Source organism: Pantoea deleyi (genome assembly GCF_022647325.1).
Lineage (GTDB): Bacteria > Pseudomonadota > Gammaproteobacteria > Enterobacterales > Enterobacteriaceae > Pantoea > Pantoea deleyi.
In genome coordinates this window covers 3,036,333-3,091,982 of the sequence record NZ_CP071405.1, presented here as the reverse complement: position 1 = coordinate 3,091,982, position 55,650 = coordinate 3,036,333, and the positions used below count along the sequence as shown (strand labels likewise).

Here is a 55,650-nt window from a genome sequence, read left to right as displayed (position 1 = left end):
CGGTGACGTCCTCTGCAGCCAGTTCGGCCACAATACGTCCATCCCAGAGCACGCAAATCCGGTCGCACAAGCCGACCAGTTCAGAAAATTCACCCGACGCGTAGATAATGCCTTTGCCTTCCCGCGCCAGGCTGTCGATCAGGGTAAAGAGTTCGGTTTTCGCTTTGATATCGACGCCCTTGGTCGGCTCGTCAAAAATCAGCACGTCTGCGTTGTTGCGCAGCCATTTGCCAATTGCCACCTTCTGCTGATTGCCGCCGGAAAGACGGCGCAGGGTCTGAGCCGGGCCGGTGGTGCGTATCTGCAGCTGGCGGATAACCTGCTCCGCCCAGCGCCACGCCTGGCGATGACCAAACAGGCTCCAGCGTGAAAAACTGTCGTCCGCGCTGACGCTGAGGTTCATCGCGACCGGCTCATCGATGAAGATCCCCTCTTTGCGCCGCTCCTCCGGCACCAGCGCCATGCGGCGGCTGACCGAGTCGTGCGGAGAACGGGGCTGCCACGGCTGGCCATGCAGTTCGCCCCGGCTGATGCGGCTTTTGCTGGCGCCGAACAGCGCCTTGCAGAGTTCGGTTTTACCGGCACCGGCCAGGCCCGCGATGCCGAGGATCTCGCCTTTGTGCAGCCGCAGCGAAATAGCCTGCAGCAGCTGCTCATCGTGCAATCCTTCTACCGCCAGCAGCAGCGGCTGCGCCGCCTGTGGCCGGCGGGGCGGAAAGATATCGGTGAGCTGATGTCCCAGCATCTTCTCGACGATCTGCTCGCCGCTGAGCGCGGCCATCGGACCGGTTTCCACCAGGCGGCCATCGCGCAGCACCGTCAGCTGGTCGCAGACCGCCTTCAGTTCATGGATGCGGTGAGAGATAAAGACCACGCCAATGCCGCTGTGCTGCAGACGACGCACCACGGCAAACAGCCGTTCGCTCTCGTGCTGATCCAGCGGGGCGGTGGGTTCATCCAGAATCAGAAAGCGGCAGTGATGGGAGAGCGCCCGCGCCAGCAGAATTTGCTGTTTTTCCGCCAGGGTGCAGCGCTCGACCAGCCGGTTAACATCCAGCGTCACGTCGAGCTGCGCCAGCAGCGCCCGCGCCTGACGGCGGATTTCTCCCCAGCGATAGCGATGACCGGGTTCGGCCAGCCGATCCAGCAGGATGTTTTCCGCCACGCTGAGCTGCGGCACCAGCGCCACATCCACTTCCTGCTGAACCAGGTGGATCCCCCGCTGTTTAGCGTCACGGGGCGAGCGGATAGAGACCGGCTCACCATCCAGCAGGATCTCGCCGCTGTAGTGGCTGTGCGCGCCGGACAGGATCGCCATCAGCGTGGATTTCCCTGCGCCGTTCGCGCCGGTCAGGGCATGGACCGAATGGCCTTCGCTGCGGAAATCCACCGACGATAGCGCGGCAAACCCGCCAAAAGCGATGGAGATGTTACGCATCTCAAGGCAGTTTAACCCTGGCATGTCATTACTCTCCTGAAGAATCACTGGCCGCATTTTTTCCTGAACGACAGGGAGCGGCAACAGCCGAAAGCGCATAAGCTAGCACGAAATCTTATTAGCCATCCAGACATCTGGACATAATGGCGGCTATAACCAGCGAAGCGCGGGAACGTGGCGGAATTGCGGGGAGAAGGGCGGAAAAGGTAGCGAATTATGCTGGTGAAAAAGCAGAGGAATAAAAAAACCAGGCGGGCGCCTGGTTAAGATTTTTTGCTGAGGTCAGCGCCGATCGGCGTTCAGATTCGGCCAGCACCGTAAAGAGGGGCGGAGCAGAAGCCGCTGTCACCGTCCCTCCTGCGCGCTGACGTCATCTGTTGCGGCGGATTACTTTTCCGGCACCACGTTCAGCAGGGTGGTCAGCAGTTTCCAGTAGAGGCCCACGCTTTCGATGTGAACCTGCTCATCCGGCGAGTGTGGCCCGGTGATGGTTGGCCCAATCGACACCATATCCATGTCCGGGTACGGTTTTTTGAACAGACCACACTCCAGACCTGCGTGAATAACCTGGATGTTCGGGGTCTTATCAAACAGGGCGATATAGGTCTGACGCGTCAGCGCCATGATGGCGGAGTCCGCATCAGGCTGCCAGCCCGGATAGCCGCCTTTCGCTTTGGTCTGCGCGCCTGCCAGCTGGCCCAGCGAGGTCAGCATCTGCACCACGTAGTCGCGGCCTGTGTCGATCAGGGAGCGAATCAGGCAGTTGATCTCAGCGTGGTCATCTTCCATCGTCACCACACCGATGTTCAGTGAGGTTTCCACCACGCCCTTCGCCACGTCTGAATTGCGGATCACACCGTTAGGCGTGCTGTTCAGCAGGTTAAGGAAGCGATCGCGGCTGTCACGGTTCAGGGCGTCACCCTGATGCGCCAGCGGCTCGGTGACCAGCGCGATGTTTGGCTCTTTAATGCCGTGCTCGTTCTTAATGGCGCTCAGGAACTGCGCCGCCGCCGATTTCAGCGCGTCGGCTTTATGGCTCTCAACGGCCACCGTTGCAAAGGCTTCACGCGGAATCGCATTGCGCAGCGTACCGCCGCTGAAGGCCAGCAGACGCAGATCCAGTTCGGCCGCGTGTGCCGCCAGGAAGCGCGCCAGCAGTTTGTTGGCGTTGCCAAGACCCATATGGATATCCGCGCCGGAGTGACCGCCGCGCAGCCCTTTCAGCGTCAGCTTCAGGGTCTGGAAGTCAGCCGGAACGGCTTCACGCGTCAGGGGCAGGGTGGTCACGAAGTCGATACCGCCCGCACAGCCCATGTAGATCTCACCCTCTTCTTCAGAGTCGGTGTTGATCAGGATCTCAGCCTGCAGCCAGTTGGGTTGCAGACCGAACGCGCCATCCATGCCGGTCTCTTCGGTCATGGTCAGCAGCACTTCCAGCGGGCCATGCGTCAGGCTGCTGTCCGCCAGCACCGCCAACGCCGAGGCCATACCGATGCCGTTGTCCGCGCCCAGCGTGGTGCCGCGTGCCCTGACCCACTCGCCATCAACCCACGGCTGAATCGGATCTTTGGTGAAGTCATGCACGGTGTCGTTATTTTTCTGCGGCACCATATCCAGATGCGCCTGCAGCGCAACCGGGGTGCGGTTTTCCATGCCCGGCGTGGCGGGTTTACGGATCAGGATGTTGCCGACCTGATCGCGCTCACACCAGAAGCCCTGCTCTTTAGCCCAGCCCATGATGTAGCCAGCCAGCGCCTCTTCGTGAAACGAGGGGTGCGGAATGGAGCAGATCTTAGCGAAAATATCCCACAGTGGCTGTGGAGAGAGTTGAGACAATTCAGACACGACAGGTCTCCTGTATCCGTGTACCGGCGAAGCCGGACATCGCGAGTTTCCAGTGAAAAATCGCCGTCAGAAAATCTGACGAGCCAGGCCCGAGAATATCACTGTTTTTCACCGGGTGCGCTCTCCGGCGCGCTAAAAAGCCGCAACCAGCGCGCGGGTGCTGGTTTTTAGCGCGTCAACTCCTTATAATCTCGCGCAACCTTTTCCCCGTTGCACATTTTTAAGCCACTTCGGTTGGCTGGGATTTCTATTCTATGAGCGAAAAATACGTCGTTACCTGGGACATGCTTCAGATTCATGCCCGTAAACTGGCCCAGCGCCTGCTGCCTGTTGAACAGTGGAAAGGCATCATCGCGGTGAGCCGCGGCGGTCTGGTACCGGCTTCGCTGCTGGCCCGTGAACTGGGTATCCGTTACGTTGATACCGTCTGCATCTCCAGCTACGACCACGATCATCAGCGCGAAATGAAAGTGCTGAAGCGCGCAGAAGGCGACGGCGAAGGGTTTATCGTGATCGATGACCTGGTGGACACCGGCGGCACCGCCCAGGCGATCCGCGAGATGTACCCGAAAGCCCGTTTCTGCACCATTTTCGCAAAACCGGCCGGTCGTGCACTGGTTGACGATTACATCGTGGATATCCCGCAGGATACCTGGATTGAGCAGCCGTGGGATATGGGTGTGGTCTACATCCCGCCGATTGTAAAAAGCTGATTGATACACATCAGACAACGCCCGGTTTTCCGGGCGTTGTGCTTTCTGAGCCTCGCACGCTGAATAGCCGTACAGTACACTTAGCCATCGCCGTTCTGATGCAGGAGAAGTGAGTATGTCGAGCAAAAATCTCAGCGAGGAGCTGTTCAAGCCGCGCTTCAAACATCCTGAAACCTCTTCCCTGGTTCGCCGCCAGCATCACGCTACCCCGGATGTCCACTCCGCCCTGGATGGTGACAGCCAGCGGGGCTGGTATCGCATGCTGAATAAACTGATGTGGGCATGGCGCGGCCTGACGCCGCAGGAGATCAGCGAAGTGCTGGCGCGAATCGCCATCAGCCGGGCTGAACACACCGATGAAGCACTGCTCGACACGGTTATCGGGTTTCGTGGCGGCAACTGGCCGTTTGAATGGTGCCGGCAGGCGGGCTTCTGGCAGCAGAAGGCGCTGGAGACCCGCGACGATAGCGAGGCGGGCAACCACTGGCTGCATGCGGCGCATCTCTACAGCGTCGCCGCCTATCCCTATATCAAAGGGGATGAGCTGGCCGATCAGGCGCAGACCCTGGCGAATCGCGCCTATGAAGAGGCAACGCAGCGGCTGCCCGGCGAACTGAAAATCCTCACCTTTGCCATCCCGAACGGCAGCCCGGTCAGCGGCTTTCTGCACATGCCGCCGGGAGTGGACGCCCCTTATCCCACCGTGCTGTTCTGCGGTGCGCTCGACTCCCTGCAGAGCGATCACTACCGCCTTTTTCACGACTACCTTGCCCCGCGCGGCATCGCGATGCTGACCATTGATATGCCGTCGGTCGGTAACTCGGTGAAGTGGACGCTGAATCAGGACACCAGCTTCCTCCATCAGCAGGTTCTGCGCGATCTGGAAAACGTGCCGTGGATCGATCATCAGCGGGTGGCGGCGTTTGGCTACCGCTTCGGGGCCAACGTGGCGGTAAGGCTGGCCTATCTGGAGTCGCAGCGGCTGCGCGGCGTCGCCTGTCTGGGCCCGATTGTTAACGCCCTGCTGACGCAGCGACCGCTGCAGGATGCAATTCCGGATATGTATATGGATATGCTGGCGAGCCGGCTGGGCATGGCCACCGCCTCCGACAGCGCGCTGCGCACCGAACTCAATCGCTACTCGCTGAAAACCCAGGGCTTACTGGGCCGCCGCACGCCGACGCCGATGCTGTCGGGCTACTGGCAGAACGATCTCTTCAGCCCGGAGGAGGAGAGCAGGCTGATTGCGAACTCCTCGTCAGACGGCAAAGCCCTGCTGATTCCGGTGAAGCCGATGATAGCCAGTTTCGACCGGGCGCTGAATGAAATTTGCGACTGGCTGGAGAAGCGTCTAAAAAGGTAACTGGAAAAATTTACACTGTTTGCTACAACTAGTAGCGAAATTGTTCCGGGCGGCCTGTTTCACGCCATGACGTGAGCAGAGTGCCGGGAAAAACAGGGCTGTATAGCGGTCAAAACCAACGGAGAATCAGCATGACGTTACCAAGTGGTCACCCCCGCAGTCGCCTGCTTAAGCGCTTTACGGAGCTGGGTCCCTATATTCGCGAGGGGAAATGTGGCGAAACCCGGTTCTTCTTCGACTGCCTGGCTGCCTGCGTCAATGTCAAACCGGCACCGGAACTGCGTGAGTTCTGGGGCTGGTGGATGGAGCTGGAAGCGCAGGCTGACCACTTTACCTATGTCTACCATATCGGTCTGTTCGATAAAGAGGGCGACTGGTCAGTAGCCACCATCAAGGGCAAAGAGAACACGGCGCGCGTTGAAGAGACGTTACGGAATTTCCATACCCGCCTGAAAGCGATGCTGAAGGAGCAGGAGCTGGATCTAATCCCGGCCAGCGACTTCGATGAGAAACCGGTGAAGCTGAGCGCCTGAGTAGGGTTCAGCGTAAAAAGGGCGAGTTAAAAAACTCGCCCTTTTTTTATGGCTGCTCTGTTGCGCCTGCCCGCAGACAGGCGCCTGAAATCAGAACTGGTAGGTCACACCCATCGCCACCACGTCGTCATTGTTGAGCGACAGCGCGTTGTCATCATCCAGCTGGTTGATTTTGTAATCCACAAAGGCGGACATGTTTTTGTTGAAGTAGTAGGTCGCGCCCACATCGATATATTTCACCAGATCCGCATCGCCGATACCGTTTTCGATATCTTTGCCTTTGGTCTGCACATAACCGATAGAGGGACGCAGACCGAAATCAAACTGATACTGCGCGACCAGCTCGATGTTCTGCGCTTTGTTAGCGGCGCCCGAAACAGCAGCGCCGGTGGTGCGGTTGGTGCCGCTGATTGGCGTCATGTTGCGGGTGTCGGTGTAGATCGCCGCCAGGTAGACGCTGTTGGCATCATACTTCACACCCGCGCCCCAGGAATCCGCACGGTCACCACGGCCATAGGCGCGCGCCTGCTGCTGGGTGGTGCGGTCAGAGGAGGTGATGGCACTCATCAGGCTCACGCCGGAATCGCCCAGCGCATAGCCCAGAGAGGCACCGTAGCCGTCGCCGTTCTGACGGTTGATGTCGGTACGGGAGTTGGCGCTGGAGGCGTCGTTTTTGCCCTGATACTGCAGCGCAAATTTCAGGCCATCGACCAGACCAAAGAAGTTGTTGTTGCGGTAGGTCGCCACGCCGGTCGCGCGCTGGGTCATGAAGTTATCGGAGCGGGCCGTGCCGTCGCCGCCAAACTCCGGGAAGACGTCGGTCCAGGATTCCACGTCATACAGCACACCGTAGTTACGGCCATAATCCACCGAACCATACTGAGAGAATTTCAGGCCGGCAAAACCAAGACGGGTTTTGTTGCCGTTATTCGCATCGCTGCCTTCGGAGTTGTTGAGGTTGTACTGATATTCCCACTGACCATAACCGGTCATCAGGTCGTTAATCTGCGTCTGACCCTTGAAGCCGATACGGGTATAGGACTTGTCCCCGTCTGCGCTGGCATTATCGCTGATGTAATGCTCCGCCTTAACCTTGCCGTATAAGTCCAGCTTGTTGCCGTCTTTGTTATAGATTTCGGCAGCCTGCGCGGCCGAAGCCAGCGTCAGCGTGGAGAGGATCATGGCCAGTGTGCTTTTCTTCATTTGCTATCAATCCCAATGTGAACGCCGTAAAAAAATGAAAGTTTTTGTAAAGCACCGACTTTTTACCCGTCGCTGATGAACTTTTTATGACACTTTTCCTGATTTCTTGTTAATGCCGAACTTTTGGTCTACCGCCTTGTCCGCGTAATTTCGTGCTTTTCCCCCGCTGGCTGTTGGCTTCCGTATCGACTCCTGTTAAAACGTCCTTTCGTAAAAATTTTTCACTACGGCAGGAAATATGAGTGGCAGTCAGACCCTTGTGGTCAAGTTGGGTACCAGCGTTCTTACCGGCGGCTCACGCCGGTTAAATCGGGCGCACATGGTGGAACTGGTCCGTCAGTGTGCGCAGCAGCACGCCGCAGGCCACCGCATTGTGATCGTCACCTCTGGCGCGATGGCCGCCGGACGCGAACATCTGGGCTACCCCGAACTGCCACCCACCATCGCCTCAAAGCAGCTGCTGGCTGCGGTGGGGCAGAGCCGTCTGATTCAGCTGTGGGAACAGCTGTTTTCCATCTACGGTATCCATATTGGTCAGATGCTGCTGACCCGTGCCGACATGGAAGATCGCGAACGCTTCCTGAACGCCCGCGACACGCTGCGTGCGCTGCTGGATAACCACATCGTGCCGGTCATCAATGAGAACGATGCCGTCGCCACGGCCGAGATCAAAGTCGGTGACAACGATAACCTTTCCGCGCTGGCCGCGATGCTGGGCGGAGCCGACAAGCTGCTGCTGCTGACCGATCAGCAGGGGCTGTTTACCGCCGATCCGCGCAATAACCCCGATGCGGAGCTGATCAGCGACGTCCATATCATCGATGATGCGTTGCGCGCCCTGGCGGGTGACAGCGTCTCCGGGCTGGGCACCGGCGGCATGTCCACCAAGCTTCAGGCGGCCGATGTCGCCTGCCGCGCGGGTATCGACGTGATCATCGCCTCCGGCAGCCGCAGCGGCGTGATCGGCGATGTGATCGACGGCAGACCGGTCGGCACGCGCTTTCATGCGCAGCAGTCGCCGCTGGAGAATCGCAAACGCTGGATCTTCGGCGCGCCACCGGCGGGCGAACTCACCGTCGATGACGGGGCTCTGGCGGCGATTATCGAACGCGGCAGCTCGCTGCTGCCCAAAGGCATCCGCGCTATCCAGGGGAACTTCTCGCGCGGTGAGGTGATCCGGATCCGCAGCCTGCAGGGGCGCGATATCGCTCATGGCGTGTCGCGCTACAACAGCGACGCCATGCGGATGATCGCCGGTCACCACAGCCAGCAGATCAGTGAAATCCTGGGATACGAATATGGCCCGGTGGCGGTTCACCGCGACGATATGATCGTCAGTTAAGGAGCGGACAATGCTTGAAGAGATGGGAAAAGCGGCACGCGCCGCAGCTTACACCGTGGCCGATCTGTCGACGGCCGAAAAGAATCAGGTGCTGATGAGCATTGCCGACCGCCTGGAAGCGGAGAGCGCCGATATTCTGGCGGCGAACGCGCTGGATCTGGCCGATGCGCGCCAGAACGGCATGAGTGCCGCGCTGCTGGATCGACTGACGCTCAACCCGCAGCGGCTCAGCAGCATCGCCAGCGATGTCCGTCAGGTCTGCCAGCTGACCGATCCGGTCGGCCAGTTAATGGATGGCGGCCTGCTCGACAGCGGGCTGCGAATTGAGCGCCGCCGTGTGCCGCTGGGCGTGATCGCGGTGATTTACGAGGCGCGTCCCAACGTCACAATTGATGTCGCCAGCCTCTGCCTGAAAACCGGCAACGCCGCCATTCTGCGCGGCGGAAAAGAGACGTGGCGCACCAATGCGGCCACGGTGCGCGTCATCCAGAATGCGCTGCAGCAGCACGGTCTGCCGACGGCCATTATCCAGGCGATTGAAAATCCCGACCGCGAGCTGGTCAGTCAGCTGCTGAAGCTGGATCGCTACGTCGACATGCTGATCCCGCGCGGCGGAGCCGGTCTGCACAAGCTGTGCCGGGAGAATTCGACCATTCCGGTGATCACCGGCGGCATCGGCGTCTGTCACATCTATATCGATGAGACGATGGAGATCGAACCGGCACTCGATCTGATCGTTAACGCCAAGAAACAGCGTCCCAGCGCCTGTAACTCCCTGGAGACGCTGCTGGTGGATCAGGCAATGGCCGGGCGCTTCCTGCCCGCCTTCAGCGCGCGCATGGCGCAGGAAGGGATCGCGCTGCACGCCGACAGCAATGTGCTCGCGCAGCTGCAGCAGGGGCCAGCCACGGTCACCCAGGTGACTCCTGAGCAGTATAACGATGAGTGGCTGTCGCTGGATCTTAACGTCCGGCTGGTGGCGGATATGGATGAGGCGATCGACCATATCCGCACCCACGGCACGCAGCATTCTGATGCCATTCTGACCCGCAGTACCCGCAACGCGGCGCGCTTTGTGCGTCAGGTCGACTCATCGGCGGTCTATGTCAACGCCAGCACCCGCTTTACCGACGGCGGGCAGTTCGGGCTGGGCGCCGAAGTGGCGGTCAGCACACAGAAGCTGCATGCCCGCGGGCCGATGGGGTTAGAGGCGCTGACCACCTATAAATGGATAGCCTGGGGCGACGACACGCTCCGGTCCTGACCACACTAATTTTTAACAAAACGGGAGTCTTTCACAGACTCCCGTTTTTTTTAGCGCATTTTTTCGGGCCAGCGAAAGATAGAGTTTTTTGTGAATCAGATCTCTTTTCGCGCTGGCGTCGTCACCGCTATCCGCTATGCTGGCTGAATTTCACGCAATTTCTTACGGAAGATTCCTGAAAGCTCAGGCGCTATGCGGCCTGAGGCAATATTTTTTGTTCAGCGGCAGGCGGAAGCGGATAATGATATTCAGAAATGCTTGATAAAGCGGTTAGGTAGTCAATGAGCGGTAATATAAAATGAACTGGTAGCAATAATGAAAATAACATCCAGTATCTCTTCTATGGCTGATTATTAACTGATGGTTAAAAAAGAAAGTACAAGACAGGCTTTCACTGCCAGGCTGATAGCGGCCTGTGAGAGTGCCGGCATTGTCGGACATGGACGAAACAAACAGGTTGCCAGGGCCCTGCAGCAGCAAGGCTGTAAGATATCAACGCCAGGAGTGTGGAAGTGGTTTAATGCGCAGTCCGTCCCCGATGGCGGCAATCTGCTGGCGCTCAGCCAGTTGCTGGGCGTCCGGGTGGAGTGGCTGCAGTACGGGATGGATCAGCCCGTGGAACCGGTCACGCTGAATTCGTTCACTGCCCACAAAAGTGTGTATCGCGTCGACAGTCTCGACATCGGGCAGCGCAGCGCGGCAGGCCTGCCTGCGCGCGATGAGTTTGTGGAGACGATTCAGGCCATTGAGTATGGTCTGGATGAGGCGCGCGTGCTGTTTAACGGCCGACCGGCGGAGAACATTCGCCTTATCGCGATCAACAGCGACTCCATGGCGGATACTTTTGCGCCGCGCGATCAGCTGTTTGTGGACATCAGCGTGCGGATGTTTGACGGCGACGGCATCTATATTTTTACGCTCGACGAGCAGCTCTACCTCAAACGTTTACAGCTTCAGCATAAGAAAATTGCCGTAATTTCAGATAATAAACGTTATGAAACCTGGTATCTTAATCATGAGGACGTGACCAGCCTGAAGGTGCTGGCTAAAGTTATCATGAGCCAGGCACGTCACTATCAAATCCTCGGCTAAGCCCGCTTTTGCCGCTTTCCTCAGAAGGGCTGCAAAAAAATAATCGGCTTAAATTCATAAATTTAACCAGCGGTAAATAAAAAATTAACCAACAGTGTTTGATAATGCATAAGAACCTGTTAATAATTTGAACATGGATGAACGAAGCAGTTCTTTCAGGGATGAGCCGCTCTTAAACAATTGAGGCGCTGCACAAGCGCGAATCATACCACCCAAAAGTCAGTGAACTTTGGGATGGGGTGGATGCGCAAAATGCAGCGTCGTCAGATGCCGTTATTTCCCTTCGCTTACTTTCCACCTGGCTGCTTACGCAGCCGGGCGGCAGGCGTGCGATCGCGATAAACGACATTCGGGCCCGTTCGGATCACCGAAAGCTCGCGCCTGCCACCCCATCGCCAAAGACTCATTCACAGGAGGAGTTATGGCGATAATTCACTATGGCAAAAGCGTTTTTGTGGGCAACGCACGTACTCGCCGCCATCGGCGGCGCCAACCTCTCAGCAGCCTGAAACAGAGCATCGACCAGGCGCTGAACTTCCCGACTGAAACACTACCCCTGCGGCGTGCAGAGCAAATCTGCCAGCGTCAGGTCACCCCGCGCGTTGAACGCGCAATCACCGCTCCCCGCATTACCAGCCAGGAAACACCCAGTTTCGACAACTGCTGTCTGCCGCACGTCCATCTCTACGCCGTGGGCTGACAGGCAAAGAAAACGGCGGTTTCCGTTCCGATCAAAGCTCCGTGAACTCCAGCTCCGGCTGGACGCAATCTGCTGAAATACTGTTCAGTTTTGCTGGATGGTCAGCAGGGCATTCTGCTGCGCGGCGCGGGGTAATGATCAGCAGGCGTTATGTATTTCTTTTCACAGGGCTGTATGGAATTCACCCGTTACTGAGGAGTTGTTATGAGCCAGATCATCGCAGTGCTGAATTTTGAAGAGGGGTATGTGGACACGCCTTATCTCGACACGCTGGGTTTTCCCACCGTGGCAGGCGGCATCCGCATCGGGCCAAAAGGCGCGTCGCTGAGTAACTACGCCTTTCGCGTGCCGCGACGGGTCGGTGACGTCTGGAAGCAGTGCATTCTTGAAAACAAAGTTCAGGAGATGCAGGGCAGGGAGCTGCTGCGCAACGCTCTGGCGAAGTGCAACGACGCGCGGACCGACGTCCTGCTCAGCATGGCCTATCAGCTTGGCGTTGAGGGCGTAATGCAGTTCAAAAACATGCTCAGCGCCATCGTTTCAGAGCAGTTCAATGACGCGGCCGACGCGATGATGAACAGCCTATGGGCGCGTCAGACGCCGGGCCGCGCCAGACGTCACGCGGAGATGATGCGCAGCGGAACCTATGCGGTTTACAGGGGGTTGCTATGAGATGGCTCATGTTCCTCGTCGCCGTGCTGACGGCAATCATCATTCTGCTGCTGCTGCAGCGCTTCACCACCCTGCAGTTTGTCTCTCATGCCCGCCTGTTGTTTAAAACCTGGTCTGTCTGGCTGGCGTCGCTCGGCTCCATGCTCAGCGCCTGGGCACAGTCCTTTCCGGCCGCCGCCGTCGATGCCTGGAGCGTTCTGCCAGAGGACGTGAAAGCGATTCTGCCGCACAACTACCTGGGGCTGGTGGGCGCATTCATGGTGGCGATGGGGGTAATTGCCCAGTTTGTCCGGCAGAAGAATCTGCTTAACGCGAAGGATCAACCCGGAGGCGCAAAACCATGACGCTGATTACCTCTCTGCTGGGCGGCGGCTGGCACTGGCTGGCGGCGCTGGCGGCCGTCGTCGCAGCACTGGGCGCGACATATTTCGGCGGCAAAAAAGTCGGAAAAGTGCAGCAAAAAGCCCGATCTGACGTCGATAACGCGCGTCAGGAGGCGTCCCGCATTACGGCGGTGGCACAACAGCAACAACAGCATCGCGAGGAGGCAAACCGTGTGGCGACCGACAATAACAGCCTTGATGACGCTGCTGCTCGCGACAAGCTGCAGCAGTCGAAATTCCACAAACCCTGAGCCGGTGGCGATCACCGACTCTGCCTGTGTGCTTTTTTCCCCTCTTTATACCTACGGCGATGACGCGCAAAAGATGGACATCCGGACGGTGCGCGCCATCAACACCCACAACGACATGTGGGACACCCTTTGCGGCCATCCGGCCGCGACGAAGTAGTGCGCCGATAACCGGCGCAATCTCTCAATGATCCTGAGGAGGATTCTATGATCGAAGTTAACTCTTTTGCTGAACTGCGTACCACGGTCCCGCCAAAATCAGGTGAAGTCGCGAGCCTGAAACGCTACTACGACAAAGACTCCAGCTTCCGCGGTGGCGCTGACTTTGTCGGGTTCCTCAGCACCACCCAGCTGAAAGATGATGGCGGCACGGTGGCGGTGGGTAACGGTTTCTACTGGAAGCGCACCATCAACGATCCTGCCGAAGTGAATATCCTGCACTTTGGTGCGAAAGGGGATGGCGTTACCGATGATACCGATGCCTTCAAGCGGATGCTGACCTGGACCCAGAGCTACAACACCTACGCCAAAGCGATACCGGTGCGTTTTCCGGGCGGTCGTTTCCTGATCTCACCGATCGACCTCACCGACACAGAGCTGCCGTTTTTTGGTCTGATCGGGGATGACATTGAACAGGGATCGTCACCGCGTACCACCATCGTTTCCGATAAGAGCGACAAGCCGGTGTTTAAGGTAATGGCGCGTAAAATCGCCATTAAAGGTATCGCCTGGCATGGCCAGGCCAGTGCCGATATCGCCCTGAAATCCACCGTGAGTCCTGAGCAGTGCAGCAACAAACAGCCGTTCTTTGAAAACACGATTACCGGCGGCCAGATCGTCAGCCTCTTCTGCTTTAAAGCGCAGAGTACCGGCGGTACGGTTTTTAAGCTGCAGGATACGCTCGACAGTAAGTTCGATCAGATCTACACCTCCAGCACCTTTTCCCGGGTGTTCGATGTGGGCTGGTCAAACGCACCGAAGGGCAACTGGGATCACTCAACGGCTATCGAGTTGTGTAATGCCAATTTCCAGTCGGGCTACGGCGATGCCACGCTCTATATGCCGCGTGTGACCCAGGGGATCATGCGCAACGTCTGGATCGAGCATACGGCGAACCCGGGCGATCTGTCGGACGGCGGCTGGACCATCGATACGCTCAACATTGAGGATTGCGTGACACCGCTCAATCTCAACAATGCCCGCGTAGTGATGCGTCATATCAACCTGCAGGCCGGCGCGAAAATCACCAATGACGTGGCCGGTAACAAATGGTTATCCACCTTTGAGTATGGCTATCGTCGGGATGAGAACTACGGCAGCTTCCTGACCGGTTCGCTGCGCGCTGGCTATTACAGCGGCTACAAGGTGGTGAACAACACCGATACGGACAACTGGTATCGACTGGGACAGCTCTATTTCCCTGCGCCTAACCAGCAGTGGGTGATGGAGCTGATCGGGAAAGCGGATGCCACCACGCCGTCAGGAACCGCCGGTTCGCCGGTCAATGTGCCCGGCACCGGTAAGACCCTGATCAACCTGCAGCGACTGGAGACGGTCTGGGCCGATGCTTACCACATGGGACAGCCTTCCGTGCTGGATATCCGTTACGGTCGGGTCGGCACCACCTATGCCGTTGTGTGGGTCAAGCTGAAAGCCAACAGCGGTGAAACCATGTTCAACCTGAAAACCACCGGTCCGACGCGCTTCGATACCGGTTCCTGCTCGCTGTTCCAGGCGGATATGTCGGTGGTAACGGACATCACCAAACTCAGTAACCTGAAACCCGCGGCACGCTTCGGCATGCATAACGGGCTGGCAGGCGTCGGGGCGAATGAAAAAGGGGTTGTCACGCTGGCCACCGCAGCGGGTACACCGACCAATAAGACCGCGCCGACCGGTTTTGTGCTGATCAATATCAACGGCGTTGACCGCAAGGTCCCTTACTACGATTGATGACCGGCATGTTTTGGGCGAGGCTCTGGCCTCGCCCTTTTTTTGATCTGACGGACTGCTATTGTTAATTCTGACAGGTGATGAAAAAGCCGGTATTGTCCTGCGCCAGGCAGCTGATCCGGCGTGATAAATAAGGAAGATGTCATGAAAAAGAGCTTAATGGCGGCCGCACTGGCGATGGTGCCGATGTTCGTAAGCGCGGCAACGCCACCTTATCTGTTTGATTTTATCCAGAACCGACAGACAGGCCAGGCGTATCAGCGGCTGATCGCCGGGCACAACTTTCCTGCCTGGGTGAAGCAGGGCGGCACCAGTACACCGGCTGAAACCCTGACGCTGAAGGGCGTGACCTGGCAGGTGCTCTCCGGCTGTAAGCCGCACAACTGTCCGGCGCAGTCTATCGCCATCCTTTATTCGCCGGAAAAAGGGGAGATCCACGGCCTCTACTCCGACTACGATCAGACGCGCGATCGCCAGACGCTCACCTGGCTTAATCTCGATCCTCTGGACGATGCCGGGCTGCGAAATGTCCTGTTCAGGGCGCTGAATGGCGGGGCCGCTGAGTAACTGTTTTGCCTGCGGAGCCGCGCAGGACAAGGGGTCTGCGACAGACGCCGGGCCGGCGCGTCTTTCGGGCCGGGCGATTTGCGTTTAATTTCAAATGCAGGTTGCGTCCCCGGGAGAAGTGTGGCTTAATGAATCGTCGGTTTGATTAACAGACACTATCAAAGCTAAGTAACCAAAGCAGTTCTCATCTCTAAGTTTGTCGCGAGACATCCCTTCTTTTTGAGTCTTCTCTTACGTTCTGATTAAACTCTGTTCTCAGGCCATTACGCCGGAAGGCTCGATAATTAAGGATTTAAGCATGTCTAACAAAATTCGCGGTACCGTTAAATGGTTTAACGCAGAGAAAGGCTTCGGTTTCATCTCTCCTCAGGACGGCAGCAAAGATGTATTCGTACACTTCTCTGCAATCCAGGGCACCGATTTCCGTTCATTAGACGAAGGTCAGCAAGTTGAATTCACAGTAGAAAATGGCGCCAAAGGCCCAGCTGCTGCGAACGTTGTTGGTCTCTAAGGACTGAAAATTACTTTTAAGTGTCCTCACTGTAATGGCTCACAGTTTCGTACATCACATTTTGATGTAACAAGAGCCAATCCGCATGGAGCGAAATGCATTTTCTGCAAATCTGTTGTTGTTCAGGTGAACGCAACAAGGATTGCAACTCAGAGCGCGCTTCGTGCTCTCTGATAAAGGCTTGTGAGCTTTATAGCGTTGTTGCATTTACAGTAATAAAAGGCTGCCTCGGGCAGCCTTTTTTGTTTCTGCTGTTTCCATGCTCAAACCTCTAATCTCAAACCCTCAAACCCTCAAACCTCAAACCTCAAACCTCAAACCTCAAACCTCAAACCTCAAACCTCAACCCCTCAAACGCCGGACCTTATCCTGCTGGCTGCCTGCACTTTCACCGCGAAGCGGCCCGTCCACGGTCACCTGCTCAGGTGCTGCGCAGCGTCGCACAGCAACGGGCCTGCCGCAGCAGGCCGTTGTGAGATTAAGGCTGCACGGGTTGCAGCGAGAGCTTGCCGGTATTGAACACGCTCATGGCCTGCGCCATCCGCTCCGCCTGATCCTGCAGCGCCTGCGAGGCTGCGGAGGCTTCCTGTACCAGCGCGGCGTTCTGCTGCGTCACCGCTTCCATCTGCGTAATCGCCTGATTGATTTCATTGATGCCGCTGCTCTGCTCGCTGCTGGCAATGGTGATTTCGCTCATGATGTTCGCCACGCTCTGCACGCTGTTTACCACGTCACCGATGGTTGAGCCTGCATGGGTCACCAGTTTGCTGCCTTCATCGACTTTAGCGACAGAATCCTCAATCAGCACCTTGATCTCTTTCGCCGCAGAGGCCGAGCGCTGCGCCAGATTACGCACCTCACTGGCCACCACCGCAAAACCACGACCCTGTTCGCCCGCGCGCGCCGCTTCGACTGCCGCGTTCAGAGAGAGAATGTTTGTCTGGAACGCGATGGAGTCGATCACGCTGATGATATCCACAATTTTCCGTGAGGAGAGGGCGATCGCTTCCATTTTCTCGATCACCTGCTCCATCACGACGCCGCCTTCACGCGCCACGGTCGAGGTCGTTGAGACCAGCTGGTTGGCTTCACGGGCGTTGTCGGCGTTGTGTTTCACGGTGGAGGTCATCTGCTCCATCGCTGACGCGGTCTCTTCCAGCGAACTGGCCTGCTGTTCGGTGCGGGTCGAGAGATCGAGGTTACCGCTGGAGATCTGATTGGAAGCGACGGCGATCGTATCGGAACCGGTGCGCACTTCGGTCACAATCGACAGCAGATTGTCGTTCATCCGCTGCAGCGCCTGCATCAGCACGCCGGTTTCATCGCGCGAGGTGGCCTTGATCTGTGAGCTCAGGTCGCCTGCGGCAACGCGCTCCGCGACGTCAACGGCTGCCACCAGCGGACGGACAATCGAGCGGGTCAGCAGATAGCCGAGCAGGATAGAGGCCAGAATCGCCAGGCCGGAGAAGAGCAGCGTAATAAAGATGGCAGACTGACCATTTTCCACAATGCCCTGACCTTCACTGCGCAGCTGCGAATCCTGAGAGTTAGCAAAATTCACCGCATCCTGCAGAAACTTATTCTGGGTGGCGGTCATGGATTTCAGCACATAGACGCTGGCTGCATCGAAATCTCCCGACTTCACCAGCGCGATCAGCTCCGCTTTGACTTTCTCAAAGGCCAGCGACGACGCCAGCAGGTTGGCGATCTTTTTCTTGCCGATCGGCGTGACCTGAATGTCTTCGATCTTTTTCATGGCCATATTGGTTCGCTGGGTGGCTTCATCCAGCTGACCATAACGCTTCACGTTCATTTCCGGTCGTGTGGTATCGATCACCATGCCGCGCAGGTATTTGATCTGATCGTTGACGCCATCGCGCACATCAAATGCCAGTCGTACTTTTACATAACGATCGTCAACGATCGAGGCGATCGCCGTATTAATGTTGTTAATCCTGGTAATGGATGTCACGCCAATCACTATCAGTAACGTCACAATAATACCGAAGGCTGCTGCGAGCCGCATGCCTACCTTCATATTCTTGATACTGAACATGTTCTCTTCCCCGCTTTATTATTAATCAATTTGTTAGCACCAATCAGAACTCATGCTGTTGTGCGCAGTGCCTTGTTGATGTCTGTGGTCACCGCCGCAGGCAAAAAGGTGATCTCGCGCATACAGTTATCGGAGCACGGAGTTGTACCTTTAATAATTTTTAAGTAATCACGGTGCGTAAATAAATTGCTGATAAGAAGTATCAGAGAGGGTTAACAGACACTCTAAAGGCAAATCAGCAGGGTAAAAAAAAGGGCTGTCAGCAGCAGTGCAGACAGCCCGATCCAGACAATCCCGAATGGATTCAGAAAATTAAGAAGTAGAGCCCCACCCAGAAAACCAGACTCAGGGTCACGGCGGTGATCCAGGCCAGCTGGCGTAAACGGCCGCGCAGCACGTTCTGACGGGAGGGGGTATCAGTGAGCGTTTCGATGTGCATAGTGGATTCCTGGTCAGGCCAGCCTTTCCGCTGGCGAAGGGTAAAAGCGTGACGGGCCGGTCAGGTGGCCCGTACTGGCCTAGCGGGCCGCGTCGAGCACGTTGAAAATGACGTCTGACAGCTCATTCAGCTCAAACTTCGCCACATAGCCGTCGGCACCGACTTTGCGGACGTGATCTTCGTTGGCGCTGCCAGAGAGAGAGGAGTGAATGACCACCGGCAGCGTTTTCAGCGTCGGATCGCGCTTGATGTTGCGGGTCAGCGTAAAGCCATCCATCTCCGGCATCTCCAGATCGGTCAGCACCAGCGCAATTTTGTCGCGAATCGATTCGCCCGCGGCCTGCGCTTCCTGATTCATCAGTTTGATTTTTTCCCAGGCATCCAGACCGGTGTTAAACATCAGGGCCGGAATGCCCATGCTTTTCAGGCCCTGCTCCAGCAGCTGACGCGCCACTTTGGAATCTTCCGCCACGATGGCGACCGCGCCGGGGCGATAGGGGAAGGTGCGCGGCAGTGTCGCTTCCGGCTCAACGCCCCGCACCGAAGGAATGATGTCATACAGAATCTGCTCAACGTCCAGCACCATCGCCAGCTCGTTGCTCTGCTTGTCGCTGTCCAGACAGGCGATGCTGGTGATGTTGCGGCCGCCGATACCGGCTTCCGCGGTGTGAACCTGGCTCCAGTCGAGACGCACGATGTTTTCCACCGACTCCACGGCAAAGGCCTGGGTGTTACGCGCATATTCGGTCACCAGCAGCAGGTTAAGACCGGTTTCCGGGACACAGCCCGCCACGGCAGGCAGATCGATGACCGGGATAAACTGACCCCGGATGCTCGCCATACCCAGCAGCGGCGAACGCATGCCGGCCGCTTTGGTGATGGGGGGCATCGGCACGATTTCACGCAGCTTGAAGACGTTAATGCCAAAGAGTTCCGACTTGCCTTTGAGCTGATCGGAGCCTAAGCGAAACAGCAGCAGTTCAAACTTGTTTGATAACGCGAGGTTCGCTCTTTCATCGATCTCTTTTTGAAAATTATCCATGGTTGCCTCTGCATTAACGCAGCTGGTGAAATAGGGTGTGAACAGGTTATCGGCAGCAAACGGAAAAAAGTGAGAAGAGAAGGGTGAAATAAAACGGACGCCCATTATTGTGCCAGGCTTAATGCTGAAGGTTCAGCATGGACACCTTTCCAATAAAGGAGTGTGAAATGAAAAAAGTGATTTTAGCGTCATTGCTGGTGATGATGAGTGCAGGGGTATCGGCCGAAGAGGGTGGATTCAAAGCCGGTGATACGCCACCGCCGCAGCACAAGCAGGATGCGGGCTATAAAGGGTCAGAAGATACCGGTCAGACGCATATCAATCAGATCCGCGATTTCCGTCAGGGCGGCTATGTGACGCTGGAAGGGTATATCGTGAAGAAAGAGCAGGGCGAACGCTATCAGTTCCGCGACAACACCGGAACGCTGCCGATCATCGCCTCGAAGAAAACATTTGTGGGGAAAACCTACACCGCCGATGACAAAGTGCGCGTGAGCGGCAAGGTGCAGGGCAAAGGTGACAAAACCACGCTGCACGTGACAAAGATCGAAGAGCCCTAATCGAACGGGCGAGGATCATCCTCGCCCGTTTTTCCTTAATCCTTCAGCAGAATTGCCCGGCAGGTTTTGCCTTTGATTTTACCCTGCTTGAGCTTCACCAGCGCCGCTTTGGCCTGGTTCGCCTCAATCGCCACGTAGGCGTGGGTTGGCGTCAGAACGATTTTCCCAATCTGCTCGGCGCGGAAACCGGCTTCGCCCGTCAGCGCACCCAGAATATCCCCCGGACGAATCTTGGCCTTGCGGCCACCATCGATACAGAGCGTCATCATCGCGGCAGGCAGCGGCTTGTTACTGCCCTTTTTCAGCGTGCTGGCCGATACCCACGGCAGCTTCTGCTGCAAGAAATCTTCCAGCGCGTGTGCGCGCGCCATTTCGTCGGCGGCGACCAGGCTGACCGCAACGCCATGCTCACCCGCGCGCGCCGTACGGCCAATGCGGTGCAGGTGGACTTCCGGGTCCCAGGCGAGCTGATAGTTGACGACCATCGCCAGTGATTTGATGTCGAGCCCGCGCGCGGCGACATCGGTCGCCACCAGCACGCGGCCGCTGCCGTTGGCGAAGCGGATCAGGACACGCTCGCGATCGCGCTGCTCCAGATCGCCATGCAGCGGCAGGGCACTGATATCGCGCGCGTTAAGCGCTTCGGCGACATCATCACATTCACGTTTGGTGTTGCAGAATACCACGCAGGAGGCGGGTTGCTGATCGCCCAGCAGCGCGATGAGCAGCCCCAGTTTCTCATTGTGGCTGGCTTCAAAAAACTGCTGGTCGATGTGCGGCAGTTCGCTGACATCTTCCGTGACCACGCTCAGCGCATCGCGCTGGAAGCGGGTGCTGATAGCCGAGATGGCGTCGGGCCAGGTAGCAGAGAAGAGCAGCGTCTGGCGCGAGTCAGGCGTCGCCTTGATGATCGTTTCCATATCATTCAGGAAACCCATCTCCAGCATACGATCGGCCTCATCCAGCACCAGGGTGTTGAGCTGGTCCAGCTTAAGGTTTTCGCGGCTGATGTGGTCGAGGATGCGGCCTGGCGTGCCAACCACGATATGCGGCGGATGCACCAGCGAGTCCCGCTGTGCGCTCATGGGCTGGCCGCCGCAGAGCGTGAGCACCTTGATATTGCGGGTGTAGCGCGCCAGCTGGCGCAGCACATTGCCTACCTGATCCGCCAGTTCACGGGTCGGGCAGAGGATCAGCGCCTGGGTCTGGAAGCGGGTGCTGTCGATATGGTGCAGCAGACCAATACCAAAAGCAGCCGTTTTACCGCTGCCGGTTTTCGCCTGCGCGCGCACGTCGCGTCCCTGCAGGATGGCCGGCAGCGTAGCCGCCTGCACGGGCGTCATGCTGGTGTAGCCCATCTCGCGCAGGTTATCGAGCTGGCTGTCGGGAAGCGAATTGAGGGTAGAAAAAGCGGTCACGGGCGCGGCCTCTGAGGCTGAAGGTGTCGGGCATTATTGCGCCGCAAGTCTGGCAGAAAGCACGCCCGACGGCAACGGGAACCTCGATGGTAAGCGGGATGAAACAATCCTCATCAGAGGGCTTAGGAATTGACTGAACTTTACAGAGAAAAGGTGGTTTATTTTTAACAATTAAGCGAACCGGCAAGGGGGAAATGAATGTGAGGTCCGGTTTGAGACCATTCTTTGTTTTATAAGTGGCCGTTTTTGAAAATTTATTTCATTGTTAATCAGATAACTCCCTAACTGAGACTCCAGTAATAGAATTAATCATTAAAAAATATCGCGCCTGGTGCCGATAAAAATCCTGAGCTAATTGCTTTATATTTAGCGCGCCATATTCCTGGTACAACGACCGGTAGAGGGTATTTTCATTGAGTAATAGCATCCAGGGACCACATGAGAATGTGCTTAAAATAGTAGGCCGCGCCGTACTGACACTGCATGTTCATGGAGAGAGCTTATCTGCGGATAAGATCGCTTCCATGATCGGCTGTTATGCGGAAGATGAGCCCTGTGATCAGGAAGATCGTCGCTTATATGCGCTGGCAATGGAATTGATGTCGAAAGGTAAATGGGCCGAAAGCGCGTAATGCATTCTGCGCTCAGATAAATGCAGAGCCTCCCGAAGGGAGGCTCTGCTGTTTCTGGCTGGGGAAGCGTTGTGCTGCGTTGGCGGCAGGGCCGGAGTCTGGTGTGAGATTGCCGCTGTGGGGCAGGTACAGGCTCCCCTCGCTTCAGGTGCCGGGGCCGTTGGGGAAGGGACGGAGCGACGGGCGGGATTGCCGCTGTGGAACCGATGGCGGCTCAGGGCGCCTGCACCTTACGCAAAGACGCAACTGCGCCATCCGTGGCGGGCTCAGCGCGGGCCTTCCCTGGCCCTCGATGCTTTGCTCCAGGTGCAGGCTCCCCTCGCTTCAGATGCCGGAGCCGTGGGTGGCAGAAACGGAGCGACGGGCGGGATTGCCGCTGCGGAACCGGTGGCGGCTCAGGGCGCCTGCACCTTACGCAAAGACGCAACCGCGCCATCCGTGGCGGGCTCAGCGCGGGCCTTCCCTGGCCCGCGATGCTTTGCTTCAGGTGCAGGCTCCCCTCGCTTCAGATGCCGGAGCCGTGGGTGGCAGAAACGGAGCGAAGGGCGGGATTGCCGCTGCGGAACCGGTGGCGGCTCAGGGCGCCTGCACCTTACGCAAAGACGCAACCGCGCCATCCGTGGCGGGCTCAGCGCGGGCCTTCCCTGGCCCGCGATGCTTTGCTCCAGGTGCAGGCTCCCCTCGCTTCAGGTGCCGGAGCCGTAGGGGCAGGGACGGAGCGATGGGCGGGATTGCCGCTGTGGAACCGGTGGCGGCTCAGGGCGCCTGCACCTTACGCAAAGACGCAACCGCGCCATCCGTGGCGGGCTCAGCGCGGGCCTTCCCTGGCCCGCGATGCTTTGCTCCAGGTGCAGACTCCCCTCGCTTTACGTACCTGAGCCGTGGGCGGCAGATACGGTGTCTGGTGTGATTGCCGCTGTGGAACCGATGGCTCCCCTCATTTTACGCAGGGGAGCCGACTGTGGCGTCTCAGGCTGGGGTCAGCGCAAATACCGGTTTACCCCGCGAGAAGGTCGCGATTACCGGCGAAATGCGCGCCACGGCTTCGGCTGAACAGCTGGCAGAGACCAGCATCATGCTCGCCTCATCACCCGGCGTGGGCCACTGGCGTTCTCCCTGCGCCGACAGCGGCAGCCGGTCATCCGTCGCGATAGCCAGCGCCCGCGACAGCGAAAACTCATCCGATCCGCGATAGAGCTGCGCATAGAGATTTGCCTTTTCCAGCATGCTGCCGGTTCCGAAAGGCGACCAGTGGTCGATTACGCTGTCGGTGCCGGTCATCACCTTCACCCCGGCCGCCTGCAGCTGCGGTATTGGCATCGTGAGTTTGCCGATGGGCAGCGTCGAGGCGACGCTGAACTGCTGCTCCGCCAGCCCCTCAATCATCTTATCCAGCGCCGCGCCGTTCAGGGTCGCCAGAGCAAAACCGTGGCTGAGCGTGACTCTGCCTTTCAGCTGCGGGTTCTTCGCGACGGTATCAATCATGTAGTGAATCGCCGCCACGCCCGCCGGAGAGGTTTCATGCAGATGGATGTCGACGCCGCGCTGATAGTCGAGCGCAATCTGAAACATCGCATCCAGTGATTTCTCCATCGCGCCATCAACGTTAGTCGGATCCAGCCCGCCGACATACCCGACGCCCCGCTGCATCGCTTCGCGCATCAGCCCGTCGACCTGAGAGTGCAGCAGGCCGTGCTGCGGAAACGCCACGATCTCGCAGGGAAAATCGGGATGCCGGGCCAGGGCGGCCTGCAGATGTTCCAGGCTCTGCAGGCCGCTGACCGGGTCGATGTTGCAGTGGCTGCGGGCGCGGGTGGTACCCTTGGCGTGCAGCAGGGCGATCAGGGCTTCGGCGCGCGCCTGAGAATGGGGCAGCAGTTGCGGGATCAGCACCTGTTCGCGTGCGATCATATCCATAATGGTTTTGCCCTGACGCGGACGCGGCGCCTGCCACGGACCGCCATAGAAGGTCTTATCCAGATGGATGTGCATATCCTGGGTTGCCGGCAGCAGCAGCGCATTCTGCGCATCCCAGGAGGGCAGCGACCGATCGCCCTGGCCTGCGGCGGTCAGCTGGTCAATGTTGCCGTCGCGCACGCTGATGTCGTAAAGCCCTGTCCGGGTCGCCACAATCTCATCATCCTCGCGGATAAAGCCCTCCTCCAGCCGCACGTTGCGCAGCAGATAGTGATCCTGACGCGGCAGGGCGGCAGCGGGGTGATCGGGTCCGGCGGCGGGCGATGAGGAGGCGGTCGCGGCGCTGGCCTGGCCGAGACCGGCTGCCAGCAGGCCGCCTGCGGCGGTCCAGCGAACGCTTTGTCCAAGGAAATCACGGCGACTGGGTGAAGAGGTAATCGGCATCAGAGGCTCCTGCAAAGTGAACAAGATTTTACTCTGACAAACGGCGGTTAACTCTGCTGCGCTATTTTCCACTGACGGCTATTCGATCGCTCACTGCCAGCGCAGCTGACCGAACGCTGCCAGCGACTCCGCCAGCTCGCGCTGCAGCGGATCCCGGGGATGACGACAGAAGAGGGCCAGTTCGAAGGTATCGATCACCGGCAGCCCCTGTTCACTGCCCAGCACCCGATGCTGCGGCAGGCGACAGCTGGCAGGCAGCAAGGTCAGGCCCAGCCCCTGCGCACTGGCCGCGGCCAGCGCAACCAGGCTGGCGCTGCTGTAACCAATGCGCCAGCTGCGCCCCAGGGCGTCGAGCGTCTGACAGACCTCATCGCGATAGAGTCCCTGCTGCGGAAACAGCACCAGCGGCACCGGCGTCTGCTCAAAGCAAGGCCAGGCTGCGCTGTCGAGCCACAGCAGCGGCTCGGGACGCGACGCCAGCGGCCGCTCGCCGTAGGGCTGCTTGATCAGCATGATATCCAGCTCTTCCCGCTGCCAGGCGCGGCGCAGCTCCACCTGCATTCCGCTCATCACATCCAGCCGCAGCTGCGGATGGGCGCGACTGAAGTGCGCCAGCAGGTCGGCGGTGGGGGCGGCAAAATCTTCCGGCACCCCGAGCCGCAGCACGCCGTCGCGCCACTGGTCACTCAGCACGTCATGCGCCTCCCCGTTCAGGGCAATAATCCGGCGGGCATAGCCCAGCAGCTTCTCGCCCTCTTCGGTGATCTGCACCTGATGCGAGGAGCGCACCAGCAGTGCTTTACCGACCATCTCCTCCAGCCTTCGCACCTGCTGGCTGACGGTGGACTGCGACAGATGGACCCGGTCGGCGGCGCGGGTAAAACTGGCGGTTTCACACACCGCCACAAAGCTGAGCAGCTGCTGTGGCGTAAACATCGGCTGACGATTCATTTTTCCACTACCTGGCAGAGTGATATTTCATTTCCAGATAGTAGCGACTGCTGTCAGGCTGGCAACTTTAAACTGTGTGGATCTCAGATGAACAGAGAGAACAACCTGCTGCTGGCAGCGCTGGTGCTGGCCGGGCTGAATATGCGCCCGCTGATGACCTCGGTCAGTCCGCTGCTGGATCTGCTGCGGCAGAGCATCGGCCTGTCACCCCTGGCGGCCTCGCTGCTGCCCGCGCTGCCGATGATGATGATGGGCGTGATTGCGCTGGTCAGTGCGCCGCTGATGCAGCGCTTCAGCGTGCGTAAACTGCTGACCGTCGGGTCAGGGCTGCTGCTGCTGGCGCTGATGAGTCGCGGATGGATCGGCGATGGATATGGGCTGGTGCTGAGTACCGTGCCGGGCGGGGCGGGAATTGGCATCGTGCAGATGGCGATGCCGGGATGGATTCGTCAGCGTTTTGGCCGTCGCAGCGCCGGTGTCACCGGCCTCTGGGCCGCCGCGCTGATGGGCGGCGGCGGCATAGGCGCCGCCCTTTCGCCGTGGCTGAACAGCCTGCTTGGCTGGCAGGGCGCGCTGAGCAGCTGGGCCGTGCCGGTGATGCTGGCGATCCTGCTCTGGCTGTTTATCCCCTCTGCACCGGTCGCCCGGACAGAAGAGGTCGCACTGCCGGCGCTGTGGCGCAAAACCCGGGCCTGGACGCTGGCGCTGAGCTTTGGGCTGGTCAACGGCGGCTATGCCATCTGCGTGGCCTGGCTGCCCGATTTTTACCATCAGCTCGGCTGGAGCGCCCAGGCGGGCGGATCCCTGCTCGGCATGATGATCGGCTGTCAGGTTAGCGGTGCGTTGCTGCTGCCGCTGCTGGCAAAAGGGCGCGATCGTCGTCCGCTGCTGCTGCTGACGCTGGCGATGCAGTTCGGCGGGATGCTCGGCTTCCTGTCTGCGCCGCAGCTCGCCCCCTGGCTCTGGGCGGGTGTAGCGGGTTTCGGATTGGGCGGCGCGTTTCCGCTGGCGCTTGTGCTGGCACTGGACCACCTGGAACAGCCGCAGGCGGGGGCGCGGCTGGTGGCATTCATGCAGGGTGTCGGGTTTATTATCGCGGGCAGCATGCCCTTTATCGCCGGACAGCTCCATGTGCTCACCGGAGCTTTCGCCAGCATCTGGCTGCTGCAGGCGGCGGTGACGCTGCTGCTGATTGCGCTGAATCTGCGATTCCATCCGCGCAGCTATCAGTCCGCCTTTCCGGAGGTGAATCGCTGATTTTGGTCGGACCAATCCCGGCGATATTTTTCCCTGGTTCACACAACCGGAAAATACGCGCAACTTCTGTTGCTATGGGTTAACAATACATTAACTATCTGTTGCCATAAGCCCCGGAAACGCAGTTTTGGTCAGACCAATCTGTCGGGGCAGGGGTATGCAGCGCCTGCGGCTGCGTTCCACGTCACCTCTCTTCCTCTGGAGATAATGGCATGCAGATCTGGCAACAAAACTACGATCCGCTGGGTAATATCTGGCTCTCAAGCCTGGTCGCGCTGATCCCGATTCTCTTTTTCTTTTTTGCGCTGATTAAGCTCAAAATGAAAGGCTACCTGGCTGCCACCACGACCGTGGTGCTGGCGCTGCTGGTGGCGCTGTTCCTCTATCAGATGCCTGCGGCACAGGCGCTGGCCGCCGTGGTCTATGGCTTTCTCTATGGACTGTGGCCGATTGCCTGGATAATTGTCGCGGCGGTCTTCGTCTATAAGATCTCGGTGAAAACCGGCCAGTTCGATATTATCCGCGCCTCCATCCTGTCGATTACCCCCGATCAGCGTCTGCAGATGCTGATTGTCGGCTTCTCGTTTGGTGCCTTTCTGGAAGGGGCGGCAGGCTTTGGTGCGCCGGTGGCGATTACCGCCGCGCTGCTGGTCGGGCTGGGATTTAATCCGCTTTACGCCGCCGGTCTCTGCCTGATTGTGAACACCGCGCCGGTCGCCTTTGGCGCGATGGGTATCCCGATTATTGTGGCGGGGCAGGTCACCGGGCTGGACAGTTTTGCCATCGGCCAGATGGCCGGGCGGCAGCTGCCGCTGCTGACCCTGATTGTGCTGTTCTGGATTATGGCGATTATGGATGGCTGGCGCGGCGTCAGAGAGACCTGGCCTGCGGTGATGGTCGCTGGCGGCTCCTTCGCTATCGCCCAGTTCCTCAGCTCTAACTTCCTCGGCCCGGAACTGCCCGACATTATCTCGTCGCTCGCCTCGCTGATTTCGCTGACGCTGTTCCTGCGGGTCTGGAAGCCGGTGCGCATTTTCCGCTTCGCAGACGCCGGGGCGAAGCCGGATGCGGCCCTGCAGCCGGTGAAGAAGTACCGGCCAGGAGAGGTGATCCGCGCCTGGATGCCGTTCCTGTTTCTGACCGCCACCGTCACGCTCTGGAGCATTCCGCCCTTTAAGGCGCTGTTTGCCAAAGGCGGCGCGCTCTATGACTGGGTGCTGGCGATGCCGGTGCCGATGCTGAATGAGCTGGTGGCGCGGATGCCACCCGTCGTCGGCAGCGCCACCCCCTATCCGGCGATCTATAAACTGGATCTGGTTTCCGCCACCGGCACTGCCATCCTGATTGCGGCGGTCATGGCGATGATCTTCCTGCGCATGAAGCCCAGGACGGCCCTGCAGACCTTCGGGGAGACGCTGAAAGAGCTGGCGCTGCCTATCTACTCCATTGGCATGGTGCTGGCCTTTGCGTTTATCTCTAACTACTCCGGCCTGTCGGCTACGCTGGCACTGGCGCTGGCACATACCGGCCACGCCTTTACCTTCTTCTCGCCGTTCCTGGGCTGGCTGGGCGTCTTCCTGACCGGATCGGACACCTCATCAAATGCGCTGTTCGCCGCGCTGCAGGCCACCACCGCGCAGCAGATCGGGGTGCACGATGTGCTGCTGGTGGCGGCCAACACCACCGGTGGCGTGACCGGGAAGATGATCTCGCCGCAGTCCATCGCCATCGCCTGTGCGGCGGTTGGCCTGGTGGGTAAGGAGTCAGATCTGTTCCGTTTCACCGTGAAACACAGCCTGATTTTCACCTGCATGGTCGGGGTGATTACCACGCTGCAGGCCTACGTCTTCCCGTGGATGATCCCATGACCGGTGCCGACACCCTTGTAAAGCGCCTGCGCGCTTACATTACCGAACATCAGCTTGAGCCGGGCATGCGCCTGCCCGCCGAGCGGCAGCTCTCTGCCGAGCTGGGGGTGGCGCGCTCTTCGCTGCGGGAAGCAATACAGCAGCTGATCAGCAGCGGGATGCTGGTCAGCCGACGCGGCGGCGGCACCTGGATCCGTCAGCAGCTGGCGCCCTGGTCGGAACAGCGCATCGTCGAGCCGATTCGTCAACTGCTGCAGGACGATCCCGACTACCGCTATGACATTCTGGAGGCGCGCCACGCCATCGAGGCCAGCACCGCCTGGCATGCGGCACTGCGCGCCACCGATGCCGATAAAGAGAAGCTGCAGTACGCGTTTGATGCCACCCTGAAACTGAAAGAGAGTGACGACCCCGACCTCGCCGCCCAGGCGGATGTCCGCTTCCATCTGGCGATTGCCGAGGCGTCGCACAATGTGGTGCTGCTGCAGACCATGCGGGGCTTTTTTGAACTGCTGCAGTCATCGGTGATGCAGAGCCGCCAGCGCATGTATACCCAGCCGGCGATCTTCGCCCGCCTCACGGAACAGCATCAGGCGCTGCTCGATGCCATCCTGGCGGGCGATGCCGATGCGGCCCGCCAGGCGGCGATGCAGCATCTGGGGTTTGTGCACACCACCCTGAAAAGTCTGCATGAAGATGAGGCGCGCCAGGCGCGCATCACCCGCCTGCCCGACACCGATACACGTAACCCAGAGGAATCTGACTGATGATTATCTCCGCTGCCAGTGACTATCGCGCTGCCGCGCAACGTATCCTGCCACCGTTCCTGTTTCACTATCTGGATGGCGGCGCCTATGCCGAGCACACCCTGCGCCGCAACGTGGAGGACCTCTCTGATGTGGCGCTGCGCCAGCGTATCCTGAAGAACATGTCGGAGCTGAGTCTGGAAACCAGACTCTTCAATGAAACGCTGTCGATGCCGGTCGCACTGGCGCCGGTCGGCCTGTGCGGGATGTATGCCCGGCGCGGTGAGGTGCAGGCGGCGCGTGCGGCCGACCGCAAAGGCATTCCCTTTACCCTGTCGACGGTTTCGGTCTGCCCGATCGAAGAGGTTGCGCCGCAGATTTCACGGCCGATGTGGTTTCAGCTTTATGTACTGCGTGACCGTGGCTTCATGCGCAACGCGCTGGAGCGCGCCAAAGCCGCCGGGTGCACGACGCTGGTGTTTACCGTCGATATGCCAACGCCGGGCGCACGGTATCGCGATGCACACTCCGGCATGAGCGGCCAGCACGCGGCGCTGCGGCGCTACTGGCAGGCGGTGACACATCCGCAGTGGGCGCTGGATGTCGGGCTGCAGGGACGACCTCACGACCTGGGGAACATCTCCACTTATCTCGGCAAACCTACCGGGCTGGAAGATTATATCGGCTGGCTGGCAAACAACTTCGATCCCTCTATTTCCTGGCGCGACCTGGAGTGGATCCGCGAGTTCTGGGAAGGGCCGATGGTGATCAAAGGCATTCTCGACCCGGAAGATGCGCGGGATGCGGTGCGGTTCGGCGCCGATGGCATCGTGGTTTCGAACCACGGCGGACGCCAGCTGGATGGGGTGCTCTCTTCGGCGCGTGCGCTGCCGGCGATTGCCGACGCCGTCAAAGGTGACATCACGATTCTGGCGGACAGCGGCATCCGTAACGGGCTTGATGTGGTGCGGATGATCGCGCTGGGTGCAGACAGCGTGCTGCTGGGACGGGCCTTTATCTATGCGCTGGCGACCCACGGTCAGCGCGGCGTGGAGAACCTGCTGAACCTGATTGAGAAGGAGATGCGCGTCGCCATGACGCTTACCGGCGCGAAATCGATTGGTGACATCACCCGCGACTCGCTGGTGCAGGCGGAGGCGTTACTCAGCCCGCAGCTCGCGCCCTCCCGTCCGCGCGCCGTGAGCTGAGCCTGCGAAAGCGAATGTATTGTCTATACTTAGTGTCTTAACCAACAGGAGGAATGACATGACCATTCATAAGAAAGGCTCAGCGCACTGGGAAGGCGACATCAAAGGCAAAGGCACGGTCAGCACCGAGAGCGGTGTGCTGAGCCAGCAACCCTATGGTTTCAATACCCGTTTCGAGGGTGGCAAAGGCACCAACCCGGAAGAGCTGATTGGTGCAGCCCATGCGGCCTGCTTCTCTATGGCCCTGTCGCTGATGCTGGGTAACGAAGGCCACACGCCGCAGAGCATCGACACCACGGCTGACGTGTCACTGGACAAGAAAGGCGAGGGCTTTGCCATCACCAAAGTTGCGCTGACCAGCACCGTCTCTCTGCCAGGCATCGATGAGTCCACCTTTGACGAGATTATCAATAAAGCCAAAGCGGGCTGCCCGGTGTCTCAGTTGCTGAACGCAGAAATTACGCTGGATTACACCCTGAATAACTGACGGGTGCTGCGGTCGCCTCAGGGCGGCCCGGCGTGATTCGCTGGATAACCGGTCCTGTCGGGGACCGGAACAGATGCGCCTTCGGGCGCATTTTCGCTTTCTGACAGAGAGGAAACCGGATGGCGGATAAGTGCGGGAAAAGGGGCATCGGCAGGGCGTCGCTGCGGCTGTGCCGGGCGGCGACCATCCGGGTCTGATGCCATGAAGGGCATTGACCGCCATACGCTGGGGTGGCTACTGATGCTGATTATCGTACTGGAGACCGTCCACTTTCTGCTTACGGCCTCCTGGCTGCCGTGGAGATAGCGGGTTACACCCAGGCATCTTCGCGCCGTCTGGTGCGCACATCGCTGCGTGCAATCCGGTACGCCTTGCGCGGGTCGCCCACCACAAATTCAAAGGTTGGCGTGTAGTAAAAGGGTAACCAGCCGCCATAGCTGCTCTCCCACTCCCAGCGAACGGGGCAGGGCCACAGAATGCCATCATATAAAAGATAATAAACCCAGCGTCCACCAGGACGACGGGGGCGTGATGTTTTCATGGGATTCACAACGGTAGTGGTTCACAACAGCTTATATTTTGTACGCTAACGCGTCAGCTTGCAATGTTGCCGCCGGCTTTATTGACGCTGGCCCTGAATCAGCGATGGACCTCACCACAGAGCAGGACCACATTCGGTCTGACTTTATGGATACGGTTCGCCATCGTTTCGCAGTCCGCTTTGGTCGGATAGATGCGCTCCGAGACGGGCAGGGCCTCACAGGCATCGTAACCACACGCGCTCACTAACAACACAAATCCTATCAACATAGTTCCTCTCCTTAACACGGTCTGGTGGTCCGGACTGTGGAGCTTTTCATCCCTTTTTAACTTCCAGTATAGACAAACGTGACGGGGCGGCATGAACAGTGTGGGCGGTGGCCCGCCTGGCGCGCCGCGTGCGGGGATATTCAGGGTAAGGCAGAGGCGAAAAGGCCGGGGGTCAACCGGCAAAATACCAGGCGGGCAGCAGCGCGATCAGGTTGTTCAGCGTGTGCAGGAAAATAGGCAGCGCCAGGCTGTTACTCCGCAGCCGGGCATAGCAGAGCAGCAGCGAAAAGAGCGTCAGGGCGAGCAGCGTCTGCCAGTGCACATACTGGGTATGCATCACCGCAAACAGCAGCGAGGTCAGCAGCATACAGGCGAAGCGACTGCGGGGAGCCCACAGCAGGAAGCCCTGCAACAGAAAGCCGCGGAACAGCACCTCTTCAAACACCGGAGCCAGCAGCACGGCAGTCAGCAGCAGGATCAGCAGCGAATTGCGCCCCTGCTGGGCCTGCATCACCAGCCAGCCTTCCGGCTGCATGAACTGCATCTGAGCCGCCATCAGAACAAACAGCGCACCCGTAAACAGTAAGGTCTGCAGCGTGCAGAGCTCACCCAGCGGCAGATCGCTGCGGCGCTGGCAGTAGAAGCGATAGAGCGGATAGATAACCGCAAATTCAAACAGGCAGAGCACCGGCACCAGCAGGCCGTCATTACGCAGCACGCTGTAGTTGGGAAACAGCGTGATCAGCATGGTAACCAGGTAATAGACCACAAAGCTGCCGACGTAGAACAGCGTCAGGGTCACTCTGTCGGAATTGGTGTTCATAGGCGACTCAGCCAGCGAAGGTTAGCGCATAGTAGCAACGCCCCCGATCGCTGTCGAGTCAGCCAGTAACAATCTTAAAACGCTAAATTTTAACCGCAGACTAAACACCCGACCAGGCCAGCCGATAACTGAGAAAACTTATTGGTTCAGCAGCCCTGTTGTCCTGCAGGCCGCCCGTTTCAAACCCTGAATGTGTAGTGAGCACTGTTAATGACTTTTAATCCTCCGGCGCCGCCGTCAGCGCCATTCAGCCATGCCGCCGAAGATCGCACTGTCCGCTTTACGCGGCGCAGCCTGCGCACGCTTTCGCTGCTGCTGTTTGGCGTGCTGGTGCTCTCAATGCTGATGGTGCTGACGATTGCGCAGCGGCAGAACAGTGTCTCGGTGGATCATGATCGGCTGCTGATGCAGCAGGCGTGGAAAAACCGGCAGGAGGCGATGGTCACCGACATCCGGGATTATGCGTTCTGGGGCGAAGCCTGGCGCAACCTTCATGTCAGGGTCAACAAAGTCTGGGCGTATGACGAAGAGAACTTTGGCCCCGGCCTCTACGAAGAGTATCACTACGAGGGCGTGTTCGTGGTCGACGCGCAGGGCCGTACCACTTACACCGTGATTGATGGCCGGCTCTCAGAGACGCCGCTGGAGGCCTGGCTGGGCAAAGAGGCGCAGCCGCTGGTGGCGGCCAGCCGCCGGCTCAACAACAAGGCGATAACACGGGATGTGCTGATCAATCACACGCCCGCCATCGTGGTGGCTGCGCCCATCGGCAGCGGCAAAATAGCCAACGTGCCGCCGATGGCCGGACCGCCCTCCGTGATGATCTTTGTGAATCTGTTCACGCCGGAAAAACTGCAGGCGCTGGGGGCGACGCTGGATGTGCGCGACCTGCGTCTGCCGGTGAGTGCAGAGGATGCGATGCGTGAGCCCCGCATGGTGCAGACGCGGCCAGGCGGCGATTCGATTGTGCTGCGCTGGACGCCAAAAATGCCGGGCCTGGGTCTGATCTGTTTTCTGCTGCCGCTGCTGGTGCTGATGGCGATTATTATCGGCATGATCACCCGGCGCGTCAGCCGCCACGCGCTCTCCAATGCCATTCTCTCTGACCGGCGCTTTGCGCTGCTGGCGATCAGTCAGCAGGAGCTGGCCAACAGTGAAGCGCGCTTCCGCGACCTCGCCGAGGCGGCATCTGACTGGATCTGGGAAACCGATGAAGAGGGCCGCCTGATCTATCTCTCGGCGCGTTTTCACACCGTGACCGGCCACGACATCACACACTGGCTGGGACGTCACATCGACCAGCTGCTGACGCACCCCAGCCATTCACTGGTCGCCTGGCTGCGGCGTCAGGAGGAGGGCGGGCAGACGATGCCGCTGCGCTGCCAGTTTATGTCGGCGCAGGGCCATCGTCGCATCGGCCAGCTGGTGGCGAAAACGATCTGGCACGACGCGCAACGCATCGGCTTTCGCGGCACGGTCTCGGACATCACGCAGGGCATGGAAGCGGAGGCGCGCATCCAGTTTCTGTCGCGTCACGATGTCTTAACCGGCCTGTCGAACCGCATTCAACTGCAGGAGTTTCTGACGCTGCACCTTGAGCAGCCCGAAGGCAGCGTGCCGCTGACGCTGATCACCCTCGATCTCGATCAGTTCAGGCCGATCAATGAAACCTGGGGCCACGCCACGGGCGATGAGGTGCTGAGTCAGGTCGCTCAGCGCCTCAAGCGCTGTATCGGCCCGCAGGAGCTGGTCGCACGGTTAAGTGGCGATGAGTTTGTGCTGGTGCTGCGTGAAACCAACCGCGAGCGGGTTGACCAGCGGTGCGCGCATCTGGTGCATGAGATTCAGCAGCCGATCAGCACGGGTCAGCATGTGCACTATCTCACCATCAGCATGGGGATCGCCTGTGTTCCGCAGGATGCCTGCCATGCCGACGTGCTGCTGCGCATGGCCGACATCGCACTGAACGAGGCGCGCGACGCGGGGCGCAATCAGTGGGTCTGGTATGCCAACGAGATGGCCAGCCAGCGGGAAGATAAGCGTGAGATGGCGCGCCGGATTGAAAAGGCGCTGAAGAACAATGAGTTCCGTCTGCACTATCAGCCCCGTTACCAGCTGCTCACCGGGCAACTGGCGGGGGCCGAGGCGCTGATTCGCTGGCAGATAGCCCCGGATCACTGGATCACGCCCGACCACTTTATTCCGCTGGCGGAAGAGAGCGGGCTGATCGCCAGCATCAGCGACTGGGTGCTGATGCGCGCCTGTGAAGACGCGCTGGGCTGGGGCGGCGAGCGCTACGTCTCCGTCAATATTTCGCCGATGGAGTTCCGCACCAGCGATCTGGTGCAGCGGGTCGCGAACGCGCTGGCAAAAAGCGGTCTGCCGGCAACCCGGCTGGAGCTGGAGATCACCGAGAACGTGACCTTTGAGCATCCGCAGCATGCGCTGGAGGTGATGCAGGGATTACGCGCGCTGGGGGTCAGGCTGACGGTCGATGATTTCGGCACGGGCTATGCGGCGCTGGGCTATCTCAAGACGTTTCCGTTTAACGGTCTGAAGATCGATCGCTCCTGGATGAAAGATTTCCCGGAGTCGCAGCAGGCGCAGTTGGTGGTGGCGGGAATTATTGCGCTGGCGCGCGCGTTTGCCCTGACGATTACCGCCGAGGGCATTGAGACAGAAGCGCAGCTGAATCAGCTCAAACAGCTCTCGTGCGAAGAGGGACAGGGCTACTTCCTCGGCCGGCCGATGCCGCTGGCGGCATTCAGTACGCTTCTGGAAAGAACGGCGCAGAACCAGGCTGAAACCGTTTAACGGACTTTGACCGCGACAGCGGTCATCAGCATTGCGCAGACAATAAAGATTACCAGTTCCATCATGACCTCCTTAAGGCTAAGAACATTCCTAATTAGTCTGGCTCCATCGCGCCCCTTTTTTTAGGCTCTGCGTGCGATTAATCTTAAAAAATTGCACGGCTGGCCAGCCGGTTTCACGCGGGCTGTCATAACTTTACCTTTCCAGGCTTCAGACGGCCGGGCACGTTTTGCTACGCTTAGGGGAAAGTTTTACCCGTCCAACAGGAGAATGAACGTGAAATTTTATGGAAAAGGGCTGCTGGTCGCTGGCCTGTTTGCACTCACCGCCTGTCAGTCTGCCTCTCAGCCCGACACCGCGCGCGTGGCACAGGACCCGGAAACAGACCGCTGCGGCGCGTCTCAGTTTCAGAACTACGTGGGCAAACCTTTAACGGCGTTGCAGGGACAGCACTTCGAACAGCAGGTGCGTCCTATTCCGTACAACGCCGCCGTCACCATGGACTTCAACCTCAACCGGCTGAATTTCCTGGCCGACAAAAATGGCACTATCAGCTCAGTTTATTGTGGCTAACGACAGCGATGTCATAGAGGTGTCATAACGACAGGCGAGGATAGCAGCGCGTTTAAGAGACGTCCTCGTCACACAATAAATAGTGCTCGTCTTGTTTATTCCCGCCCCGGCGGGAATTTTTTTAGCGCCTTCGGGCCGGAACAGGAGCAGAGAAAATGAAACGCATCGTGGCACTCTTACCCGCACTGTTACTCAGCAGCACGCTGGCGCAGGCATCCAGCGCAGAGGCCTGGAAAAAGAGTCATGAAACCATGGCGCAGGCGTGTATTAACGCCAGCCACCTGAGCAAAGTCCGGGTCCTGGGCGACGCCATCGAGTATGACGACACCACCGGCTACAGCGCCCTGCTGCTGGAGGGGCGCTATCCGCAGCGTCACATGCAGAACCGGCGCGGACGGGAGCTGTGCCTGTTTCAGCGCAGCAGCGGCCGGGCCAGCGTCAGCGAAGCGGATCACCTGCGCTGGGTGAAATAGAGGCCGCGTCAGCCTTCCGGCTGCGTCCCGATCAGCTGCGTCAGCAGGGTGCCGTAGCGCTGCAGCTGCATCTCATCGCCCTCGACTTTCAGCCTGTCGATCACCCGCGCGATAATGGCTTTGTTGGTGGCGGGCTCTCCCGCTTCCATCATTTCACGCAGAATGACCGCCAGCAGGTCAGACTCGGGCGGCGTGCGCCAGTTCGGGCTGCTGAAATAGTCTCTGATTGCACGGCTGGCGCTGTCTGGTGCTGTACGCATTCCCCACCTCCGCTAACACTCTGCCCTTTCGCTTACGCGGGCATCCGGGTATCAATATTTGAAGCTGATTCGCCTCAGCGTCGTCGGACGGTACCGTTTTTGTGCGGAGGGCGTCGCGCCGATCAGAGCGATCGTCACACCGCCGTGGCTGGCGGTTTTTTAAACATAGAAGCGCCACAGAATGTTGTCAGTAACAGAATGACATATTTTTCCATATTGATGAGGCGGGGTTGAGAAACCGGGCGTCAGCGCAGGCGCTGTCAGTCGCCGGATGCGAAAGCGGCACGGCAGATTGCGCTGCATCAAAGGCGATTCGGCTTTTTGCGCCGGGTGCCATGTTTTGTCGGTCACGCCAGGGGAACGCGCGGTAGACTGGTCACTCCCTCTCTCTGCCTCAGCTGCACATGCAACGTACTTTTGAACCCTGGAAGATAAACCTGATCTCGGTCTGGTTTGGCTGCTTTTTTACCGGTCTGGCTATCAGTCAGATCATTCCCTTTCTGCCGCTCTACCTTGAGCAGCTCGGCGTTAAGGGCGGCGAATCGTTGAGCCTCTGGTCGGGGCTCACGTTCAGCATCACCTTTGTGATTTCGGCTGCGGTCGCGCCGCTGTGGGGCAGCCTGGCCGATCGCAAAGGCCGTAAGCTGATGCTGCTGCGCGCCGCGTCCGGCATGGCCGTGGTGATCCTGCTGCAGGCGTTTGTCACCGACGCCTGGCAACTGCTGCTGCTGCGTGGGCTGATGGGCCTGACCTCCGGCTATATCCCCAACGCCATGGCGCTGGTAGCCGCTCAGGTTCCGCGTGAGCGCAGCGGCTGGGCGCTGAGCTGTGTCTCAACCGGTCAGATAGGCGGCGTGATCCTGGGGCCGATGCTGGGCGGGCTGCTGGCTGACTGGCTCGGATTGCGGACGGTGTTTATCGTCACCGCCGTTCTGCTGATGGTCAGTTTCCTGGTGACGCTGTTCCTGATTAAAGAGACGGGCTACACGCCGGTGAGTAAAAAGGAGAAGCTCAGCGGACGCGAGGTTTTCCGCTCGCTGGATAACCCGAAACTGATGGTCTGCCTCTTTTTCACCACCATGGTGATCCAGATGTGCAACGGCTCGGTGAACCCGATCCTGACGCTGTTTGTCCGCGAACTCTCACCCGGCGCGGCGAATATCGCTTTTCTCAGCGGCGTGATTGCTGCGCTGCCGGGCGTTTCGGCGCTGCTGGCCGCGCCCCGGCTGGGGCGGCTCGGCGATCGCATCGGCACCCAGCGTATTCTGCTGGCGACGATGCTCATTTCGCTGCTGCTGTTTATCGCCATGTCCTTTGTGACCAGCACGACGCAGCTGGGCGTGCTGCGTTTTCTGCTGGGCTTCGCCGATGGCGCGATGATGCCTGCGGTGCAGACCCTGCTGGTGCGTCACTCGCGCGACACCATCACCGGCCGGATCTTCGGTTATAACCAGTCTTTTATGTATCTTGGCAACGTCGCCGGGCCGTTACTGGGCGCGGCGGTGTCGGCGGCGGCAGGTTTCCGCTGGGTCTTCCTCTCCACCGCCCTGGTGGTGCTGGTTAATGTGGTGTGTCTGAAGCGTTTCTACCGGCGTCCCGTGACCGCGCGACCGGCAGGCGAATCGTCAGCTCAGCCTGCCAGCGCTGCTGCGTCAGCAAAAACTCCGGACTGACGCTTGGACTCCAGGAGTCATCGCCGCCGACACCCATGTGGCAGGCATCCAGATGCAGCCAGCAGCCCGCTTCCGGGCGCAGCAGGTGGCGGTGAGAGGTCTCCCGCAGCTGCTCCAGGCTGAAGCGGCTCAGTGAGAACGCAAAGTCGCCGCTGACCTGCCAGCTGCCGCTGTCCAGCTCACGGGTGCCGCCACGCAGTCCGTTCTCGCCCGGGAACACGTAAGGCGTGAAGAGCTGATCCAGCGGCTGCTGCCAGCGGGAAAACTGCGCGGCCAGCTGGCGATCGGGATAGTTTTCATGCGGGCCCAGCCCGAGCCAGCTCACCTGCGCCGGGATCTGCGCCAGCTGACAGCGCACGCCGATGCGCGCGGGCGGCGGCAAGCCGCGCGACTGTTCAACCGCAAGCTGCAGCTGTAACGCTCCCTGGTCACTGATCAGGTAACGTTTACGGCTGATAAAGGCGAGCCGATCCTGGGCGTACCAGCCGTGCTGCGTCTCAATCTGCACCGACTGTGGCAGCGCATGGGCGGTCAGGGCGATCAGGCGGCTTTGCATCCGATCATAACCTGCGGCTTTCCAGCGCTCGACCCAGGCATGCGGATCGACCCGCTCCGCTTCGCTGGTGCCGATATCGTTGTCCAGCGGCGCACGGATGAAGCAGTCCTGAAGGGGAGAGAGCAGCGTCGGCTGCTCATCCGCCATCCACTGCGTCAGTTCCCCGCTGTGGCGTGAAAAGTGCCAGCGCTGCTGCTGATGGCTGACGACGATCTCATCGGCCGCCTCGTGCAGAACCGGCGCGTCACCCGCTTCCGGCAGCGTTGGCAGCGCCATTGCCGAGGGCAGCGCCCACTGATCCCAGGCAACGCGCCAGTCGGCGGGGCTCCAGGGGGTTGGCTGGATCTGATAAACCGCGACGTTAAGCCAGCATTCTCCCTGCAGCGCGGGCGGTGCTGGCAGCGTGATGCGCTGCTGGCCCTGCGCGGCGATAGCCAGCGGAACCTCGCCCTGCGCCACCACGTTTCCGGCCTGTTCGATGCGCCAGCGCAGGATCTCGTTGTCGCTGGATCGGAACAGGTAGTCGCTGCTGACCGTGAAGCGCAGCGGATCATCCGGATCGGCGGTAAACAGATAGAACTGCTGCGCGCGCTGCGCTTCATAGAGTGCCGGATGCGGCGTGCGATCGGCAAACACCAGCCCGTTCATACAGAACTGGCGGTCGTTGGGCTTATCGCCAAAGTCGCCGCCGTAGGCCTGCCACGGGTTGCCGCGATCGTCATAGCGGGTCAGGCTCTGATCGACCCAGTCCCAGACGAAGCCGCCCTGCAGGCGCGGAAACGCCCGGAACGCCTGCCAGTACTTCGCGAAACCGCCGAAGCTGTTGCCCATGGCATGCGCATATTCGCACAGGATCAGCGGACGGGTTTCCCCCGGCAGCCCAATCCACTTTTTCAGCGACCATTTCGGCACGGCCGGGAACGGCTGATCCTCATCCACCCTGGCGTACATCGGACAGATAATATCGGTCGCCGCGGTATCCGCACCGCCGCCTTCATACTGCACCGGGCGGGTGGGATCGCTGCTTTTCACCCAGCGGTACAGCGCATCGTGGGTGGCGCCATGACCCGACTCATTGCCCAGCGACCAGATAATAATGCTGCAGTGGTTACGATCGCGCTGCACCATGCGCGTCACGCGTTCGCTATAGGCGGCGAACCAGCGCGGGTCGTCGGAGAGCCGGTTCATCGGCTGCATCCCGTGCGTTTCGATATTCGCCTCATCCACCACATAGAGCCCGTACTGGTCGCAGAGCCGGTACCAGAGGGGATGGTTAGGGTAGTGCGAACAGCGCACCGCATTGAAATTGTGCTGTTTCATCAGGGCGATATCGCGGCGCATGTCCGCTTCAGTGACCACCTGACCCCGCTCCGGATGATGTTCGTGACGGTTGGTGCCACGGATGAGCAGCGGTTTGCCGTTCAGGCAGAGCAGGCCGTTATCAATGGTGACCTGACGAAAGCCTACGTCATAGGCTTCCACCTCAGCCACCTGCTGATCTGCATCCAGCAGCGCCAGCGTGGCGCGATAAAGGTGAGGCGTTTCGGCACTCCACAGCGCGGGCTGCTGCACCGGCAGGCTGAGCAGGGCGCGTTCGGGGTAGTGACCCCGCTCGTCGATAATGGCGCTGCCCAGCGGCTGCTGACACTGCGCGATCTGCTCTTCACCGCGCCACAGCGTAAGGCGCAGCTGGCAGCCTGAAGTGGCCGCTGCGGGCAGGGCAACCCGGACGCGGGCGCGCAGTTCAGCATGGGAAAACTCCGGGCTGAGCCGGGTTTCCAGCTGCACATCCGCCAGATGTACCTGCGGCTTATGCAGCAGGGTGACATCGCGGAAGATACCGCTCATCCGCCACATATCCTGGTCTTCCAGATAGCTGCCGTCGCTCCAGCGCAGCACCATCACCGCCAGCCGGTTCTGGCCGGCCTGCAGCGCGCCGCTCAGGTCAAATTCCGCGGGCAGACGGCTATCCTGCGAGTAGCCGATCCACTGTCCGTTACACCAGAGGTGAAAGGCGGAGTTGACCCCGTCAAAGATGATGCGGGTCTGGCCGGAAGCGAGCCACGCCGCATCCGGCGTAAATGTGAGCGAGTAACATCCGGTGGGGTTCTCCGCCGGCACAGACGGCGGATTGACCGGAATCGGATACTGCACGTTGGTATAGATGGGCGCATCAAAGCCGTGCATCTGCCAGTTAGCCGGAACGGGCAGGGTTGTGGCGTCCGGCAGATCCTGCAGCAGCCAGCTGGCGGGCACCGCCTCAGGCTGCGCAAAATAGCTGAATCCCCACTCTCCGTTGAGGCTGCGCAGTGAGGCGGAAGGGCGGTCGTCGCGGGCGGCCATCTCATCGCGCCAGCTGGCGAGCGGCGGGTGGGCATCCAGCCGCTGCAGTGAGGTCACCACCGGGTTTTCCCAGTCGCGCCGGGAGAGAATGTCGCTGAGAGCTGCCTGAGAGAGTGTCATGTGCATATCCTGTAAATGTAATGCGCTCACAATGCGCAAAATTGCGCTGGCTGTAAAGAGTCCGCCGTCCCGATTCAGACAAATAATGTTGCCGCAAAACCCGGCGGATTGTTGTGATTGTGCCGGCTTACTGCGGGTAAACCGTTAAGTCTGGTCAGCAAAGATGAATAGCGGCCGGATGCGGAGGAATCTCACTTGTCGCCATGCGGGCGGCTTCATACACTCAGCCCGATTTTATCACTCTGAGGTTACTATGATTCGAATCGTTAAGCTGGCGGCCATCATGGCATTGGTCACGACGTTAAGCGGCTGCCTCTTCCCGCCGCCGGGTGGTGGGGGCGGGGGTGGCTGGGGCGGACCGGGCGGCGGACCGGGTCGCGGGTTTACCCATCCCCGATAAGCGCCGGGCGGCGGGCGGAACCCGCGCGCTTGTGTGATCGGTCCGCAAAACGTTTCGCCCGCCAGAGTCAGCCGACACCGGCGAAGAAAAGCGCCGGGATGCGGGCTAACTCACTGAAAAAAAGGCTGTTGCCCTCTGTTTTTTTATCCAGCGTGGTGATAATTTCAGCGTTCCATCCTCGCTGAGGCAACAGTATGAAAAACCTGATTGCTGAGTTACTGGTTAAGCTGGCTGAAAAAGAGGCGACAGTGAAAGAGCAGGTGGCGCAGATCGAGGCGCTGGAAATTGTCGTCACCGCACTGATTCGCAAACTGGATCCGCAGCAGCATCGCGAGATCACGACCACCATTGATAGCGCCATGGCCCATGTAGCCGATGATGACGATGATGCGCAGCTGCTGCGCGACCACATCGACAGGCTGCTGCGGCATCCCCGCCACTGATCCTTCCGCCCCCGCCGGGAATGGGATCTTCACATCACTTTGACCTGAAACATTTTCCGCTTTACTTATTCGCTGCCAGAATAACAGGGAACAATCCACACTGGAGATAACAGGATGAAAGTCGGTTTAATGGCAATGATGATGGCCGGTCTGCTGGTGAGTGGCGTGGCCGGTGCGGCAGAAAAAACCCCGCAGCAGGAGAAGATGACCGTCTGTAACCAGCATGCTAAATCGCAGGATCTCAAAGGGGAGGCGCGCAAAACCTTTATGAGCGAATGCCTGAAGAAAGACAGCAAGCTCTCACAGATGTCGCCGCAGCAGATGAAGATGAAAAACTGTAACGGTGAGGCTGGCGAGAAAAAGTTAACGGGCGATGCGCGTAAAACCTTCATGAGCCAGTGCCTGAAAAAAAGCTGATCGCTTCCCCGGCCACCACGGTGGCCGTTTCTTTTCGCCCCGTCGCCCGATTAAATATCCTGCTGCAACAACAGGTTAACTTTCTGATAAACATTCCTTCTCAGGCTTACCGCTTCCTTTGCCACACTTACTGTTTGTGAGGATTTACGCAGAACGCTGTTCTGCCACGTCGCCCCATCAGAGCCGCTAAAGGAGCCATGCCGTGAATTATCAATTTATCGTCGACCTGAACGATCTTCCCCAGCGACAGCCGGTTAAAAAAACGCTTGGCGAAGTGGAGCTGTTACTGATCCGCGACGGGGATCATGTCCGCGCGTTCCAGGCGAAATGCCCGCACGCGGGCGCGCCGCTGGATGAAGGCGCGATCTGCGGCGATCGGCTGGTCTGCCCGTGGCACAAAGCCGCATTCGATCTGGCCGATGGCAAAATGTGTGAGCCGCTGGCGCTGGCCGATCTCAAACAGTATCCGCTGCGAATCGACGAGGGGCGGGTGCTGGTAAACCCGAAAGCGATGTCGCCTGCGGCACCGATGGGCAGCGGGGCGGCTGCGCCGGTCTGTGTGGTGCTCGGCGGCGGCGCGGCAGGCAGCGCGGCGCTGTGGCGTCTGCGTCACGACGGCTTTAAAGGCCGGCTTATCCTGATTGAACGCGAAGCGGACGCGCCCTATGACCGCACCGCACTGACCAAATTTGTGCCCTCCGGCAAGATGGCGATCGACGAGGTGCCGCAGCTGCTGAAAGCCGACGTGCTGGATCACGTTGAACGGATTCAGGCCCGCGTCAGCCGGGTGGATGCGCAGCAAAAACGGCTGATCTTCGGGGATGGCGAAACGCTGAACTTTGACAAACTGCTGATCGCCAGCGGCGCCGCGCCGGTGCTGCCTGACCTTCCGGGCCGCGATCTGGAGGGCGTCCACCTGCTGCGCAGTAAAGCGCAGACGGAGGCGCTGCTGAAGGCGGTGGACGCTACCCATCAGATCGTGATTATCGGCAACAGTTTTATCGGCACCGAACTGGCGTCGGCGCTGCGTAACCGCGATATTGATGTCACCGTGGTTGCCCGTCAGGCGCTGCCCTTTGCGAAACGGTTCGGCGAGCAGATTGGCCGCTATTTCTATCAGCTGCATGAGCAAAATGGCGTGAAGTGGGTGCAGGGTGAGATCGAAGCGCTGGAGGGGGAGCAGCAGGTCAGTGGCATCCGGCTCAAAGGCGGACAGCAGCTCGCGGCCAGCGTGGTGCTGTTTGCTACCGGCGTTAAACCGGTCACCGACTTTATCCACGATCTGCCGCTGGCTGAGGATGGCAGCCTGCAGACGGATGAACAGTTGCGGGTTGCGGACGCAATCTGGGCGGCCGGGGATATCGCCACCTATCCGTCAGCGCAGGGCCCGCTGCGCATCGAGCACTACCGTGTCGCTCATCAGCAGGGACAGACCGCCGCCTGGAACATGCTGGATCGGGCCGTCACCTACGATCGCGTGCCGTTCTTCTGGACCGCCCAGTACGGCACCCGCTACGAGTATCTGGGCCATGCAAAAGAGTGGGATAATTTCCAGCTGCTCGGCTCGCTGGAGGATAAAAAGTTTGTGGCGTTGTATGGACAGCAGGGGAAACTGGCCGCGATCTGCTCATGCGGCCTCTACGCGCTGACCGCTGAACTGATCGAACGGATGCAGCAGCCGATGACGCTGGAAGAGGCGGTGGCGCTCTGCCAGCCACACCTCGGTTAACGCGGACGCAGGGCGACGGCGCGAGCCGGATCGTCCTGCGTTTTTCTGGAACCTCAGCTGCGGCTCAGCGCTTCTGACTTCGCCATGCAGTGCTGCATCGCCTCAATCACCGCCGACCGCATCCCTTTCTGCTCCAGCACCCTGACCGCTTCGATGGTGGTGCCGCCAGGCGAGCAGACCATATCCTTGAGTTCGGCGGGGTGTCTGCCGGTGGTCAGCACCATCTCCGCCGCGCCTTTCACCGCCTGCGCCGCAAACTGATAGGCCTGGGCGCGAGGCATACCGCCAGAAACGGCCGCATCCGCCATCGCTTCGATGAACATAAACACGTAGGCCGGTGCGGAGCCGCTGACGCCGACGACAGCGTGGATCAGATACTCATCCACCACGGCCGCTTTGCCAAAGCTCTCAAAGATTGCCACAACCTCGTCGATCTCCGCCTGTTCGACCAGCACGTTTGGCGTTACCGAGGTCATGCCCTGGCTCACCAGCGAAGGGGTGTTCGGCATCGCCCGGACAATTTTGCGATCGTAACCCAGCACCGACGAGAGCGAATCAAGCGTCACCCCTGCCGCAATCGACACCACCATCGCCTCTTTTTTCAGGCTGCCCGACAGCTCCTTCAGGACTTTCAGGATGACATTCGGCTTCACCGCGCCGAACAGGATGTCCACCTCACGCGCCAGCGCATCTGCGCTCTCCGCCGCATGGATGCCATACTGCTCCGCCATCGCCTGATTCGTTTCGGCTTTGCGATCGTAAATGAAAATATCAGACGGGGTGACTTTTCCGCTTTTCACCAGTCCGCCGATTATGGCCTTTGCCATGTTTCCGCCGCCGATAAACCCGATTTTTTTTGTCAGCATCGCCATCTCCTTAGGACAGTAGTCATTTTGTTATCAGGCAGCTTACTTCAGCCAGCCTGAATAACAAGTCAGCGTCACTGCCGGACAGTGCAGCGCAAATAAAATTTGCCATTTACACTTAACCCGGCAAGATCTGAGCCTTCTCTGACTGTAAGGAATCAAGATGTCTATCTGGGTCGATGCGGATGCCTGTCCGAATGTGATTAAAGAGGTGCTTTATCGTGCGGCGGACCGCACCGCGACCACGGTCACCTTTGTGGCGAATCAGTTCCTGCGCGTACCGCCATCACCTTATCTGCGCACGTTGCAGGTGCCTGCCGGGTTTGATGTCGCGGACAACGAGATCGTCAGACGTGTGCAGCCTGGCGATCTGGTGATCACCGCTGATATTCCGCTGGCGGCGGAGGTGATTGAGAAGGGGGCGGCGGCGCTTAACCCGCGCGGCGAACGTTACTCACCGGCAACGATTCGTGAACGGCTGACCATGCGCGATTTTATGGACACCCTGCGCTCAAGCGGCGTGCAGACCGGCGGCCCCGCGACCATGAGTCCGCGTGACCGCCAGCAGTTTGCGAATGAGCTGGATAGCTGGCTTACCCAGCAGAAGCGGGGCAATTAAACGAAGCTGTCGTCGTCGTCGAAGTCGCTGCCGCCAAAATCGTTGAGATCGCCGTTATTCGCATAATCCGTGTCCCAGCTGCTGTTCTGATCCAGGAAGCTGCTGTCGTTGCCGCCGTTGAAGCTATCGGCCTGATCATCGCCACCGTTGAAGGTGTTGAGGTTATCGTTGATCTCAGGCAGCGGCGGCTCGTTGATAATGTTGACGATCTCCTCCGGCTGCGCGTGGTGGAACATGCTGGTCAGCATATCCGCCATCACCACGCCGCCCGCAACGCCCACGGCCGTCTGCAATGCGCCGCCCAGGAAGCCGGTGCCGCGCGGGGCGGCGGCCTGCGCGGGCGCATATTGCTGCTGAGCCGGTTGCTGCGGCGCACTGTTCCACGGCTGCTGCGGCTGTTGCTGAACAGGCTGCTGCTGGCGCGAACCGCTGCCAAACAGGCCCGACAGAAAGCCGCCGCTGCTCTGCGCGGGTTGTTGTTGCTGTTGCTGTTGCAGCTGCGTGACCTGGCTTTCCAGCGCTGAAATTTTCTCATTCAGCTTTTTCAGCGCCGCTTCCTGAATCAGGATCGCCTGCGCCATGTAGTAAGGCGCGCCAGGCTGGGTCTTAAGATGCTGGTTTATCAGTTGTTCTGCCGCGGCATCCCGTGCCACGGTCTGGCTTTCGGCCTGTTTCAGACGGGTGAACAGCCCTTCGATCAGTTGTTGTTCTTCGCGTTGCATGATGACTCTCCTGTGGCGATGGTTAACAGTATATGTGGGCGCCAGCAGGAAAAGTAAAATCCGGGCGGTAAGCAAATATTGCCAGTCTCATTTTACCCCGGTTTTGCGCCGTTTTTACCGCCTGTTCCGGCGGCTAATGCACAAAGTGTGCATGGGTTTCTCGTTGAAAAGATGGAGATTATCGCTGTTAAGGTCACGAAAATGCGTAAATCGTGCCTGACGGGTGGAGGCCATAATAATTTCCAGTTATCATGCGTCGCATTAATCAGCTCACCATGCAGCCGCATCGCGCGGTCAGGCGGAGGAACGGCCCTGATGTCACTACCCATCTTTTTGATTGGCGCTCGCGGTTGCGGCAAAACCACGGTCGGCGAGGCGCTGTCTCAGGCGCTGGGCTATGCCTTTACGGATACCGATCACCATCTGCAACTCAGCACGCAGCGCAGCGTGGCGGAGATTGTGGCAGAGGAGGGCTGGGAAGGGTTTCGCGCCCGTGAAACGCAGTCGCTGCGGGCCGTAACCGCGCCGCGCACCGTCATCGCCACCGGCGGCGGGATGGTTCTGGCTGAAGAGAACTGCCGCTTTATGCAGGAGCAGGGGCAGGTCATCTGGCTCAGCGCATCGCCGGAGATTCTGGCAGAGCGGCTGGAGAGCGAGCCTGAAGCGGCCCAGCGTCCGACCCTGACCGGGCGGCCCATCGCCGACGAGATGAGCGATGTGCTGCGTGAACGCGCGCATCTCTATCAGGCCGCAGCGCACCATCAGGTGGATGCCATGCAGTCGCCTGAGCGCGTGGTTGAGGCGATCCTGCTTTCGCTCTCCCTGGCTCGCGCCAGCTGACCTCAGATTATTCCCGCTTCCGTCCCGCTTCACACTCCATTGTCTATACTGATTTCATGGCAGGCAGCAGCCTGTCCTGTGGAATGTTATTCAGACAAGAGGGACACCGTATGCCGACCAGACCACCCTATCCGCGTGAAGCGAAAATTGTGCCTGTTGAGAAGGGCCCTGAAGGAAAGAAAGTCACGTTTTATGAACTGCGTGCCGATCATCCCAAACCCAATTCATTAATCAGTGAGCATGAGACGGAAGAAGAAGCGCGTGATGCCAAAGCGCGCTATGAAGACGTCGAGAAAGAGTAAATGCTGATGCTGGCAGGGACGCCGGCCTGTTCGCCTGCCGCGAGGTGTCCGCCAGGGCGTCTCTGAGCACCCCCCGACTCCGTTTCAGGTTCACCTCTCCGCTTATTCCAGTCAGTTACTCTGTTGTCAGGGGCGCGCCGCCCGATGCCGACGATCACAAACGGCCATGATTTCGCGTGACAGATCAGCAGGTTCCCTTCTACACTGCCAGACACACAACATGTGCTCTGGAGAACGATTATGCTCAACGTAAGTGAGTATTTTGACGGAAAAGTTAAGTCTATCGGTTTTGATAGTGCGAGCACGGGCCGTGCCAGCGTGGGCGTGATGGCGGAAGGTGAATACACCTTCGGCACCGGCCAGCCGGAAGAGATGACCGTGGTCAGCGGGTCGCTTAAGGTGCTGCTGCCAGGTGAAACCGAGTGGAAGTGGTTTGAAGCGGGATCGGTGTTTAACGTGCCGGGTCACAGCGAATTCCATCTGCAGGTCGGCGAACCCAGCGCCTACCTCTGCCGTTACCTGAAAGATTAAAAAAAGGGCCGCTCAGCGGCCCTTTTAGTTTGTGGTGCAGCCCGACAGGCAATGCAGGCAGCGATAGCCAGGCATCAGGCTCGGGGATCAGGAGAGCGTCTGGCGGTGCGGATTACCTTTTTACCGCCTGCCGGTCTGACCCTTTTTTCGCTGCCGTCCCCGGTCCACGGCCTGCATGATTCAGCCTGCGGCATTAACGCTGGGCTTCGCCGCCGAGCGCTTCCACCAGATTGCTGGTCAGGGCGGCCAGTTCGCTGGTCATCAGAATGAAGTCCGCATCGAAGCGCTGCGCAAAATCTTCACGGTCGATATCGTCGTTCTGATCGCGCAGCGTGTCGCTGAACTTCAGGCGCTTCACCGAACCGTCGTCGGCCAGCACGAACTGAATACGCTCCTGCCAGTCGAGAGCCAGTTTGGTCACGACTTTGCCCGCTTCGATGTGGTTGGCGATCTCATCGCACACCAGATCCTGTTTCTTGCAGCGGATCACGCCGCCATCTTCCAGCAGGGCCTTCAGTTCCGCTTCATCCATCAGTGCAAAACCGGCGGGCAGATCGCCCGAACGCACCCATTCGGTCAGGGTCAGCTCAATCGGGTTTTCCAGCGTCAGGGGCACAACCGGCAGAGAGCCCAGGCTTTTGCGCAGCAGCGCCAGCGTATCTTCCGCTTTTTTCGCGCTGGCACAGTCCACCATAATCAGGTTATTAACCGTGTCGATCCACATAAAGGTCTGGCTGAAACGGCTGAAGGCGCGCGGCAGCAGGCTGTGCAGCACTTCATCTTTCAGCGAATCTTTTTCGGTCTTCTTCAGCTTACGGCTCTGCTCCGCTTCCAGCTTGTCGATTTTCGCTTCCAGCGCCTGTTTCACCACCGGCGAAGGCAGGATTTTCTCTTCTTTGCGGGCGCAGATAACGATCTGACCCTTATTTTCGTGGGTCAGGGCGTCGCTGCGGTTGCCCATCGGCGGGACCCAGCCCGTCTTGCTCATATCCTGACTGCCACAGGGTGAAAACGTGAAAGCGTCGAGCTGTTTTTCCATCTCATCTGCGGACAACGGAATGTCACGATTCAGACGATAAACCATCATATTTTTAAACCACAACATCGGGATTCCTTACCGTAGCGCGATCGGGCGCACAAGTCTGCGAGAGTCAGCGCGCATGATAACGAAACATGGGCGTGGTTTCATTGCCTTTCCGGCAGACCCCTTTTACTGTATTTCTCACCTGACTCATCAACGAGGAATTCACCTTGCGTATAGGCATCGATCTGGGCGGCACCAAGACAGAAGTCATCGCGTTATCGGATAAGGGAGAGGAGCAGTTCCGACACCGGGTGAATACCCCGCGTGATGATTATCAGGCAACCGTTCAGACGATTGTCGATCTGGTGAGGCTGGCCGAGCAGAAAACCGGCGAAACCGGCACGGTCGGCATCGGGATCCCCGGCTCGCTGTCGCCCTACACGAAGCGGGTAAAAAATGCCAACTCCACCTGGCTGAACGGTCAGCCGCTGGACAAGGATCTGGCCCGGATGCTGAACCGGGAGGTGCGCATCGCCAACGACGCCAACTGTCTGGCGGTGTCGGAAGCGATCGACGGCGCCGGGGCCGGCCGGCCGGTCGTCTTCGCCGTGATCATCGGCACCGGATCGGGCGCAGGCGTGGCGATCAACGGGGAATCACGCATCGGCGGCAACGGCAACGCCGGTGAGTGGGGCCACAATCCGCTGCCGTGGATGGATGAGGATGAACTGCGCTATCGTCAGGACGTTCCCTGTTACTGCGGTCAGCAGGGCTGCATCGAGACCTTTGTGTCCGGCACCGGCTTTGGCGTCGACTACCAGCGGCTGAGCGGGGTTCATCGCAAAGGGGCGGAGATCGTCTCGCTGCTGGCGCAGCAGGATCCGATCGCCGAGCTGGCGATGAGCCGCTATGAGATCCGGCTGGCGAAATCGCTGGCGCATGTGGTGAACCTGCTGGATCCCGATATCATCGTCCTGGGCGGCGGCATGAGCAATGTGGATCGTCTCTACCAGACCGTGCCGCTGCTGATGAAGACGTGGGTGTTTGGTGGCGAGTGCGAAACGCCGGTTTGCAGGGCGCAGCATGGCGACTCCAGCGGCGTGCGCGGTGCCGCGTGGCTCTGGCCGCTGCCCGGCTGACCGCAGACGATTCAGCGCCCGGCAGCCGGCGCTGAATCGTTCATCATGGTTGCGCTACCGTATCGCGGCTAGTCGCCCACCAGCATACTGTCCTGCGGCGCCCGCGCGCGCTGCGTTTTGGTCGCCAGAAAGTAGAGCCAGCCCGCCAGCATAATGGCGACAAACAGCCCGCCAATCACCGGATTGAACCACAGCATCGCCAGCAGGCAGAGCACCGACAGCAGCAGGGCGATGCCCGGCACCACCGGATAGCCGGGCGCGCGGAAACTGCGCGCCATCTCCGGCGCGCTGCGCCGCAGTTTAAACAGGCTCAGCATGCTCATGATATACATCACAATCGCGCCAAACACCGCCAGGGTGATCATCGCCGCCGTCAGCGTCATTCCCTGCAGATTGATCACGCCGTCGCTGTAGATCGCCGCAATACCCACCACGCCGCCGAGAATAATGGCCCGATGCGGCGTGTGGAAACGCGACAGTTTTGCCAGAGAAGGGGGCAGATAGCCCGCGCGTGCCAGGGCGAAAAACTGGCGGGAATAGCCGAGGATGATGCCGTGGAAGCTGGCAATCAGGCCAAACAGGCCGATCCAGACCAGCATATGCATCCAGGTCGAGTGTTCGCCGACAATCATTTTCATCGCCTGCGGCAGCGGATCGTTAATATCGGAGAGCCTGCGCCAGTCGCCCGCGCCGCCTGCCAGCAGCATCACGCCGATCGCCAGCACCACCAGGGTCAGAATGCCGCTGATGTAGGCGCGGGGGATGGTGCGCCTGGGATCTTTCGCCTCTTCAGCCGCCATCGCCGCGCCCTCAATGGCGAGGAAAAACCAGATGGCAAAGGGAATCGCGGCAAAGATGCCGGAGAAGGCGGGCAGACCGAAACTGTCGCTGCCCGCCCAGCCGTGTGCGGTAAAGTTAGCCAGGCTGAAGCCGGGCGAGACCACGCCCATAAACACCAGCAGTTCCAGCACCGCCAGTACGGTCACCACCAGCTCAAACATCGCCGCCAGCTTCACGCCGAGAATATTCAGCGTCATAAACAGCAGATAGGCGCCTGCGGCCGCGGTTTTCGGGTTAAGAGCGGGATACTGCACGTTGAGATAGGCCCCGATCGCCAGGGCTATCGCCGGGGGCGCAAAGACAAACTCAATCAGCGTCGCCAGACCGGCGATCAGCCCGCCGGTTTCGCCAAAGGCGCGGCGGCTGTAGGCAAAGGGGCCGCCCGCATGGGGGATGGCGGTGGTCAGTTCGGTGAAGCTGAAAATAAAGCAGGTATAGAGCGTGGCGATCAGCGCGGTGGTCACCAGAAATCCCAGCGTGCCCGCCACGGCCCAGCCATAGCTCCAGCCAAAGTATTCGCCTGAGATCACCAGGCCAACCGCAATTCCCCACAGATGCAGCGTGCCCAGCGTGGGCTTGAGTCTGTCTGTCATACCGTTATCCCCGTCGTTGTTGGTCTCACGCGGCGTTACACCGCCATGACGCTAAAGCAGTGATAATGCCGAAGCCCGGCGCGGCGCGACTTGACGCGGGCGCAGTGATTTCTGTCCTCCGCGGTCAACTCAGCGGCAGCAACCGGGCTGGCTGCACGCTGCGGTCAACTTTGTCTCTTCTGAGGTCAAGCAGCGCCGCATCCGGCGACGCATGCTGAGTTCACGCAAGTGACCAGGAGCCGGAGTGATGAGTGCTAAACAATATGACAATCTGACTGATTCCCAACTGACCCTGATGGCCCGGCAGGCGCTGGCCTGTTATCCCGCCGCGCTGCAGGGCACACTCAGCCTGCTGTGCCGATCGGAGAACGCCACCTTTCTGCTGCAGGCCGCAGGCCGCCGTTATGCGCTGAGGCTGCACCGCGGCGATTATCATCAGAAAGCAGACATCGTCAGCGAACTGCTGTGGCTTGATGCGCTGCGCGAAACCGGCATCATGGTGCCGGAAGCGGTGCCCGATAAGACAGGTGAAAAGGTCCTGACGCTGCGGCTGCCGGATGGCGGAGAGCGCTACGTCGTGCTGTTTCACTGGATCGAGGGGGAGATGCCCACGACCGAGGTCGATCCCCGCGCTTTTCAGCAGCTCGGGCAGATCACCGCGCGCCTGCATCAGCACAGTAAACAGTGGCAGCCGCCTGCGGGTTTCCGCCGCATTATCTGGGATCACGACACCATGACCAGCGATCGCAGCCACTGGGGACGCTGGCAGGATGCGCCCAATCTCCCTGCCGCCGATCACGGCGTGGTAGAGCAGGCGATCGCGCAGGTGGGATCGGCACTGGCGCAGTTTGGCAAGGGATCGGATCGCTACGGCCTGATCCATGCGGATCTGCGGCTGACCAACCTGCTGCTGCACAAAGGGGAGACGCGGGTGATCGACTTCGACGACTGCGGGCTGGGCTGGTATCTGCACGATCTGGCGGCGGCGATCAGTTTTGTGGAGCACCATCCGCGCGCGCCAGAGTGGATCGAACACTGGATCCGCGGTTATGAGCAGGTGGCGCATATCAGTGATGCAGAGATGGCGATGCTGCCCGCGCTGCTGATCCAGCGCCGTATCCAGCTCACCGCCTGGGTGGGATCGCATGCGGAAACGGAAATGGCGCGTAGCCTCGGGCCGGAATGGGCCAGCCACTCGGTGCGCCTCTGCCGCCGTTATCTGGCGGGCAGTGCGCTGCCGGTCGGCGCCTGATGCACCAGCGGCGGGCGTCCCTGCGCCGCCGCAGTGCCGGATGTCAGGCGTCTGCTCCCACCGGGCCGCCCGCAGGCCGCAGTCAGGGCCGCGGGGACCTAGTATGGAACTTGCTCAGAGATCGGTGAAGGTGATCCACCTGAATCTGACAGAGGCGACCATGAATCCGACACTGATAAAACCCGATGCGTTTGCTGCCTGCTCTGCCGCGACAGGGGCAGGCAATCACGGCGTGCTGGCTGCGGCGGCGACCGGATTAGGCGAATTTATTCATACGCAGGGCGGCGATGCCGATCGCATCTTCGGCATCAGCGGCATCGATCCGGAACGGCTGGCCAGCCCGACGCTGAGCCTGGGGCTGGTGAACTACTGTCGGGTGCTGGAAGAGGCGGCGCGCCACTCCGGATCTGATAACTTCGGTTTGCACTACGGCAGGCAGTTTAAACCGCAGTCATTAGGCCTGATCGGCTATATCGGCCTCTGCTCCGGCACCCTGGAGCAGGCGCTGCAAAACGTGGTGGCCGCATTTCCCTGGCATCAGCACGACACGCTGACCCGCCTGGTGGATAAGGGCGAATGCTGGCGGCTCGACTATCAGGTGCGGCACGGCGCCATCCTCTCTCGCCGTCAGGATGCCGAGCTGACGCTGGGCATGTTTATGAACCTGATCCGCCACGTCGCGGGCCGCCACTGGGCTCCGCGTGAGGTGCATTTTGAGCATCCGCGCCCCGGCCAGTGGCACGATCACTGCAAAGTGTTCGATGCGCCGGTCTGGTTCGATCAGCCATTTAACTCACTGGTGATCCCGAAGCGCGATCTTTTGCGTGCGATGCCGGAAAGCGATCCGATCCTGTTGATGGTGATGCAGGATGCGATCCGGCGGCTCAACCGGGGCACGCCGCAGCAGAGCATGATCGAGCAGGCGCGCTCACAGGTTAACTTATCGCTGATGCAGGGCGAGCCGGTGCTGGAGGAGGTGGCCGATAAACTCGGCCTGTCGAGCTGGTCACTGCAGCGGCGGCTGCGCGAAGAGGGCAGCAGCTTTAGCGCACTGGTGGATCAGGTGCGCTGCGAAATGGCCACGCACTACCTGCAGCAGAAACAGCTGCCCATCTCGGAGATGGCCCTGTTGCTGGGCTACTCCGAAGTCAGCGCGTTTTCCCGCGCCTTTCGCCGCTGGTTCGGCATCAGTCCGCGTCAGTGGCGGCAGGAGGGGCTGGCCAGCTAACCCTAAGGCGCAAAGCCGAACCACGCCGGCTGATCCGGCTCCGGCGGGGGCGGCAGGTCGCGGCTCTGTGCCACCAGTTGCCAGGCGCGCAGGCAAAGCGCCTCGTTGCCTTCGGTCTGCGTTACGGCATACCGTCCACTCGGCTGCCACTCCATCCGGACCAGACATTGCTGGCCCGCATAGCGCGCCGCATCGCTGAACTGCCGGTTCAGGATCGGCTGCATTTGATTAGTCCAGTGACAGGATTTGCTGTCAGGGTTCTGAGCGATATCACAAAGATTGGCCACGCTATTCTTTTGCGTGACAGCGCCTTGCTGACAGGCGCTGAGCGTCATGGCCACCATCACCCCAGGCAGCATTCTCTTCGTTACATTAATTAAATTCATTTAACTGGCCAATTTTCCTTAAAGATCCGGCGGTCTGCTGCCGACAGTCTACAGACCGGCCTGATGAATGCTATGGCATTCCTCCGACTGTCGGCAGAACCAGAATTTACCGCCCCGGAGCGGATGACGTCTCCTTTAATTCATGGATTAGAAATGAAGAAAAATTATGCCTTTGCGGCACTCTCCTTGTTAACCGCGTCGCTGACCAGCGGCTGTGCTACCGAATCCTCCCATGCTATCCAGGCGCCGCAGGTGCGTGCCGCCAGCCAGCCGGTCTATCAGGGCGTCCTCAGCCCGATTGCGGTCGGTCAGTTTGATAACCGCTCCTCCTACATGAACGGTATCTTCTCGGATGGCGTTGATCGCCTGGGCAATCAGTCCAAAACCATTCTGATCACCCATCTGCAGCAGACCCATCGCTTCAGCGTGCTGGATCGCAGCAACCTGAAGGCGTTGCAGCAGGAGTCTGACTTTAAGCACGGTCAGCAGAGCATCAAGGGGGCGAACTACATCATTACCGGCGATATCACCGAGTTTGGCCGCAAAGAGGTGGGCGACCAGCAGCTGTGGGGCATTCTGGGCCGCGGCAAAACCCAGATCGCCTACGCCAAAGTGAATCTGAACGTGGTGGATGTCACCACCTCCGAAGTGGTCTACAGCACCCAGGGCGCGGGCGAATACCAGCTCTCTGCGCGTGAAGTGATCGGCTTCGGCGGCACCAGCAGCTATGACTCCACGCTGAACGGCAAAGTGATGGATCTGGCGATTCGCGAAGCGGTCGATCATTTAGTGGATGGAATCACCAGCGGCGCGTGGCGCCCGGTTAAATAAGGAAGCAGGCAATGAAGATGATGACACTGAGCGGCGCGCTGATGGCGGTGACGCTGCTGGCAGGCTGTGCGCCGAAAGCGCCGAAAACGATCTACTACTGGGGCGACTATCAGGAACAGGTCTGGCACTTTTATCAGCAGGGCGGCGACCCGATGAAGCAGATCGATGCGCTGAATCTGGATGTTGAAAAA

Annotated in this window: 57 protein-coding genes (2 of these 57 running past the window's edge); 38 read left to right on the top strand and 19 right to left on the bottom strand. The window is 59.6% G+C overall.

Going from position 1 to position 55,650, the window contains the following annotated elements:
• Together J1C59_RS14670 and pepD are read right to left on the bottom strand one after the other, a co-directional pair.
• Positions 1-1,462: the 5' portion of a sugar ABC transporter ATP-binding protein gene (locus J1C59_RS14670; protein ID WP_128086046.1), read on the bottom strand. 44 nt of this gene lie to the left of the window's left edge; 1,462 of the gene's 1,506 nt are visible here — the first part of the coding sequence; its start codon is at positions 1,460-1,462; its stop codon lies beyond the left edge, outside the window.
• Positions 1,463-1,825: 363 nt separating this feature from the next.
• Positions 1,826-3,283, bottom strand: coding sequence for a beta-Ala-His dipeptidase (gene pepD / locus J1C59_RS14665; protein WP_128086045.1), 1,458 nt, complete (start codon positions 3,281-3,283; stop codon positions 1,826-1,828).
• 254 nt (positions 3,284-3,537) lie between these two features.
• On the opposite strand from pepD, the gene gpt reads away from it, so the two are divergent.
• From gpt to crl, 3 genes are all read left to right on the top strand, one after another.
• Entirely contained in the window at positions 3,538-3,996 is a 459-nt protein-coding gene (gene gpt, locus J1C59_RS14660) for a xanthine phosphoribosyltransferase (RefSeq protein WP_128086044.1), read from the top strand.
• Positions 3,997-4,111: 115 nt separating this feature from the next.
• A complete protein-coding gene (frsA, locus tag J1C59_RS14655; RefSeq protein ID WP_128086043.1) occupies positions 4,112-5,359 on the top strand; it encodes an esterase FrsA in 1,248 nt (415 codons plus the stop codon).
• Between the two features lie 131 nt (positions 5,360-5,490).
• Positions 5,491-5,892, top strand: a complete 402-nt coding sequence (gene crl, locus J1C59_RS14650) for a sigma factor-binding protein Crl (protein ID WP_111142234.1) — start codon at positions 5,491-5,493, stop codon at positions 5,890-5,892.
• Between the two features lie 90 nt (positions 5,893-5,982).
• Here the strand turns inward: crl and ompC are convergent, their stop codons facing one another.
• Positions 5,983-7,095, bottom strand: a complete 1,113-nt coding sequence (gene ompC / locus J1C59_RS14645) for a porin OmpC (RefSeq protein ID WP_128086042.1) — start codon at positions 7,093-7,095, stop codon at positions 5,983-5,985.
• A 238-nt stretch (positions 7,096-7,333) separates the two neighbouring features.
• Here ompC and proB point away from each other — a divergent pair, with 238 nt between their 5' ends.
• The 12 genes from proB (at position 7,334) to ymcF (ending at position 16,001) form a co-directional block, all read left to right on the top strand.
• The gene (gene proB / locus J1C59_RS14640) at positions 7,334-8,437 is read left to right on the top strand and encodes a glutamate 5-kinase (RefSeq protein WP_140917113.1); all 1,104 of its coding nucleotides are present in this window, start codon (positions 7,334-7,336) and stop codon (positions 8,435-8,437) included.
• A gap of 10 nt (positions 8,438-8,447) precedes the next feature.
• Positions 8,448-9,701, top strand: coding sequence for a glutamate-5-semialdehyde dehydrogenase (gene proA / locus J1C59_RS14635; protein ID WP_128086254.1), 1,254 nt, complete (start codon positions 8,448-8,450; stop codon positions 9,699-9,701).
• 360 nt (positions 9,702-10,061) lie between these two features.
• Complete coding sequence (locus tag J1C59_RS14630) at positions 10,062-10,793, top strand: S24 family peptidase (RefSeq protein ID WP_128086255.1); 732 nt, start codon at positions 10,062-10,064, stop codon at positions 10,791-10,793.
• A 421-nt stretch (positions 10,794-11,214) separates the two neighbouring features.
• On the top strand, positions 11,215-11,493 hold the full coding sequence (locus J1C59_RS14625; protein WP_111141857.1) for a transcriptional antitermination N peptide: 279 nt from the start codon (positions 11,215-11,217) through the stop codon (positions 11,491-11,493).
• 204 nt (positions 11,494-11,697) lie between these two features.
• Positions 11,698-12,165 carry a glycoside hydrolase family protein gene (locus J1C59_RS14620; protein WP_128086256.1) on the top strand — a complete coding sequence of 156 codons (468 nt, stop codon included), beginning with the start codon at positions 11,698-11,700 and terminating at the stop codon, positions 12,163-12,165.
• Positions 12,162-12,509, top strand: coding sequence for a DUF7940 domain-containing protein (locus tag J1C59_RS14615; RefSeq protein ID WP_128086257.1), 348 nt, complete (start codon positions 12,162-12,164; stop codon positions 12,507-12,509). Before J1C59_RS14620 ends, J1C59_RS14615 begins: the two co-directional genes overlap by 4 nt.
• A complete protein-coding gene (locus J1C59_RS14610) occupies positions 12,506-12,799 on the top strand; it encodes a hypothetical protein (protein ID WP_128086258.1) in 294 nt (97 codons plus the stop codon). Before J1C59_RS14615 ends, J1C59_RS14610 begins: the two co-directional genes overlap by 4 nt.
• A gap of 4 nt (positions 12,800-12,803) precedes the next feature.
• The gene (locus J1C59_RS14605; RefSeq protein WP_158086885.1) at positions 12,804-12,956 is read left to right on the top strand and encodes a hypothetical protein; all 153 of its coding nucleotides are present in this window, start codon (positions 12,804-12,806) and stop codon (positions 12,954-12,956) included.
• 47 nt (positions 12,957-13,003) lie between these two features.
• A complete protein-coding gene (locus J1C59_RS14600) occupies positions 13,004-14,749 on the top strand; it encodes a glycosyl hydrolase family 28-related protein (protein WP_128086259.1) in 1,746 nt (581 codons plus the stop codon).
• 144 nt (positions 14,750-14,893) lie between these two features.
• Entirely contained in the window at positions 14,894-15,316 is a 423-nt protein-coding gene (locus J1C59_RS14595) for an Ivy family c-type lysozyme inhibitor (protein WP_128086260.1), read from the top strand.
• Between the two features lie 298 nt (positions 15,317-15,614).
• Entirely contained in the window at positions 15,615-15,827 is a 213-nt protein-coding gene (gene cspE, locus J1C59_RS14590; RefSeq protein ID WP_009091867.1) for a transcription antiterminator/RNA stability regulator CspE, read from the top strand.
• 3 nt (positions 15,828-15,830) lie between these two features.
• The gene (gene ymcF / locus J1C59_RS14585; protein WP_128086266.1) at positions 15,831-16,001 is read left to right on the top strand and encodes a cold shock small protein YmcF; all 171 of its coding nucleotides are present in this window, start codon (positions 15,831-15,833) and stop codon (positions 15,999-16,001) included.
• 304 nt (positions 16,002-16,305) lie between these two features.
• Here the strand turns inward: ymcF and J1C59_RS14580 are convergent, their stop codons facing one another.
• The 3 genes from J1C59_RS14580 to J1C59_RS14575 all read right to left on the bottom strand — a co-directional run bounded on the left by J1C59_RS14580 (position 16,306) and on the right by J1C59_RS14575 (position 19,364).
• Positions 16,306-17,883, bottom strand: coding sequence for a methyl-accepting chemotaxis protein (locus J1C59_RS14580; RefSeq protein WP_128086261.1), 1,578 nt, complete (start codon positions 17,881-17,883; stop codon positions 16,306-16,308).
• 304 nt (positions 17,884-18,187) lie between these two features.
• On the bottom strand, positions 18,188-18,322 hold the full coding sequence (locus J1C59_RS21825) for a hypothetical protein (RefSeq protein ID WP_255562796.1): 135 nt from the start codon (positions 18,320-18,322) through the stop codon (positions 18,188-18,190).
• Positions 18,323-18,401: 79 nt separating this feature from the next.
• Complete coding sequence (locus J1C59_RS14575; RefSeq protein WP_128086262.1) at positions 18,402-19,364, bottom strand: chemotaxis protein; 963 nt, start codon at positions 19,362-19,364, stop codon at positions 18,402-18,404.
• 167 nt (positions 19,365-19,531) lie between these two features.
• Here J1C59_RS14575 and J1C59_RS14570 point away from each other — a divergent pair, with 167 nt between their 5' ends.
• A complete protein-coding gene (locus J1C59_RS14570; protein ID WP_128086263.1) occupies positions 19,532-19,924 on the top strand; it encodes a YgiW/YdeI family stress tolerance OB fold protein in 393 nt (130 codons plus the stop codon).
• Between the two features lie 35 nt (positions 19,925-19,959).
• Here J1C59_RS14570 and dbpA read toward each other — a convergent pair whose 3' ends face one another.
• The 3 genes from dbpA to J1C59_RS14555 form a co-directional block, all read right to left on the bottom strand.
• On the bottom strand, positions 19,960-21,342 hold the full coding sequence (gene dbpA, locus J1C59_RS14565; RefSeq protein ID WP_128086264.1) for an ATP-dependent RNA helicase DbpA: 1,383 nt from the start codon (positions 21,340-21,342) through the stop codon (positions 19,960-19,962).
• Positions 21,343-22,943: 1,601 nt separating this feature from the next.
• On the bottom strand, positions 22,944-24,335 hold the full coding sequence (locus J1C59_RS14560) for an amidohydrolase family protein (protein WP_140917114.1): 1,392 nt from the start codon (positions 24,333-24,335) through the stop codon (positions 22,944-22,946).
• Between the two features lie 90 nt (positions 24,336-24,425).
• Entirely contained in the window at positions 24,426-25,286 is an 861-nt protein-coding gene (locus J1C59_RS14555; RefSeq protein ID WP_128086963.1) for a LysR family transcriptional regulator, read from the bottom strand.
• A gap of 87 nt (positions 25,287-25,373) precedes the next feature.
• Between J1C59_RS14555 and J1C59_RS14550 the strand changes: the two genes are divergently transcribed.
• From J1C59_RS14550 to J1C59_RS14530, 5 genes are all read left to right on the top strand, one after another.
• Positions 25,374-26,543 (top strand): cyanate transporter, encoded by a 1,170-nt coding sequence (locus tag J1C59_RS14550; RefSeq protein ID WP_140917115.1) that lies wholly within the window; start codon positions 25,374-25,376, stop codon positions 26,541-26,543.
• 212 nt (positions 26,544-26,755) lie between these two features.
• A complete protein-coding gene (lldP, locus tag J1C59_RS14545; RefSeq protein ID WP_140917116.1) occupies positions 26,756-28,411 on the top strand; it encodes an L-lactate permease in 1,656 nt (551 codons plus the stop codon).
• Positions 28,408-29,178, top strand: a complete 771-nt coding sequence (gene lldR / locus J1C59_RS14540) for a transcriptional regulator LldR (protein WP_128086328.1) — start codon at positions 28,408-28,410, stop codon at positions 29,176-29,178. The genes lldP and lldR overlap by 4 nt, the downstream gene beginning before the upstream one ends.
• The gene (gene lldD / locus J1C59_RS14535) at positions 29,178-30,365 is read left to right on the top strand and encodes an FMN-dependent L-lactate dehydrogenase LldD (protein ID WP_128086329.1); all 1,188 of its coding nucleotides are present in this window, start codon (positions 29,178-29,180) and stop codon (positions 30,363-30,365) included. Before lldR ends, lldD begins: the two co-directional genes overlap by 1 nt.
• A gap of 58 nt (positions 30,366-30,423) precedes the next feature.
• Complete coding sequence (locus tag J1C59_RS14530; RefSeq protein ID WP_128086330.1) at positions 30,424-30,852, top strand: OsmC family protein; 429 nt, start codon at positions 30,424-30,426, stop codon at positions 30,850-30,852.
• Between the two features lie 310 nt (positions 30,853-31,162).
• Here the strand turns inward: J1C59_RS14530 and J1C59_RS14525 are convergent, their stop codons facing one another.
• From J1C59_RS14525 to J1C59_RS14515, 3 genes are all read right to left on the bottom strand, one after another.
• A complete protein-coding gene (locus J1C59_RS14525) occupies positions 31,163-31,393 on the bottom strand; it encodes a hypothetical protein (RefSeq protein ID WP_128086331.1) in 231 nt (76 codons plus the stop codon).
• Positions 31,394-31,491: 98 nt separating this feature from the next.
• Positions 31,492-31,662: a hypothetical protein gene (locus J1C59_RS14520; RefSeq protein WP_086905274.1), complete on the bottom strand. Its 171-nt coding sequence runs from the start codon at positions 31,660-31,662 to the stop codon at positions 31,492-31,494.
• Between the two features lie 172 nt (positions 31,663-31,834).
• Complete coding sequence (locus J1C59_RS14515; protein ID WP_111140900.1) at positions 31,835-32,485, bottom strand: CPBP family intramembrane glutamic endopeptidase; 651 nt, start codon at positions 32,483-32,485, stop codon at positions 31,835-31,837.
• A 210-nt stretch (positions 32,486-32,695) separates the two neighbouring features.
• On the opposite strand from J1C59_RS14515, the gene J1C59_RS14510 reads away from it, so the two are divergent.
• The 3 genes from J1C59_RS14510 to J1C59_RS14500 all read left to right on the top strand — a co-directional run bounded on the left by J1C59_RS14510 (position 32,696) and on the right by J1C59_RS14500 (position 36,345).
• Complete coding sequence (locus J1C59_RS14510; RefSeq protein WP_140917117.1) at positions 32,696-35,299, top strand: bifunctional diguanylate cyclase/phosphodiesterase; 2,604 nt, start codon at positions 32,696-32,698, stop codon at positions 35,297-35,299.
• A 276-nt stretch (positions 35,300-35,575) separates the two neighbouring features.
• Positions 35,576-35,872, top strand: a complete 297-nt coding sequence (locus J1C59_RS14505; RefSeq protein WP_128086332.1) for an I78 family peptidase inhibitor — start codon at positions 35,576-35,578, stop codon at positions 35,870-35,872.
• A 155-nt stretch (positions 35,873-36,027) separates the two neighbouring features.
• A complete protein-coding gene (locus tag J1C59_RS14500) occupies positions 36,028-36,345 on the top strand; it encodes a hypothetical protein (RefSeq protein WP_140917118.1) in 318 nt (105 codons plus the stop codon).
• 8 nt (positions 36,346-36,353) lie between these two features.
• On the opposite strand, the gene J1C59_RS14495 is transcribed toward J1C59_RS14500, so the two are convergent.
• On the bottom strand, positions 36,354-36,605 hold the full coding sequence (locus J1C59_RS14495) for a biofilm development regulator YmgB/AriR family protein (RefSeq protein ID WP_128086333.1): 252 nt from the start codon (positions 36,603-36,605) through the stop codon (positions 36,354-36,356).
• A 404-nt stretch (positions 36,606-37,009) separates the two neighbouring features.
• Between J1C59_RS14495 and J1C59_RS14490 the strand changes: the two genes are divergently transcribed.
• A complete protein-coding gene (locus J1C59_RS14490) occupies positions 37,010-38,278 on the top strand; it encodes a multidrug efflux MFS transporter (protein WP_128086334.1) in 1,269 nt (422 codons plus the stop codon).
• On the opposite strand, the gene J1C59_RS14485 is transcribed toward J1C59_RS14490, so the two are convergent.
• Positions 38,166-41,297, bottom strand: coding sequence for a beta-galactosidase (locus J1C59_RS14485; protein ID WP_140917119.1), 3,132 nt, complete (start codon positions 41,295-41,297; stop codon positions 38,166-38,168). The two genes, J1C59_RS14490 and J1C59_RS14485, sit on opposite strands and share 113 nt — an antisense overlap.
• A 253-nt stretch (positions 41,298-41,550) precedes the next feature.
• On the opposite strand from J1C59_RS14485, the gene J1C59_RS14480 reads away from it, so the two are divergent.
• From J1C59_RS14480 to J1C59_RS14465, 4 genes are all read left to right on the top strand, one after another.
• The gene (locus J1C59_RS14480; protein ID WP_167498264.1) at positions 41,551-41,697 is read left to right on the top strand and encodes a hypothetical protein; all 147 of its coding nucleotides are present in this window, start codon (positions 41,551-41,553) and stop codon (positions 41,695-41,697) included.
• A gap of 194 nt (positions 41,698-41,891) precedes the next feature.
• Positions 41,892-42,140 (top strand): anti-adapter protein IraP, encoded by a 249-nt coding sequence (gene iraP / locus J1C59_RS14475; RefSeq protein WP_128086970.1) that lies wholly within the window; start codon positions 41,892-41,894, stop codon positions 42,138-42,140.
• A gap of 114 nt (positions 42,141-42,254) precedes the next feature.
• Positions 42,255-42,557 (top strand): PsiF family protein, encoded by a 303-nt coding sequence (locus J1C59_RS14470; protein ID WP_128086969.1) that lies wholly within the window; start codon positions 42,255-42,257, stop codon positions 42,555-42,557.
• A gap of 202 nt (positions 42,558-42,759) precedes the next feature.
• On the top strand, positions 42,760-44,286 hold the full coding sequence (locus tag J1C59_RS14465) for an FAD-dependent oxidoreductase (RefSeq protein ID WP_140917120.1): 1,527 nt from the start codon (positions 42,760-42,762) through the stop codon (positions 44,284-44,286).
• A gap of 53 nt (positions 44,287-44,339) precedes the next feature.
• Here the strand turns inward: J1C59_RS14465 and proC are convergent, their stop codons facing one another.
• Positions 44,340-45,152: a pyrroline-5-carboxylate reductase gene (gene proC, locus J1C59_RS14460; protein WP_128086926.1), complete on the bottom strand. Its 813-nt coding sequence runs from the start codon at positions 45,150-45,152 to the stop codon at positions 44,340-44,342.
• A 163-nt stretch (positions 45,153-45,315) separates the two neighbouring features.
• Here proC and J1C59_RS14455 point away from each other — a divergent pair, with 163 nt between their 5' ends.
• Positions 45,316-45,771, top strand: coding sequence for a YaiI/YqxD family protein (locus J1C59_RS14455; RefSeq protein WP_111140890.1), 456 nt, complete (start codon positions 45,316-45,318; stop codon positions 45,769-45,771).
• Here the strand turns inward: J1C59_RS14455 and J1C59_RS14450 are convergent.
• Positions 45,768-46,493, bottom strand: coding sequence for a DUF2076 domain-containing protein (locus tag J1C59_RS14450; protein ID WP_140917121.1), 726 nt, complete (start codon positions 46,491-46,493; stop codon positions 45,768-45,770). The two genes, J1C59_RS14455 and J1C59_RS14450, sit on opposite strands and share 4 nt — an antisense overlap.
• Before the next feature lie 315 nt (positions 46,494-46,808).
• Here J1C59_RS14450 and aroL point away from each other — a divergent pair, with 315 nt between their 5' ends.
• The 3 genes from aroL to ppnP all read left to right on the top strand — a co-directional run bounded on the left by aroL (position 46,809) and on the right by ppnP (position 48,166).
• Positions 46,809-47,333, top strand: coding sequence for a shikimate kinase AroL (aroL, locus tag J1C59_RS14445; protein WP_128086866.1), 525 nt, complete (start codon positions 46,809-46,811; stop codon positions 47,331-47,333).
• A 110-nt stretch (positions 47,334-47,443) separates the two neighbouring features.
• A complete protein-coding gene (locus J1C59_RS14440) occupies positions 47,444-47,635 on the top strand; it encodes a YaiA family protein (RefSeq protein ID WP_128086865.1) in 192 nt (63 codons plus the stop codon).
• Positions 47,636-47,875: 240 nt separating this feature from the next.
• Complete coding sequence (gene ppnP, locus J1C59_RS14435; RefSeq protein WP_128086864.1) at positions 47,876-48,166, top strand: pyrimidine/purine nucleoside phosphorylase; 291 nt, start codon at positions 47,876-47,878, stop codon at positions 48,164-48,166.
• Positions 48,167-48,359: 193 nt separating this feature from the next.
• Here ppnP and rdgC read toward each other — a convergent pair whose 3' ends face one another.
• A complete protein-coding gene (rdgC, locus tag J1C59_RS14430) occupies positions 48,360-49,271 on the bottom strand; it encodes a recombination-associated protein RdgC (protein WP_111140885.1) in 912 nt (303 codons plus the stop codon).
• A 146-nt stretch (positions 49,272-49,417) separates the two neighbouring features.
• Between rdgC and mak the strand changes: the two genes are divergently transcribed.
• The gene (mak, locus tag J1C59_RS14425; RefSeq protein WP_140917122.1) at positions 49,418-50,329 is read left to right on the top strand and encodes a fructokinase; all 912 of its coding nucleotides are present in this window, start codon (positions 49,418-49,420) and stop codon (positions 50,327-50,329) included.
• A 68-nt stretch (positions 50,330-50,397) separates the two neighbouring features.
• Here mak and eat read toward each other — a convergent pair whose 3' ends face one another.
• Positions 50,398-51,762 carry an ethanolamine permease gene (gene eat / locus J1C59_RS14420; protein WP_128086933.1) on the bottom strand — a complete coding sequence of 455 codons (1,365 nt, stop codon included), beginning with the start codon at positions 51,760-51,762 and terminating at the stop codon, positions 50,398-50,400.
• A 247-nt stretch (positions 51,763-52,009) separates the two neighbouring features.
• Between eat and J1C59_RS14415 the strand changes: the two genes are divergently transcribed.
• Positions 52,010-53,014 (top strand): phosphotransferase enzyme family protein, encoded by a 1,005-nt coding sequence (locus tag J1C59_RS14415; protein ID WP_140917123.1) that lies wholly within the window; start codon positions 52,010-52,012, stop codon positions 53,012-53,014.
• A 160-nt stretch (positions 53,015-53,174) separates the two neighbouring features.
• A complete protein-coding gene (gene qhpR / locus J1C59_RS14410; protein WP_128086871.1) occupies positions 53,175-54,242 on the top strand; it encodes an AraC-like transcriptional regulator QhpR in 1,068 nt (355 codons plus the stop codon).
• Positions 54,243-54,244: 2 nt separating this feature from the next.
• Here the strand turns inward: qhpR and J1C59_RS14405 are convergent, their stop codons facing one another.
• Complete coding sequence (locus tag J1C59_RS14405; protein ID WP_128086867.1) at positions 54,245-54,628, bottom strand: cell envelope integrity TolA C-terminal domain-containing protein; 384 nt, start codon at positions 54,626-54,628, stop codon at positions 54,245-54,247.
• Between the two features lie 153 nt (positions 54,629-54,781).
• Here J1C59_RS14405 and J1C59_RS14400 point away from each other — a divergent pair, with 153 nt between their 5' ends.
• Positions 54,782-55,459, top strand: coding sequence for a CsgG/HfaB family protein (locus J1C59_RS14400; protein ID WP_128086868.1), 678 nt, complete (start codon positions 54,782-54,784; stop codon positions 55,457-55,459).
• Between the two features lie 11 nt (positions 55,460-55,470).
• Positions 55,471-55,650 carry the 5' portion of a DUF4810 domain-containing protein gene (locus tag J1C59_RS14395; RefSeq protein ID WP_128086869.1) on the top strand. It continues 180 nt past the right edge of the window, so the window shows 180 of its 360 coding nt (coding positions 1-180); it begins with the start codon at positions 55,471-55,473; its stop codon lies beyond the right edge, outside the window.

What these genes read in the sequence shown, in the direction of transcription:
- gpt (WP_128086044.1), top strand. Translation starts at nt 3,538, where the DNA reads ATGAGCGAAAAATACGTCGTTACCTGGGACATGCTTCAGATTCATGCC.
- frsA (WP_128086043.1), top strand. Translation starts at nt 4,112, where the DNA reads ATGTCGAGCAAAAATCTCAGCGAGGAGCTGTTCAAGCCGCGCTTCAAA.
- crl (WP_111142234.1), top strand. Translation starts at nt 5,491, where the DNA reads ATGACGTTACCAAGTGGTCACCCCCGCAGTCGCCTGCTTAAGCGCTTT.
- ompC (WP_128086042.1), bottom strand. Translation starts at nt 7,095, where the DNA reads ATGAAGAAAAGCACACTGGCCATGATCCTCTCCACGCTGACGCTGGCT.
- proB (WP_140917113.1), top strand. Translation starts at nt 7,334, where the DNA reads ATGAGTGGCAGTCAGACCCTTGTGGTCAAGTTGGGTACCAGCGTTCTT.
- proA (WP_128086254.1), top strand. Translation starts at nt 8,448, where the DNA reads ATGCTTGAAGAGATGGGAAAAGCGGCACGCGCCGCAGCTTACACCGTG.
- J1C59_RS14630 (WP_128086255.1), top strand. Translation starts at nt 10,062, where the DNA reads ATGGTTAAAAAAGAAAGTACAAGACAGGCTTTCACTGCCAGGCTGATA.
- J1C59_RS14625 (WP_111141857.1), top strand. Translation starts at nt 11,215, where the DNA reads ATGGCGATAATTCACTATGGCAAAAGCGTTTTTGTGGGCAACGCACGT.
- J1C59_RS14620 (WP_128086256.1), top strand. Translation starts at nt 11,698, where the DNA reads ATGAGCCAGATCATCGCAGTGCTGAATTTTGAAGAGGGGTATGTGGAC.
- J1C59_RS14615 (WP_128086257.1), top strand. Translation starts at nt 12,162, where the DNA reads ATGAGATGGCTCATGTTCCTCGTCGCCGTGCTGACGGCAATCATCATT.
- J1C59_RS14610 (WP_128086258.1), top strand. Translation starts at nt 12,506, where the DNA reads ATGACGCTGATTACCTCTCTGCTGGGCGGCGGCTGGCACTGGCTGGCG.
- J1C59_RS14600 (WP_128086259.1), top strand. Translation starts at nt 13,004, where the DNA reads ATGATCGAAGTTAACTCTTTTGCTGAACTGCGTACCACGGTCCCGCCA.
- J1C59_RS14595 (WP_128086260.1), top strand. Translation starts at nt 14,894, where the DNA reads ATGAAAAAGAGCTTAATGGCGGCCGCACTGGCGATGGTGCCGATGTTC.
- cspE (WP_009091867.1), top strand. Translation starts at nt 15,615, where the DNA reads ATGTCTAACAAAATTCGCGGTACCGTTAAATGGTTTAACGCAGAGAAA.
- J1C59_RS14580 (WP_128086261.1), bottom strand. Translation starts at nt 17,883, where the DNA reads ATGTTCAGTATCAAGAATATGAAGGTAGGCATGCGGCTCGCAGCAGCC.
- J1C59_RS21825 (WP_255562796.1), bottom strand. Translation starts at nt 18,322, where the DNA reads ATGCACATCGAAACGCTCACTGATACCCCCTCCCGTCAGAACGTGCTG.
- J1C59_RS14575 (WP_128086262.1), bottom strand. Translation starts at nt 19,364, where the DNA reads ATGGATAATTTTCAAAAAGAGATCGATGAAAGAGCGAACCTCGCGTTA.
- J1C59_RS14570 (WP_128086263.1), top strand. Translation starts at nt 19,532, where the DNA reads ATGAAAAAAGTGATTTTAGCGTCATTGCTGGTGATGATGAGTGCAGGG.
- J1C59_RS14560 (WP_140917114.1), bottom strand. Translation starts at nt 24,335, where the DNA reads ATGCCGATTACCTCTTCACCCAGTCGCCGTGATTTCCTTGGACAAAGC.
- J1C59_RS14555 (WP_128086963.1), bottom strand. Translation starts at nt 25,286, where the DNA reads ATGAATCGTCAGCCGATGTTTACGCCACAGCAGCTGCTCAGCTTTGTG.
- J1C59_RS14550 (WP_140917115.1), top strand. Translation starts at nt 25,374, where the DNA reads ATGAACAGAGAGAACAACCTGCTGCTGGCAGCGCTGGTGCTGGCCGGG.
- lldP (WP_140917116.1), top strand. Translation starts at nt 26,756, where the DNA reads ATGCAGATCTGGCAACAAAACTACGATCCGCTGGGTAATATCTGGCTC.
- lldR (WP_128086328.1), top strand. Translation starts at nt 28,408, where the DNA reads ATGACCGGTGCCGACACCCTTGTAAAGCGCCTGCGCGCTTACATTACC.
- lldD (WP_128086329.1), top strand. Translation starts at nt 29,178, where the DNA reads ATGATTATCTCCGCTGCCAGTGACTATCGCGCTGCCGCGCAACGTATC.
- J1C59_RS14530 (WP_128086330.1), top strand. Translation starts at nt 30,424, where the DNA reads ATGACCATTCATAAGAAAGGCTCAGCGCACTGGGAAGGCGACATCAAA.
- J1C59_RS14525 (WP_128086331.1), bottom strand. Translation starts at nt 31,393, where the DNA reads ATGAAAACATCACGCCCCCGTCGTCCTGGTGGACGCTGGGTTTATTAT.
- J1C59_RS14520 (WP_086905274.1), bottom strand. Translation starts at nt 31,662, where the DNA reads ATGTTGATAGGATTTGTGTTGTTAGTGAGCGCGTGTGGTTACGATGCC.
- J1C59_RS14515 (WP_111140900.1), bottom strand. Translation starts at nt 32,485, where the DNA reads ATGAACACCAATTCCGACAGAGTGACCCTGACGCTGTTCTACGTCGGC.
- J1C59_RS14510 (WP_140917117.1), top strand. Translation starts at nt 32,696, where the DNA reads ATGACTTTTAATCCTCCGGCGCCGCCGTCAGCGCCATTCAGCCATGCC.
- J1C59_RS14500 (WP_140917118.1), top strand. Translation starts at nt 36,028, where the DNA reads ATGAAACGCATCGTGGCACTCTTACCCGCACTGTTACTCAGCAGCACG.
- J1C59_RS14495 (WP_128086333.1), bottom strand. Translation starts at nt 36,605, where the DNA reads ATGCGTACAGCACCAGACAGCGCCAGCCGTGCAATCAGAGACTATTTC.
- J1C59_RS14490 (WP_128086334.1), top strand. Translation starts at nt 37,010, where the DNA reads ATGCAACGTACTTTTGAACCCTGGAAGATAAACCTGATCTCGGTCTGG.
- J1C59_RS14485 (WP_140917119.1), bottom strand. Translation starts at nt 41,297, where the DNA reads ATGACACTCTCTCAGGCAGCTCTCAGCGACATTCTCTCCCGGCGCGAC.
- J1C59_RS14480 (WP_167498264.1), top strand. Translation starts at nt 41,551, where the DNA reads ATGATTCGAATCGTTAAGCTGGCGGCCATCATGGCATTGGTCACGACG.
- iraP (WP_128086970.1), top strand. Translation starts at nt 41,892, where the DNA reads ATGAAAAACCTGATTGCTGAGTTACTGGTTAAGCTGGCTGAAAAAGAG.
- J1C59_RS14470 (WP_128086969.1), top strand. Translation starts at nt 42,255, where the DNA reads ATGAAAGTCGGTTTAATGGCAATGATGATGGCCGGTCTGCTGGTGAGT.
- proC (WP_128086926.1), bottom strand. Translation starts at nt 45,152, where the DNA reads ATGCTGACAAAAAAAATCGGGTTTATCGGCGGCGGAAACATGGCAAAG.
- J1C59_RS14455 (WP_111140890.1), top strand. Translation starts at nt 45,316, where the DNA reads ATGTCTATCTGGGTCGATGCGGATGCCTGTCCGAATGTGATTAAAGAG.
- J1C59_RS14450 (WP_140917121.1), bottom strand. Translation starts at nt 46,493, where the DNA reads ATGCAACGCGAAGAACAACAACTGATCGAAGGGCTGTTCACCCGTCTG.
- aroL (WP_128086866.1), top strand. Translation starts at nt 46,809, where the DNA reads ATGTCACTACCCATCTTTTTGATTGGCGCTCGCGGTTGCGGCAAAACC.
- J1C59_RS14440 (WP_128086865.1), top strand. Translation starts at nt 47,444, where the DNA reads ATGCCGACCAGACCACCCTATCCGCGTGAAGCGAAAATTGTGCCTGTT.
- ppnP (WP_128086864.1), top strand. Translation starts at nt 47,876, where the DNA reads ATGCTCAACGTAAGTGAGTATTTTGACGGAAAAGTTAAGTCTATCGGT.
- rdgC (WP_111140885.1), bottom strand. Translation starts at nt 49,271, where the DNA reads ATGTTGTGGTTTAAAAATATGATGGTTTATCGTCTGAATCGTGACATT.
- eat (WP_128086933.1), bottom strand. Translation starts at nt 51,762, where the DNA reads ATGACAGACAGACTCAAGCCCACGCTGGGCACGCTGCATCTGTGGGGA.
- J1C59_RS14415 (WP_140917123.1), top strand. Translation starts at nt 52,010, where the DNA reads ATGAGTGCTAAACAATATGACAATCTGACTGATTCCCAACTGACCCTG.
- qhpR (WP_128086871.1), top strand. Translation starts at nt 53,175, where the DNA reads ATGAATCCGACACTGATAAAACCCGATGCGTTTGCTGCCTGCTCTGCC.
- J1C59_RS14405 (WP_128086867.1), bottom strand. Translation starts at nt 54,628, where the DNA reads ATGAATTTAATTAATGTAACGAAGAGAATGCTGCCTGGGGTGATGGTG.
- J1C59_RS14400 (WP_128086868.1), top strand. Translation starts at nt 54,782, where the DNA reads ATGAAGAAAAATTATGCCTTTGCGGCACTCTCCTTGTTAACCGCGTCG.